Here is a 57,671-nt window from a genome sequence, read left to right as displayed (position 1 = left end):
TGGCTGGGATGCGTTCCAGCAGACCATCAATACCAGTCGCACTCAGACCACCATGACCGCTCCGGCGGTGGATGACGGTCGCGTGGTGCTGTCCAATGGTACGGTCGGCACCAGCTCCACCTACAACGCGAAGTTCACGGGCGGCCAGCCCTACACCGTCAGCTTCCTCAGCAGCACCCAATTGAAGATCACCGACGCGCTGGGCAATGACGTGACCACCGAAGCCAGCCAGAACGGCGTGATCAGCAACTCCAACGGTGCCAACCAGACGGTCAGTTTCCGTGGTGTCGACCTGAAGTTGAACATCAACCTCAAATCCACTGATACCAACCCGGATGCGGTGATCGCCGGTCACAGTTTCAATCTGTCTTCCACGTCGGACACCTTCAACGCGTCGCGCAGCGCCGGTAACCCGTCGACCGCGGTCATCACCGGTTCCAGCGTGACCAACCCGACGGATTACACCAACGCCTTCCCGTCGGGCGGGGCGATCCTCAAGTTCACCAGCGCCACCAATTTCGACCTGTATGCCGCGCCGATCACTGCCGACAGCAAGCCGGTGTCGTCGGGCACCATGGTGGGCGGCAACGCCACTGCGGCGGGCGTAACGTTTGCCCTGGGTGGCGGCACCCCGGCGTCCGGCGACCAGTTCGTGATTCAGAACAACAACCATCAGACCCAGAACGTGCTCGACACCCTGGGCCAGATGATCACCGCGCTGAACACGCCGATCGACGGCGACCCGGTGGCCAAGCAGAAGTTACTGGGGGCCATGGAATCGGGAATGGGCAACATCGACAGTGCGGCCAACCAGATCGGCTCAGCCATCACCACGATCGGTGCCCGCGGCCTGGCACTGGATAACCAGACCGCGACCAACGAGAGCCTGACCCTGGCGAACAGCGCGAGCCAGAAGTCAATTCGCGATTCGGACCCGGCTGAACTCATGACTCGCCTGACCTTGCAGCAGACCATGTTGCAGGCGGCGCAGCTGGCGTTCAGCAAGATTTCCCAGCTGGGCCTGTTCAACAAGATCTGACGGTGGTCGGGCGCGCAGGCGCTCGATGGCCTTGCCCCTTCAGTATTTATCGTCTTTTTTGCGGTAACAAAGGGCTCGCTTTTCAGGGCGGGCTCGCGCCGCCTGTGAGCCCACCGTGAATTCACTTCCGCTTGTCAGCCTGGTCATTCCCGCCTTCAATCCGCGCTTTTTCGGTCGTGCCTTGCACACGGCAGTGAGCCAGAGCTACGGCAATCTGGAGATCATCGTTTGCGATGACAGTCGTGGTCAGGAGATCGAAGACATCGTGGATTCGCTGGTTGAGCAGGGTGCGACCGTGCGCTATGTGCGTAACCCGCGGACCCTGGGGTTGGTGGGTAACCTGCAAGCCTGCCTGGAGCAGGCGCAGGGCGAGTACATCAAGTTTCTTTGTGATGACGACCAGTTGTTTTCCGCCTGCATCGAGCGTCAGGCCCAGGTGCTCATCGATTGTGCCGACGTCAACCTGGTGGTCGCCCAGCGCCTGCTCTGGGATGCCGACGACATGCCGCTGCCTTCGCGCCTGGAAAACACCCCGCTTTCCCCGGTGGGCGGGGTATTCAAGGGCGAGGACCTGCTGGCGATCTTCGAAAACTTCCCGGTCAACATCCTCGGTGGTTTCAGCAACGCCATGTTCCGTCGGGCTGATGTGCTCGAACTGTTCCCGGCACTGACGCAGCCCGGCCATTGCTTCGTCGCGACCCTCGATTTTGCCTTGTACGTCTGCCTGATGCGGCGCGGCAACCTGGCGGTGTCCAATCACGTGCTCGGCGTCGAACGCCTGTACCCCGAACGATTGAGCAGCCAGCAGTCGATGAAGGACGCAGCGGAAACCGAACGGCAATGGCTGTCGCAGATGCTCAAGGCGCGTAGCGGCGAATCAGCGCCGGCCCAGGGGTGGGTGCGCTATGTGCCACTGACCAAAGTGGACGAGTCACCGCGGGTATGGGAAGAGTTGCCGTTGAGCCGGACCCTGGGCACCAAGCAGACCACCCAGGACTGGCATGTCGGCATCGCCAGTGTCAGTTTCGCGCAACTGTATGCCCAGTGGCTGGCGTGCCGCAGCCTCTCCGACGGTCAGCGCGAGCTGCTGGCGGATACGCTGGAGTCTTGGCCAAGCAGACCCAGAATCGTTCCGGTCATCATCGATGAACAAGGCAGCCGTTCGGCGCTGGAGCTCACTCTGCAATCGCTGGCAGATCAGGATTACCCCCCTGAACTGACGCTGGTGCTGTCGGTATCGTGCACAGAAGCCGTGCTGGACGAGCGTGTGTTCCGCTTGCCGTTGCAGGACGACTGGCAGCAGCAGATCAACGCCCTGTTACCGCAACTGGAAGGCATTGGCTGGTTCTATCTATTGCGAGCCGGTGATCGTCTGGTGGCGCCGGCCTTGCTGGTCATGGCTGAACGCATTGCGTTGTCGCGCTCGCTGACCTGCCTGTACAGCGACGAAGGTGGGCTGCATCAGGGGGAGTCGGCCGAACCTGCATTCAAGCCGGACTTCAACCTGGACCTGATGCGCAGCTATCCCTACGTGGGGCGAGCGCTGGCATTCGAGCGCGAACAGTTCCTGGCGCTGGGCGGTTTCGATTCGGTGTACGGCGAACTGGCGCCACACGATGTGTTGTGGCGATTGGTCGAGAGTGCTGGCACGCACGTGGTCGGGCACATTTCGGAGGTGTTGCTGGAGTCGGCGTTCGACCTGGCCAAATGGCTGTCGCTGCCGCAAGTGGTGGACAGCAATCCGCGGTTGCTTGAGGCGCACTTGCAGCGCCTGGGTGTCGCCCACGACATTCGCCAGGGCAGTTCGGCGCTGCTCAATCGGGTCGACTATCACCATGGCGATCGGCCGCTGGTGTCGATCGTGATCGTCAGCAAGGATCAGACCCTGGCGTTGCAACGCTGCGTCGAGAGCCTGCTGGAGAAAACCGCCTACGGCGAATACGAGTTGCTGTTGGTGGACAACGGCAGCGAGAGCGCCGAGGCGCTTGACTGGTTCGCCGGCATGGCGCAGTTGGGCAGCGAGCGGATCCGGGTGCTGCGCTGCGAGTTGCAGGGCAATGCGGCAGCGGTGCGCAACTTCGCCGTGCAGCAGGCTGCTGGCGAGTACGTGCTGATGCTCAACCCTTACACGGTGATCACTCAGGCGCAATGGCTGGGTGAACTGCTCAATCATGCGCAGCGTCCGGAAGTCGGCGTGGTGGGGGCCAAGCTGTTCAACCCCGATGGTCGCGTGCTGCATGCCGGCCTGATTCTCGGGTTGCAAGGGCCGGCCGGCATGCCGTTCCATGGTGAGATGCTGCACGCAGCGGGGTACATGTACCGCTTGCAGGTCGCTCACAATTACAGTGCCGTCGGCGGCGATTGCCTGATGGTACGCAAGGCGGTTTTTGATGCCGTCGGTGGCCTGGATGAGAAGGGCCTGGCGCAGTCCCTCAACGAAGTGGACCTTTGCCTGCGGGTTGGCCAGGAAGGTTATCTGGTGGTGTGGACGCCTCACGCGCAACTGGCCTTGGGCGCGCAACCGGCGGTGGCTGCGCAAGAAGGTGACCAGGCCCGGGGCGAGCAGGAGCAGGAAGTTTTCTATAAACGCTGGCTGCCGATCGTGGCCCGTGATCCGGCCTACAACACCAACCTGGCGTTGCAGGGATTGGGCGGGGCAAGCTTCAGTCTCGAGCCGGGTTTGCGATCCGGTTGGAGCCCGTTTTCCAAGTCTCAGCTGCCGAAGATTCTCGCGTTGCCGGTCAATGCGTCCGCCATCGGCCATTACCGGGTCACGCAACCGCTGATCGAGCTGGAGGCCGCCGGCAGGGCGCACGGGCGCATTCATTACAACCTGCCGACCATCATCGAAGTCGAGCGCCATTCGCCTGACGTGATCATTTTGCAGGGGCGCTATTCCGAAGGTCCGATCAACGAAATCCCGAGCCTGCAAAAATACTCCAGCGCGCGACGCATCTATGAGCTGGATGACTTCGTGATCAACGTTCCGCACCGCAATGCGCATATCCGCAATATGCCGGGCAAGGACGAAATGGAGGCGCTGGTGCGGCGTGCCATCGGCATGTGCGATCGCGTGGTGGTCTCCACCGAGCCGCTGGGTAACGCGCTGTCGGACATGCATCAGGACATTCGCGTGGTGCCCAACATGTTGGCGTCGCACTTGTGGACCGACCTGCGCAGTCAGCGCAGAACCTCGAAAAAGCCCCGGGTCGGCTGGGGTGGCGGCACCAGCCACCACGGTGACCTGGCGGTCATCGCCGATGTGGTTCGCGAACTGGCCAATGAAGTCGACTGGGTATTCTTCGGCATGTGCCCGGACGATTTGCGCCCGTACATGCATGAGTTTCACGGGGTGATCGGGCTGGATGTGTACCCGGCCAAACTGGCCAGCCTGAATCTGGATCTGGCATTGGCGCCGTTGGAGTTCCACATCTTCAACGACTGCAAGAGCAACCTGCGCCTGCTGGAGTATGGCGCTTGCGGTTACCCGGTGATTTGCACCGAAACCGAAGCCTATCGCGGCTACCTGCCGTGCACCCGGATCAAGACCAACTCCACGGATGAATGGCTGCAAGCGATCCGCATGCACCTGGCCGATCCGGACGCCAGCTATCGCATGGGCGATGAGTTGCGCGAGATCGTGCTGCGTGACTACGTGCTGCGCGGCGACAATTTGCGCTACTGGGAAAATGGCTGGCTGGCGGACTGACCGTTCGCGCATCGATCCCGACCAGGCAGGCGACGTTGAGTCGCCTGCCTTTTTTTTGCCGCCAGACTTTGCAATCAGCGTTGAAGATGCCCGCCAAGCATTGCCCGGTAGCAGATTGAAAGAGCTGGCGCGTTTCCTGCAAGTCCCCCTTATATCGCCATAAAACGAGCACTTCCGGTCAGTCCGGATGCGCCCTGAACGGCGGCAGGTTTAACCCTGATGGCCCGCAAAAGCTTGATACAGCTTGGCTGAGCCCTGTGACGAACAAGAGAGGAAGGGGATGAAGGCAGTTATTTTGGCGGGTGGCCTGGGTACGCGGATCAGCGAGGAGTCGCACCTCAAGCCAAAGCCGATGATCGAGGTCGGCGGCAAGCCAATTCTCTGGCACATTATGAAACAGTACTCCGCTCACGGGATCCACGATTTCGTGATCTGCCTTGGCTACAAGGGCTATGCGATCAAGGACTTCTTCGCCAACTACTTTCTGCACACCTCCGACGTCACGTTCGACATGTGCAACAACCGCATGGATGTTCACCAGAACTACAGCGAGCCATGGCGCGTCACGCTGATCGACACCGGCGAAGAGACCATGACCGGCGGCCGACTGCGCCGCGCCCGACGCTACCTCGAAGACGAAAAGGCCTTCTGTTTTACCTATGGCGACGGCGTGTCTGACCTCAACATTGGCGCGTTAGTGGACTTCCATCTCCAGCACGGAAAACTGGCGACCGTCACCGCAGTGCAACCACCCGGCCGGTATGGCGCGCTCAATCGTGATGGCGACCGTGTCCTGGGCTTCACCGAAAAACCTCGCGGCGATGGAGGCTGGATCAATGGCGGGTTCTTCGTCCTGTCGCCCAAGGTGCTGCCGCTGATTGACGGCGACGAGACCTCGTGGGAGTCCGGGCCGCTGGACGGCCTGGCCGAGCGCGGCGAACTCATGGCGTTCCAGCACGACGGCTTCTGGCAGCCGATGGACACCCTGCGCGACAAGAACCACCTGGAAGCGTTGTGGCAGAGCGGGGAGGCCCCATGGAAGCAATGGGGCTGAGCCCGCAATTCTGGCGCGGCAAGCGGGTGCTGGTCACCGGCCACACCGGGTTCAAGGGCAGTTGGCTGACGTTGTGGCTGCAAAGCCTGGGTGCCGAGGTCAGCGGGTTTTCCCTCGATCCGTCCACCGAGCCGAGCCTGTTCGAACTGGCGCGGGTGCATGAAGGCATCAACGATCAGCGCGGCGACCTGCGTGATCTGGGCGCCTTGCTGGAACTGATCGCCGAGACCCAACCGCAAATCGTCCTGCACCTGGCGGCCCAGCCGCTGGTGCGCGAAGGTTATCGCGACCCGTTGGGCACCTATTCCAGCAACGTCATGGGCACGCTCAACCTGCTCGAAGCGATCCGTCAGGTGGGCGGTGTGCGCGCCTGCGTGCTGGTAACCACCGACAAGGTCTACGCCAATCAGGAATGGCTGTGGCCGTACCGCGAAGACGAAGCGTTGGGCGGTCACGATCCCTACAGCAGCAGCAAGGCTTGCTGCGAGTTGCTGGCGCAATCCTATGCCGCTTCGTTCTTTGCGCCTGAAAAGCACGCCGAGCATGGTCTGGCGTTGGCCACGGCGCGCGCCGGCAACGTGCTGGGCGGCGGCGATTTTGCCCCGGAGCGGTTGATTCCCGACGTGCTGCGGGCGTGGTCGGCGGATGAGCCGGTGACCTTGCGCTATCCGCAGGCGGTGCGCCCATGGCAGCACGCGCTGGAACCGCTGGCCGGCTATCTGCAACTGGCTGCCGGCCTGTACGAGCAAGGCCCGCAATTCGCTGGGGCGTGGAATTTCGGTCCCGGCGAAGCGGACATGTGCAGCGTCGGTGAAGTGGTCGAACTGCTCGCCAGCCGCTGGCCGCAGGCACGCGGGCTACGCATCGAACCGAGCGATTTGCATGAGGCCGGCCTGCTGCGCCTGGACAGCAGCCGCGCCCGTCAATTGCTCGGCTGGCAACCGCGCTGGTCGTTGCAGCAGTGCCTGACCCAGACCCTGGATTGGCATTTGGCGTGGCAGAACGGCGATGACATGCGCGCCATCAGCCTGGCGCAATTGAACCTTTACCGAGGCGCGCTGTGAGTGAATTTCTGCTGAAGGCGTTGCCGCTGAGTGGTTTGTTCTGCGTGCAGCACAAACGCTTCGAAGACGAGCGCGGGCACTTTTCCCGGTTGTTTTGCGAAGGCAGCCTCGGTGCGTTTGGCCAGGCGTTTCATATCCGCCAGATCAATCACTCCTGCACCCGCGAACGCGGCAGCGTGCGTGGCCTGCATTACCAGAATGCCCGTGCGCCGGAAGCCAAATTGATCACCTGCCTGCGCGGTGAAGTCTGGGATGTCGCGGTGGATCTGCGTCCCGACTCCGAGACCTTCCTGCACTGGCACGCCGAACACTTGCGTGCCGGTGATGGCCGCAGTCTGTTGATTGCGGCCGGGTTCGCCCACGGCTTCCAGACCCTGAGCGCCGACGCCGAGCTGCTGTACCTGCACAGCAACGACTACACGCCGGAACACGAAGGCGGGTTGTCGGTGCTCGATCCACGGCTGGCGATTGCCTGGCCGTTGCCTGTCAATAATCTGTCGGCGCGCGATGCGAGTCATCCGGCGCTCGATGAACACTTTGCCGGAGTGCGTCTATGAACTGCCGTGGTTGCGCGACTGCGCTGACCCTGCCGCTGATCGACCTGGGCACCTCGCCGCCGTCCAACGCCTACGTGCGTGTCGACCAACTGGAGCAGGCCGAACAATGGGTGCCGTTGAAGGTTGCCGTGTGCCAGCAATGCTGGCTGGTGCAAACCGAGGATTACACCAGCGCCGACAGCCTGTTCGATGCCGAGTACGCCTATTTCAGTTCGTTCTCCAGCACCTGGCTGGCCCATGCCGAGCGTTATGTGGCCGAGATGGTCGAGCGCTTCGGCCTGAGCGCCGACAGCCGCGTGGTGGAAGTCGCGGCCAACGACGGTTACCTGTTGCAGTACGTGGCCAGGCGCGGCATCCCTTGCCTGGGCGTCGAGCCAACCCGCAGCACCGCGCAAGCGGCACGGGAAAAAGGCCTGGAGATCCGTGAATTGTTTTTCGGTCGCGACACCGCCGCGCAGTTGCACAGCGAAGGCTGGGGCGCCGACCTGATGGCCGCCAACAACGTGCTGGCCCACGTCCCGGATATCAATGATTTCCTCGGCGGCTTTGCGACCCTGCTCAAGCCGACGGGTGTGGCGACCTTCGAATTCCCGCAGTTGCTGACCCTGATGGCCGGCCAGCAATTCGACACGCTGTACCACGAGCATTATTCCTACCTGTCGCTGACCGCTGTGCAGACCTTGTGCGAGCGCAATGGCCTGCAAGTGTTCGACGTCAGTCAGCTCCCGACCCATGGCGGGTCGCTGCGGGTGTTCGTCCAGCGCCTGGACGGCGAGCGTCGCGAAGTGCAACCGGCGGTCCGGCAACAACTGCAGGCGGAACTCGCCGCCGGGGTGAAAACCCCTGGGTTCTACGCGACCCTGGCGCCCGCCGCCGAGCGCATCAAGCATGACCTGCTGCGCTTCCTGTTGCAGGCCAAGGCCGATGGCAAGCGCGTGGTCGGCTACGGCGCCGCCGCCAAGGGCAACACCCTGCTCAACTACGCCGGGGTCAAGCCGGACCTGCTGGCCTGGGTGGCCGATGCCAATCCGCACAAGCAAGGCAAATACCTGCCCGGTAGCCGCATTCCGATCGTGTCGCCGGCACAGATCGACATCGAAAAACCGGACTACGTGCTAGTGCTGCCGTGGAACCTGCTGGATGAGATCACCCAGGCCTTTGCCGGCATCCGTGCATGGGACGGTCGTTTTGTCATTGCCATTCCCGAGTTGATCATTCGATGAGCCGAATTCATTACACCAAACCCAGTGTCGGTGAGCTGGAAGCTGACTACGTACTCGATGCCGTCCGCCATGGTTGGGGAGAGCGCTGCTACGAGTACCTGACGCGCTTCGAAAAGTCCTTTGCCGAGCACCTGGGTGCGACGTACGCGATTGCAACGTCCAGTTGCACCGGCGCGCTGCACATGGGCATGGCGGCGCTGGGCATCGGTGCCGGCGATGAGGTGATCCTCGCCGATACCAACTGGATCGCCTCAGCCGCCCCCATCACCTATCTGGGCGCGACGCCGGTGTTCGTCGACGTGCTGGCCGACAGTTGGTGCCTCGACCCGCAGCAGGTTCGCCAGGCGATCACCCCACGAACCAAGGCGATTCTGGCGGTGCACCTCTACGGCAATCTCTGCGACATGGATGCGTTGCTGGCCATCGGTCGCGAGTTTGGCCTGCCGGTCATCGAAGACGCGGCCGAGGCGATCGGCTCGCAGTGGCGTGGTCAGGCTGCCGGTTCGCTGGGTGCATTCGGTGCGTTTTCCTTTCACGGCACCAAGACCATGACCACTGGCGAAGGCGGCATCTTCGTGACGTCGGACAAGGCCCTGTATGACCGCGTACTGACCCTGTCCAACCATGGCCGGGTGGCGGGCAGCAGCAAACAGTTCTGGCCGGATTTCCTCGGTTTCAAATACAAGATGAGCAACCTGCAAGCGGCCGTCGGTTGCGCACAGGTCGAGCGGATCGACGAGTTGATCGAACGCAAGCGAGCGATCTTCGTCCACTACGCCGAGGCGCTGGCGTCGTTGCCGGGCTTGTCCATGAACCCTGAGCCCGAACACGCGCGCAACGGTTACTGGATGCCCACCGTGGTCTTTGACCGCGAACTGGGGATCACGCGGGACATGTTGAGCGCAGCCTTCCAGGCCGCCGATATCGACGCGCGGGTGTTCTTCTGGCCGCTGTCGTCCTTGCCGATGTTCAGCCAACTGACGGCCGACTCGCCCGTGGCGCATTCGCTGCCGGAGCGCGCGATCAATCTGCCGAGTTACCACGACATGACCGATGACGATCAGCACCGGGTCATCGAGGTGTTGCGCGCGCTGGTACTCAAAAGGACCCGGCTATGAAGGTTTACCTGCTGGGGGCAGCCAATCCTGAAGCGGTACGGATGATCCTCACCCTGCAACGCAGTCAGCCGGACGTGCAGTTCGCCTTTCTCGATAACGATCCGGCGAAACAAGGCACGCTGTTTCATGGCGTACCGGTGGTGGGTGGTACCGACAAGGTGGCCGAGCTGAAAGGCCCCGACACACGCTTTGTCAATTTGATCACCGGCAGCACGGCGCTGCGTTACCGGACCACCTGCGAGATCGTCGAGGCCGGCGGCACCCTGGGCAACTTCATCCACCCAGGCATCGATCTGACGATGATCACCATGGGCGTCGGCACCTATCTGCAAGAGGGCGTGATCATGCAGGCGCAAGTCAGCCTGGGTGACAACACCAGTATCAGCGCCGGCAGCGTCGTCGGACATGAGGGGCAGGTCGGCCATTCGGTGTTCATGGCGCCGGGCGTCTGCATTGCCGGTTGTGTCGAGATCGGTGACGGCACCTTCATCGGCACCAACGCCACGATCCTGCCGCGTTTGCGCATCGGTCGTTGGGTCACCATCGGTGCGGGCGCCGTGGTGACCAGAGACGTTCCAGACTATGCGGTCGTGGTGGGCAGCCCCGCCAGGACCATCAAGACCAATCCTGCTTCCTTTCAAGACGGTCGGGTTTTCAAGTAACCACCGCGACTAATTTCCGGAGAGTCTGTAATGAATCCTCATGAGCAGTTTCGTGAAGAAGTAAAAGACAACATCGAAGGCCTGCAACAGGACAAAGCCTTGCAAGCCACGTCGCTGGACTGGGTTGGCACCACCGCCAAACATAAGTACACCTACAACTTCAGCTGGATGGGCCGCCCGATCATTCAGTTCCCCCAGGACATGGTCGCCATGCAGGAGATCATCTGGGCGCTGCGGCCGGACATCATCGTCGAGACCGGTATCGCCCACGGTGGCTCGCTGGTGTTTTACGCCTCGATGCTGGAACTGATCGGCCATGGCGAAGTGCTGGGCGTCGACATCGATATCCGCCAGCACAACCGTGAGGCGATCGAAGCGCACCCGATGAGCAAGCGGATCCGGATGATCCAGGGTTCGAGCATTGATCCGGCGATCGTCGAGCAGGTTCGCCAGCGCGTCGAAGGCAAGACAGTGCTGGTGGTCCTGGACTCCAACCATACCCACGAACACGTACTCGAAGAGCTGCGTGCCTATGCACCGATGACCTCGGTGGGCAGCTACTGCGTGGTGATGGACACCGTGGTTGAAGACATGCCGGAAGACGCCTTCCCGGACCGTCCGTGGGGCAAGGGCGACAATCCGAAAACCGCGGTATGGGCCTACCTGGAAGAAAACCGCGATTTTGAAATCGATCAAGCCATTCACAGCAAGCTGCTGATCACCGTCGCGCCGGATGGCTACCTGCGTCGCGTGCGGTAATCGACAAGACATCGTTGGGCTTTTTCGGCGATTCGCCGTTGTGGGGAAATGTATGCAAGGCAAGAACAATTCTGAACACGGGTTGGCACTCAACGAACAGTTGACCGTGGTGCTGATGTCTCACGAGCGGCCGGCATTTTTGCGCCGGGCGGCACGTTTCTACAGCGGCTTGCCTTGCAGGATTCTGGTGCTGGATTCTTCGACCGAAGGTCAGCCAAGCCTGGCCGGGCAGTTTGAAAATGTGGATTACCAGCATGTCCCGCAGTTTGGCTACTGGGGCGTGCGTGCCAAACTGGCCTTTGGCGTGGAGCAAGTGACCACGCCGTTCATGGTGTTCGCCGCCGACGATGACTTCCATGTGCATGATGCCCTGCGCGCCGCCGTGGCATTCATGGAGGCCAATCCCGACTACGGCCTGTGCCACGGTTACAGCATGATGTACCTGTCGCAACCCAACAGTGTCAGCTACTTTCGGCGTGACAAGAAGGTCTGCGAAGACTATTCGTCCGAGCACGCCGAGGAGCGTGTGCTCGATTACATGCACCAGTACCTGCCGCCTTTTTATGCCGTACAGCGCACCGACCTGGTACGTGACTGGTATCAGGTTATGCCTCGGGATACGTCCTTCCAATGGCAGGAAATCGGTCACACGTATTACATGCTGGCGCGGGGCAAGGCGCGGATTCTGCCGATCCCGTATGTGGTGCGGGAGATGAACTACGGGTACTCGGACCACAACACCGAGATCTTTCACACGCTGGCGCATACCGATGCCACGACGGTCGCCGAGCGTGAAGCCTTTGCCGATTTCCTCTTCGGGCTACCGACTCACGTTCAAAACGAAGACCCGGAGCAAGGCCGGCAGTTCGCGCTGCAAAGCTTTGAAGCCCTGGCCGATAGCTTGCGCACCGGTCGCGCACTGACCACCGAGCTGATTATCGAGTCCGCATGGACGAGTGTCGAGAAAGGTCCAGAGCGCCGTTTCGGCCCCAAGCAATACGTCGAAATGCCGTTCTACAATCAGCAGTTTTTCGATCAGTTGACCCAGTTCGAATTCCTGTTGCACGCCATGCCGGCCGGTCGCGTTCAGTTGGCAGGCCTGGAGGGTATCTGGACCCGTCAGCAGAGCCTGATGCTGGCGCGTAACAATGACACGCCGGAAAGTGTGGTCGACCGTTTGTGGCAGGCCCACGACAGCAACGTGTTCAATCGCGTGGTGGTCAAGCGTCTGGCGGCTCAGTTGGAATTGCTGGGTGAAGACGAAGAGGCGCAGACCCTGCGCGATTGGGCTGCACGTCTGGAGGCGGTGTCGGTCGAGGGTAATCGTGCAACGTTCGACAAGATGCTCTCCGGTCGTTTGCTCAAGTGGCTTGTGCCCCGTCAGCCCGATGCCCATGAGGCAGAGTCGATCGCCCGGCACCTGGCGGCCAACGACGGTGGTCCTCAGTTCGGGATCTTCCTGCAGGACCTGGATAACGATATCGACAAGCTGCAAGTCTCTCTCGACAGTCTGCTCGAAGGCCACGGCAAGGCGTTCAAAATCGTGGTCTTCACCACCGGTGAAGCACCGGCGGCGACCACGGCGCAGAACACCCTGCACTTTGTCCGTGTCACCCAAAGCAATTACGTCGACAAGCTGAACCAGAGCGCTCGTCAGTCGCCTTGCGACTGGTTGATGCTGGCTGAAGCCGGCGACGAATTCACCGCCGGTGGTCTGTTGCGTGCCAGCCTGGAACTGTTGTCTGCCGCGGACTGCCGCGCCGTCGCCACCGACGAAATCCAGCGCACCGCTGAAGGCGCACTGGTGGACGTGTTCCGCCCTGGCTTCAATCTGGATTTGCTGCAAAGCCTGCCGGCCTTGATGGCGCGTCACTGGTTGATCCGTCGGGAAGTGTTCCTTGAAGTCGGCGGCTACCAGCCCGACTTCAGCAAGGCCCTGGAATTCGACCTGCTGCTGCGCATCATCGAGCAGGGTGGCCTCAACGGGCTGGCCCACCTGGATGAGCCGCTGGTGATTGCCCGGGCGCCGGCGCTGGAAGAAAACGCCGATGAGCGCCTGGCGTTGTTGCGCCACCTGGGTAATCGCGGCTACAAGGCCAAGATCACTTCGACGGTGCCGGGTACTTATCAGATCGATTACCGCCACACCGAGCGTCCGCTGGTGTCGATCATCCTGCCGGCCGGGGATGACCTGGTGGCGCTGCAACAGTGCCTGCAAGCTGTGTTGCTGCGTACCCGCTACATCCAGTACGAAGTGCTGATTGCGGCCAACCCGAATCAGTCAGCCGAGGTCAATGACTGGCTCGGTACTTACCAGCATCCAAAAGTCAGCGTGCTGCGTGCCGACCAGACCCAGAGCGACGCGGCGTTGTACAACGCGGCCAGCCAGCAGGCGCAGGGCGAGTACCTGGTGCTGTTGGCCGCCGACAGTGAAGTGGTCAACCCGAACTGGCTTGAATCGCTGCTCAATCACGCCCAGCGTCCGGAAGTCGGCGTGGTCGGTCCCAAGTTGATCGACCGCGACGGCAAGGTCACTCAGGCCGGGCTGATTCTCGGCATGAACGGTGGTGTGGGCTCAGCCTTTGTCGGGGAAAAGCATGACGCTGCAGGTTACCTGCACCGGTTGGCCCTGGAGCAGAACTACTCGGCGGTGTCGAAGGTGTGCCTGATGGTGCGTAAAGCGCTGTTCGACGAACTGGACGGTCTGGACAGCGTGACCTTCGCCGACGGCTTCAGTGATGTCGATCTGTGCCTGCGGGCCGGTCAGGCCGGTTACCTCACTGTGTGGACGCCGCTGGTACAGGTCATTCATTCGGGTGCAGTGCCACAGGTGCCGCAGGCCCTCGATGCGCTGCGTGACAAGTGGGCGACAGCCTTTGCCCAGGACCAGGCCTATAACGCCAATCTGGCCTTGAACGGCAAAGGCTTTGCCCAGGGCGAAAGTGCTTCGGTGAACTGGGCGCAGATGCTCGGCTAGGCCCGGCGAAAAGCTAGAAGGATTCAAGGCATGTTCAACGGAAAATCGATTTTCATCGCAGGCCGGATCGGTTCGTTCGGGTGTCGGATCATCCGGGGCGCGCTGGTGCGTGCCTGGTTGCCAACATGATTCCTTACGCTCGGCAAAGCCTCGATCAGGCGGACATCGACGCCGTGGTCGGTGTATTGCAGTCTGACTGGCTGACCCAGGGGCCGACCATCGAGCGCTTCGAGCGAGCGATGGCCGAACGCTGCGAGGCAGGTTTTGCCGTGGCGGTGTGCAATGCCACGGCGGCCCTGCACATCGCTTGCCTGGCGGCGGGGCTCGGCCCGGGCGATTGGCTGTGGACGACACCGAACACCTTTCTCGCCTCGGCAAACTGCGGTCGCTACTGCGGTGCCGAGGTGGATTTTGTCGACATCGACCCGCTGACCTGGAACCTCGATGCCGCTGCGCTGGCCGTCAAGCTGGAACGGGCCGAGCGTGAAGGCCGGTTGCCGAAAGTCCTGGTGGCCGTGGCGTTCTCGGGGCAGAGCTGCGACATGCGCAGGATTGCCGCACTGGCCAGGCGATACGGCATTACGGTGATCGAAGACGCGGCCCATGCCGCTGGTGCGTCCTACGCCGGGCGCCCGGTGGGTTGTGGCGAGTTTGCCGCGATGACCGTGTTCAGCTTTCATCCGGTGAAGATCATCACCAGTGCCGAGGGCGGCATGGTGATGACCAACAGCCCGCAACTCGCCGAACGTTTGCAACGCTTGCGCAGCCACGGCATGACCCGGGATCCGCAGCAAATGACGGGACCCAGCCACGGCTCCTGGTACTACGAGCAAGTGGAGCTGGGCTTCAACTACCGCATTACCGACCTGCAAGCGGCCCTTGGTTTGTCGCAGTTGAGCAAACTGGATGAGTTCATCGAGCGTCGGCGTGAACTGGCGGCGCGTTATGAGCGCTTGCTGGCGTATTTGCCGCTGACCTTGCCCGGTGCACAACCTGAGGCCGAGTCGTCATGGCATCTGTATGTGGTGCGCCTGCAACTCGATCAGATCAGTCTCACTCATCGTGAGGTGTTCGAGGGCTTGCGAGCTGTCGGGGTCGGTGTGAACCTGCACTACATTCCCGTACATTTGCAGCCTTACTATCGTGATCTCGGGTTCGCCGAAGGTGATTTTCCGCAGGCCGAACGTTACTACGCCGAAGCCATCAGCCTGCCGTTGTATCCGTTGCTCAGTGATGAACAACAGGACTACGTGGTCGAGCAGATGCGGCAGCTGATCGAAATAATCCAGCCATTGCGGCGCGTGGGAAATGTGTGATGCGTGAACTGACCGAGCAGGAAACATTCTGGCAGGGCGAATTCGGCAACCAGTACGTTGAGCGCAATCTCGGGCAGCCGCTGGTGGCCGCCAACCTGGCGTTGTTCGCCAAGGCACTGACCCGGGTCGGGCGCATCGACAGCCTGGTGGAACTGGGCACCAATGCTGGCAACAATCTGCAGGCCCTGCGGCAGCTGTTGCCGCGCTGCGAGTTGTTCGGCGTGGAGATCAATGCCAGTGCTTGTGCCGCGGCCCGGGCGTTGGGTATTGCACAGATCTGGCAGGGTTCGCTGTTCGACTTCCCCCGGGAACGCACCTTCGACCTGACCCTGAGCAAAGGCGTGCTGATTCACCTGGCACCGGAGTTGCTGCCGGCCGCGTACGCGCAACTGTATGAGCTGAGCCAGCGCTACATACTGATTGCCGAGTACTACAACCCGGTGCCGGTCGAGGTCCCGTATCGCGGCAACAGCGGCAAGTTGTTCAAGCGCGATTTTGCCGGTGAAATGCTCGATCGCTATGACGACCTGCAATTGGTTGACTACGGTTTCGGTTACCACCGCGATCGGCAATTCCCGGTGGATGACATCACCTGGTTTGTCCTGGAAAAACGCCGTTGAACAACGTCGCCATCATCCCCGCCCGCGGTGGCAGCAAACGCATACCCCGCAAGAATCTCAAGCCGTTCGCCGGTGTGCCGATGATTGCCCGCTCGATTCAGGTCGCCCTGGAGTCCGGGTTGTTTTCCCGGGTGGTGGTCAGCACCGACGACGAGGAAATCGCCGGGCTGGCCCGGGACTGTGGCGCCCAGGTGCCCTTCATGCGCCCGGTGGCACTGGCCGATGACTTCACGGGTACCGCAGCGGTGATCGCCCATGCCCTGCAAGCCTTGGGTGAACAGGGTGATAAGTTTGATCGTGCCTGTTGCATCTACGCGACCGCGCCGTTGTTGCAAGCGCGATTTCTTGCCCAGGGGCTGAACCTGCTGGAACAGCATCCCGACAAGTCTTTCGCCTTCTCGGTGTGCGACTTCGGTTTCCCGGTTCAGCGAGCCCTGACCCTTGATGATCACGGTGCATTGACGGCACTGTATCCGCAGTATCGCGATACCCGCTCCCAGGATCTGTCGATCGCCTATCAGGATGCCGGGCAGTTCTACTGGGGCCGCAGCGACGCCTGGCTGCGGGGCGAGGTGCTGTATTCGCCGTTCAGCCTGCCGGTCATCCTGCCGCGGCATCTGGTACAGGACATCGACACACCGCAGGACTGGAAACGCGCGGAGTACCTGTATGCCGCGCTCAAAGCCGGAGGTGAGCTGCAATGAGAGTGCTGATTCGCTCCGACGCCTCGCCGACCATCGGCAGCGGCCACATCGCGCGCTGCCTGTGCCTGGCCCGCGTATTGCGCAGGCAGGGCAGTCATGTGGCTTTCGCCTGTCGCCTGTTACCAGGGCATCGGCTGGAGGTACTGCGGGCCGAAGGTTTCGAAACCTTCGCGCTGCCCGAGCGCTACAGCGATGAAGACCCGCAGCAAGCCATCGAATCCATGCTGCCCTGGCAGGCGGACATCGCTGCGCTCGAGCCGTTGCTGGACCACCAGCCGGCGTTTGACTGGATCATTGTCGACCACTACGGCCTCGATCATCACTGGCAGACGGCTGCGCGGCGCTGGGCGCCACGGATCGCCGTGGTGGATGACCTCGCCACGCGGACCTACAGCGCTGACTTGCTGCTGAACCAGAATCTCTCGGGCACGCCAGTGGCTTATACGTCGCTGCTGGCGCCAGGCTGCCGGACATTGTTCGGCCCCCGGTTTGCCATGTTGCGCGACGAGTTCTGTTGCCCGGCCATCGAAATCAAGCCCCAGGCCCGGCGTGTGCTGGTGAATTTCGGTGGCTTCGACGCGGCCATGCAGACCCATCATGCGATGCTGGCGCTGGCGGAATTTTCCGAGCTGGAAGTCGATTTTGTCGCCGGTGCGGATAATCCGGCCTGGGCGCAGATGCAGGCGTTGGCGGCGAGTCGCCCGCATTGGCGCCTGCACAGTTTTGTCAGCGACTTTTATCGATTGATGACCGAAGCCGACCTGTTTGTCGGGGCGGGTGGCGGCACCAGTTGGGAGCGCGCAGCCATGGGACTGCCGACGATTTGCATTGCAGTATCGAACAACCAGCAGGCCAACGGCGAGGTCATGGCGGCCGCGGGCGCCCATGTGTTCATGGGCGCTCGCGAGCAGGTCAGTGTCGAGCAGCTGCGCTTGGCCATTGGCTTTGTCGCGGGTAACCAGGGTCTGCGCCAGAGCCTGGCGCAACAATCTCGACTGTTGGTCGATGGTCGTGGCGCGCAGCGGGTAGCGGCTGCGCTGGCCGGCGCGGTGCTGAGGATGCGCCCGGCGACCCCGGGTGATGCGCAGCTGTTGTTCGACGGGCGCAACACCGAGGCCGTGCGCCGCTGGTCGCTGGAGACCGGCGTGATCGAATGGCCCGCGCATCAGAACTGGCTGACGGCGAGCCTGAGCAATCCCCGGCGGTTGTTGTTGATTGCCGAGGCCGATGACGGCCCGGTCGGTGTGCTGCGTTATGACCTGCGTGGTTTTACCGCCGAGGTGTCGATCTATCTGTTCGAAGGCCGGTTCGGCCTGGGCTGGGGCAGGGCGCTGCTGGACCGTGGAGAAGCCTTTGTGAGAGCCCACTGGCCAGAACTGGAGTCACTCACCGCCCAGGTCTTGCCCGCTAACCAGCCGTCGCTGAAGGTCTTTCGCGAAGCCGGTTTTACCCAGAGTGCCTGTGCGTTCACGCGCGTATTGAAGGATCACGCAGATGACTAGCTTCAAGATTGGCGAGCGCCTGATCGGTGCCGATGCGCCGCCTTTCATCATTGCCGAGATGAGCGGCAACCATAACCAGTCCCTGGACATGGCGCTGCAAATCGTCGATGCCGCGGCCAGGGCCAGGGCCGGTGCCCATGCGCTGAAGCTGCAGACCTACACCGCCGACACCATGACCCTGGACCTGGCCGAGGGCGAGTTTTTCATCAAGGACCCGAACAGCCTGTGGGCCGGTACTTCGTTGTACGCGTTGTACGAAAAGGCCCACACGCCCTGGGAATGGCATGCGCCGATTTTCGCTCGCGCCAGGGAACTGGGCCTGCTGGCGTTCTCCACGCCATTCGATGACAGCGCCGTGGACTTCCTCGAAAGCCTCGACGTGCCGGCCTACAAGATCGCCAGTTTCGAAAACACCGACCTGCCGCTGATTCGCCGGGTGGCCGCGACGGGCAAGCCGCTGATCATCTCCACCGGCATGGCCAGCATCGCCGAACTCGATGAAACCGTGCGCACCGCCCGCGAGGCCGGGTGCAAGGATCTGGTGCTGCTCAAATGCACCAGCACCTATCCGGCATCACCCGCGAACAGCAACCTGCGCACGATTGCGCATTTGCGCGAATTGTTCGATTGCCAGGTGGGGCTGTCCGATCACTCCATGGGCGTCGGTGTGTCCGTGGCGGCGGTCGCACTGGGGGCAACGGTGGTGGAAAAGCATTTCACCCTCGACCGTGCGGCGGGCGGCGTCGACGCCAGTTTCTCGCTGGAGCCTTCCGAACTGGCCAGCCTGGTGATCGAAACCGAGCGCGCCTGGCAAGCCATGGGGCAGGTGCATTACGGCGTCACCGAGGCTGAGCGCCAATCCCTGGTGTACCGTCGGTCGTTGTATGTGACCCGGGACATGGAGGCCGGCGAGCCCTTCGACGGGACAAATCTGAGAGCCATCCGTCCGGGGCTCGGGCTGGCGCCCAAGCATGCGCAAAGCCTCCTGGGACGCCGTGCCCGTCAGGCTATCAAGCGTGGAACAGCACTGGACTGGTCGTTGGTCGAATGACCCGTTGCCGGGCTGATTCGGCAAAATAGCGTGACCTGCGAGTCAGAACGGGCATCTTCACTGTATTGTATTGACCGGGAAGATGGCGCCTGACCCTTTATCGGGTTCAGTGATGGCCCTTTATGCTTCCCGGCCGTCGCCTTGGGGCGACGGAAATCCAGGTTTGTCGGCGCCCCTCGATTGCTGCGAGTGGTGGTATTGGGCTGTTTATTATTGGGAAGCCGTAATGATTGGCATAAAGAGCATTGCGAGCTACGTTCCTGTAGCCGGCGTGGACAATTACGCACAAGGTGCAAAATTCGAGAAGGATGAAGAATTCATCCTGGGCAAGATCGGTTCGGCTTTCCTGCCGCGCAAGGGCGTTGATCAGGAAACTTCCGATCTGTGCGTTGAAGCGGCCAATGCGCTGTTTGCCAGCAACCCTGATCTGAAACGTGAATCCATCGATGCGTTGATCGTCGTCACCCAGAACGGTGACGAAGAAGGCCTGCCGCATACCGCGGCCATCGTGCAGGACAAACTCGGCCTGCCGACCAGCGTCGCCGCGTTCGATATTTCCCTGGGCTGTTCCGGTTACGTCTACGGCATCTATGCGATCAAGGGCTTCATGGAAGCCGCTGGCCTGAAGAACGGCCTGCTGATCACGGCCGACCCGTATTCGAAGATCGTCGACCCCGAAGACCGCAACACCACCATGCTGTTCGGCGATGCGGCCACGGCTACCTGGATGGGTGATAACCCGACCTGGGCACTGGGCAAGGCAAAGTTCGGCACCGATGGTTCCGGCGCTCCACATTTGAAAGTCACCGACGGTGTGTTCTTCATGAACGGTCGCCAGGTGTTCAACTTCGCACTGCTCAAGGTGCCGGCACATTTGCATGAGTTGCTCGGCGAGTCGCAACTGAGCGCCGACGACATCGATGCGTTCTGCATTCACCAGGGCAGCGCAGCGATTGTCGATGCAGTCGCGCGACGCTTCGAAGAGTGCCCGCAGAAGTTCATCAAGGACATGGTCGAGACCGGTAACACGGTGTCGTCGAGCATTCCATTGCTGCTGGAAAAGCATATTCTCGATTCCGAATGGAAGCGCGTTGCGCTCAGCGGTTTCGGTGTGGGGCTGTCATGGGGTTCGGCGATCATCTATCGCCCTTGAGTGAAAGTCCTTTAATAAAAAGGCCGGTACAAAAAAGCGCTCAAGGGTTAACCTTGAGCGCTTTTTTGCTTGTAAGGAATGCGAGGTAGCATGAGCGAATGCTTTGAAGACAATGCTCAGGTTATCCAGCGGCGCTGGCCGTCGCTGTATGCGCGATTGAAAACGGAAGATCGGCTGGCCGTCGAGGTCGACCTGATCGAGGGGCGGGACTCGACGTTGTGTGTGGGTGGCATCCAGCTCACCAGTCGTCATGGTCGCCTGCACGAGGCCCGCCTGCAGGCCGCCAGCCTCCCGCTCGACAAGCCACAGCTGCACGTTTACGGCACCGGTTTCGGGGATCTTCCTTCAGTTTTGCTGGAGCGCACCGGGCTTGAGAAACTCTATGTCCATATCCTCAACGGCGCGCTTTTCGCACTGGTGTTGCAGCTGATCGATCAGCGTCAGTGGCTGGGCGATCCGCGTGTGCAATTGCTCTACGCCGGCGATCTGTCCGACATCTTCACACCGTTTTTTGCCTTGCCCGCCGAAATGCTGCTGGCCGATGACTACAGTGCGAAGATTCGTGATCGCCTGGTCAGTGAAGTGCACTTGAGTTTCAACAATCGTGATTTCGACCCGCAGTCGCCGGTCATTCTGCAGCGTCTGCAGGACACCCTCGGACTACTACTTGCCGACGACGATGTGGCTCGGCTGTTTGGCACTTGTCCCGAGCGTGAGGTTTATGTGATTGCCACCGGGCCTAGCCTGGAAGGGAATTTCGAGCGCTTGGCAGCGGTGCGCAACCAATCCCCGCGACCACTGTTCATTTGTGTCGATACGGCCTACAAGCCCCTTCGCGAGCACGGAATCAAGCCTGACCTGGTCGTGAGCATCGACCAGCGCATCAGCGTGCTGCACCTGCCCGGTGAAGCGTCCGAGGATATTGCGCTGGTGTACTTGCCATTGAGCGATCCACAAATGCTCAATGCCTGGAAAGGCAAGCGTTACAGTGGTTACTCCGCAAGCCCGATCTACGCCACGTTGCGCGAACAGCATCCCCGTGCATTGCTGAACGTGGGCGGCAGTGTGATTCACCCGGCCGTGGATCTGGCGGTGAAGATGGGCGCACAGCGCATCACGCTTTTCGGCGCCGACTTTGCCTTTCCAATGAACCGGACCCACACCGGCTGGAACGATGGTGACCTGGGGCCGCCGGTGAATCAGGCCAAATACTGGGTGCACGATGGTCACGGCCAGAAGGTCAAGACGCAGTTGAATTTTCGCGGCTATCTGTGCGAGCTGGAACGTTACATTGCCAGGCATCCCCAGGTCCTTTTCCTCAACAGCAGTCGGGCAGGGGCAATGATTGCCGGTACGCAGTTCAATCAGGATTTCGTGCAATGAAGTCTCAAGCGAAAGGTATCGAGCAATACCGGCAATGCGCCGGATTGTTCCGCCTGGGGCGTGATGTCGAAGCGGCGTTGAACATGGTCGATCTGTTCGATGAGGCGCAGCGCCTGTTTTTGCAGGCGCCTCAGGACGTGCAGCAGGCGTGGGCATCCTTGCTCAGTCAAATGCTCGCCTGTCAGGAACGCCAGGATTGGCTGGGGCTCGCCGACTTCATGGAATATGAGTTGATCGAGCTGCTCGAAAACCTGCCGGACTGAGGGGCAGCAACGGCTTTGGCACGGGCGTTTGCGGGCTGGACAGTTTTATGGCGTCATTTTTTCGTGGTTGAGGGGCGCTAAGCCCTTGTTTTCTCGGGGGTGGCAGGGTGATGGCATTTTTTTTAAAAAAAGCCCTCAAGCAACCTGCCAACCCGACGATAACTATTACGAAGGTTCTCTAGGCCATACCCGGCGGTTGCCAGGGCCGGAAGCCGCAGTACCCAACCAACGAGGAATTCGTCATGGCTTTAACAGTAAACACCAACACCACGTCGTTGAACGTTCAGAAGAACCTGAACCGTGCTACCGACGCTCTGTCGACTTCGATGGCTCGCCTGTCTTCCGGCCTGAAAATCAACAGCGCCAAAGACGACGCCGCTGGCCTGCAGATCGCAACTCGCATGGCCGCACAGATTCGTGGTGGCAACCAGGCCGTGCAGAACGCCAACGACGGTATCTCCGTTGCCCAGACCGCTGAAGGCGCGCTGCAAGCTTCGACCGACATTCTGCAGCGTATGCGTGAACTGGCTGTTAAAGCACGTAACGGTACCAACAGCACTGCTGACCAGACCGCTACCAACTCCGAATTCGCTCAGATGTCTGACGAAATCACTCGTATCTCTGCCTCTACCAACCTGAACGGCAAAAACCTGCTGGACGGTACGGCCGGTACCATGCAACTGCAAGTTGGCGCCAACACTGGCTCGGCCAACCGCATCGACCTGGTACTGAGCTCCAAGTTCGACGCCGTATCCCTGTCCGTAGGCAGCGGTACTGTTGTTCTTACCGGTGCGACTTCCGCTACCCTGTCTGCCAACATCGACAACGCGATCACCGCGATCGACGCTGCTCTGGCATCGATCAACGCCACCCGCGCAAACCTGGGTGCTTCGCAGAACCGTCTGACCAGCACCATCTCCAACCTGCAGAACATCGTGGAAAACACCACTGCTGCACAAGGCCGTGTACAAGACACCGACTTCGCCGCAGAAACCGCGAACCTGACCAAGCAGCAAACCCTGCAACAGGCTTCTACCTCGGTTCTGGCTCAAGCCAACCAACTGCCTTCCGCTGTACTGAAGCTGCTTCAGTAATTTTGGCATGAGTTTAAGCGGGGGAGTGTGCTGGTCACGCTCTCTCGCTTTTTACGTTAAGAGGTGATGGGCATGGAGATGAGCGTAAAGCTTGGCGTGTCTTATCCGGCTCCGGCTCCCCAGCCAGCGAGCGCTGTCTCGGATAAAGCGCCGGAAAAGCCTGAAACCGCCAAAGTGACGCCAGTGGCGGATAAAAAAACGGATGTGGATGACGCCCATTTGAAGCAGGCGGTGCAGCAGATCGAAAAGTTCGTACAGTCGATCAAGCGCAATCTGGAGTTCTCGATAGACGAGCAATCCGGAAAGGTCGTCGTCAAAGTGATTGCAAGCGAAACGGGCGAAGTCGTGCGACAGATCCCCTCCGCAGAAGCCCTCAAGCTAGCGGAAAGCCTGAGCAATGCGAGTCACGTATTGTTCGACGCCAAGGTCTGATAGCTGGCATGAATAGTGTTTGTACGTTCTTGGGCGCAGGTATTGGTCAAAAGAGTGGCAGCAACCTGAAGGGAGACGAAAAATGGCAAGTCCAATTTTGCCGGGTACGGGCTTAGGTTCTGGCCTGGATATCGGTGCGATCGTCACTGCGCTGGTCAACGCCGACAAATCGGCGAAACAGACGCAGATCGATACTCAGACCAAAACCAACACGCTGAAGATTTCCGGTGTCGGTTCCCTGAAAAGCGCACTGACGGCCTTTCAGACGGCGCTGACCAATCTCGGTAGCAAGACCAACCCTGCGTTTGCCGGCTATGCCGCCACTTCGGGTACCCCGTCGATCCTGGGTGCAACTTCCGACAACACCGCCGTTGCCGGTACCTACAGCCTCGTTGTGAATAACCTGGCCACCAGCTCGAAAGTCGCCAGCGCTTCTTTTGCCGGCGGTGCCGCCAGTGCCATTCCGAGTGGTACTTTGAAAATCAGTCAGAATGGCACTGATTACGATGTCACGATTCCAGCCAATGCGACCTTGCAGAGCACCCGGGATGCCATCAACTCTGCGCAGGCGAGTAACGGTATTTCTGCCAACATCGTGACCGACAGCAGTGGTGCGTCGCGACTGGTGATCAGCTCCAGCAAGACTGGCGCGGGTTCCGACCTTACGATCAGCGGTATCGCCGGCCTTGAAATCGACGGCACCCAACCGATGGGCGCTAGCCCTTCGGCTACCAGTTCGGGGGCTGTCAACGGGGTTGCGGTGGATGCATCGCTGACCATCGATGGCCTGGCAGTGACCAGCAAGAGCAATACGGTGACCGGTGCAGTCAGCGGCCTGACCCTGAACCTGGCGTCCGTGAGCCCGGGTACGCCGCCGGCTGCGGCGACCGTTACCGTCGCGACCAACACCTCCGGATTGCAAACATCGATCCAGTCGTTCATTGACTCCTACAACACCCTGATGAACACCATCAACTCCCTGTCCAAGGCGACAGCGGATGCCGATGGCAACCTGACGGTTCAGGCGGCGTTTACCGGCGACTCGATGTCGCGCACACTGATTTCCGATATCCGCGGTGTGTTGACGGCTCCCGGGGCGGGCGGTCCATTGGCCGTGCTGTCGCAGATCGGCGTGCTGACGAGCGAGAAAACGGGCAACCTGGCGTTCAACACCACGGCGTTCAACGAGAAGATGGCCATCAACGGCATGAGCGGCCAAATGCAGCAGTTGTTCAACGGTAGCAATGCTACCAACGGCCTGCTGGCGCGCATGGGCGCCGCAATCAAGCCTTATGTGCAGACGGGCGGGTTGCTGGACCAGCGCAATACCAACCTGCAGAGCGTGAGCAAGAACCTTTCAACTCAGCAGACTGCGTTGGACTTTCGTGTCGCCAACATGACCAAGACGTTGACCGCCAAATACAACGCAATGGACCTTTTGGTCGGGCAAATGAAGGCGACGGCGAGCAACATCACCTCATTCTTCACTTCCTTGAACGCCCAGAAGTCCAACAGCTAGTCATTAGTTGGCGATAAAAACCTGGCTACGCATTTTCGCGTGTGCCGGGTTTTTGTCTTTTGATCTAAAGTTTTCTGTCTTGCAGGCGATACTCTGGCTATACGAGTCATTGTGGTAATGAGGTAGAACATGAATCCAATGTTAGCCCTTCGGCAGTATCAGAAAGTGGGCGCGCACGCCCAGACGTCCGAAGCAAGTCCGCATCGTTTGGTGCAAATGCTCATGGAGGGTGGCCTGGACCGTATCGCTCAGGCCAAAGGTGCCCTGGAGCGCAAGGACATTCCCGGCAAGTGTGTGTCGATCAGCAAGGCGATCGGCATCATCGGTGGTTTGCGTGAAGGCCTGGATCTTGAAAAATGCGCCGATACCGTGGGCGAACTCGACAGCCTTTACATCTACATGATGAAGCGCCTGGCCGAGGCGAACATCAGCAGCGACCCGAGGATTCTCGATGAGGTCGCGGGCTTGCTGCGCACGGTGAAAGAAGGCTGGGACGGCATTGCTGCGCCAGGTCCGCAGTTCTAGGGAGATCGCCATGAGTCTTGTATTGCAGCGAATAGAACAAACTCGTGAAGCGCTGGTCGGTGCCTTGGCCGAGCGCGACTGGGAGGCCATCGGTCAATTGGACCTGGATTGCCGTTCCTGCATGGAAGACGTCTTGAGCGAGGCTTCGCTGGACGAAGAAGTTCTGCGTAGCAATCTTGAGGAGTTGCTGTATGTCTACAAGCAGCTACTTGAGGTAGCGATGGGGGAGAGGCAGGCGATAGTCGATGAAATGTCTCAGATCCAGCAAGCGCGGAACGCAGCAAAGGTTTACCATCTGTTTGGTTAATTAACCCCAAGTTAATCCAGATATGTGCGCCATAAATTTGACTGTGCGCGGTTTTTTGACTTAACTAGTGGCTGGTTCCAGATTTCAGTCGTCTTCAGGCATAACGTGTCTGCAAGCGTCTAGCTTGCCCCAGCATTTTGGGCATTGAGTTGACTAGGGAAGTTGCTATTGCATGTGGCGTGAAACCAAAATTCTGCTGATTGATGACGATAGCGTCCGCCGCCGCGACCTGGCGGTGATTTTAAATTTTCTCGGCGAAGAAAATTTACCCTGTGGTAGCCATGACTGGCAGCAGGCTGTCGGCTCTTTGTCGTCAAGTCGTGAAGTAATCTGTGTCCTCATCGGGACGGTCAATGCTCCTGGTTCACTTCTGGGCTTGTTAAAGACACTCTCGACCTGGGATGAGTTCCTTCCGGTTTTGTTAATGGGCGATAATTCTTCCATTGACCTGCCGGAAGACCAGCGTCGGCGAGTGCTTTCGACCCTCGAAATGCCGCCCAGCTACAGCAAGTTGCTCGATTCGCTGCACCGTGCCCAGGTCTATCGCGAGATGTACGACCAGGCCCGCGAGCGCGGTCGTCATCGTGAACCCAATCTTTTCCGTAGCCTTGTCGGCACCAGCCGGGCGATTCAACACGTCCGCCAGATGATGCAGCAGGTTGCCGACACCGATGCCAGTGTGCTGATCCTCGGTGAGTCCGGCACCGGCAAGGAAGTGGTTGCGCGCAACCTGCATTACCATTCCAAGCGCCGCGAAGCGCCGTTCGTGCCGGTCAACTGCGGGGCGATTCCGGCCGAGTTGCTGGAAAGCGAATTGTTCGGCCATGAGAAGGGCGCCTTCACCGGGGCGATCACCAGTCGCGCCGGTCGATTCGAACTGGCCAACGGCGGCACCCTGTTCCTCGATGAAATCGGCGATATGCCGCTGCCGATGCAGGTCAAGTTGCTGCGCGTGTTGCAGGAGCGCACCTTCGAGCGCGTGGGCAGCAACAAGACCCAGAGCGTCGACGTGCGCATCATTGCGGCGACCCACAAGAATCTCGAAAGCATGATCGAGATCGGCACCTTCCGCGAAGACCTGTACTACCGCCTGAATGTGTTCCCGATCGAGATGGCGCCGCTGCGTGAGCGCGTCGAAGACATTCCGCTGCTGATGAACGAGCTGATCTCGCGCATGGAGCACGAGAAGCGCGGTTCGATCCGTTTCAACTCGGCGGCGATCATGTCGCTGTGCCGACATGGCTGGCCGGGCAACGTCCGCGAACTGGCCAACCTGGTGGAGCGCATGGCGATCATGCATCCATACGGCGTGATCGGCGTGGTCGAGTTGCCGAAGAAATTCCGCTACGTCGACGATGAAGACGAGCAAATGGTCGACAGCCTGCGCAGCGATCTGGAAGAGCGCGTAGCCATCAACGGCCATACCCAGGACTTCTCCGCCAATGCCATGTTGCCGCCGGAAGGCCTGGACCTGAAGGACTACCTCGGTGGTCTGGAACAGGGGCTGATCCAGCAAGCGCTGGATGATGCCAACGGCATTGTGGCGCGCGCCGCTGAGCGCCTGCGCATCCGTCGTACCACGCTGGTGGAAAAGATGCGCAAGTACGGCATGAGCCGTCGTGATGGAGACGAGCAGGCGGATGATTGACGCCTGTTTTTCAACTCATTCATTTATAAGAAGTTTTTTTTAGGCACGGGTATTGCTACGTCCCTCGCAACGTTCCGTTTCACTGACGGTCAGCCAAGCGAGAGAGCACGATGCCCCAAGCCGCCCAGATGTCTCCTGTCCCTGATGCTTTGCGGCAACCGTCGTCCGTAGAGCAGGCGAGCCGGCTTGGCCTTGAGCAGGCATTCGCGCTGTTCAATCAGATGTCCAGTCAGTTGACCGATTCCTACAGCATGCTTGAAGCCCGGGTCACCGAGCTCAAGGGTGAATTGGCGGTGGTCAGCGCTCAGCGCATGCAGGAGCTGGCGGAAAAAGAACGCCTGGCCAACCGCCTGCAAAACCTCCTCGATCTGTTACCCGGCGGTGTCATCGTCATCGACGCCCAGGGCATTGTGCGCGAAGCCAATCCGGCGGCGTGCGAGTTGCTGGGGCTGCCGCTGGAAGGTGAATTGTGGCGCCACGTCATTGCCCGCTGTTTTGCGCCGCGCGAAGACGATGGTCATGAAATCTCCCTCAAGGATGGTCGGCGTCTGTCGATCGCCACGCGCTCGCTGGACGCCGAGCCCGGCCAGTTGGTGTTGCTCAACGACCTGACTGAAACCCGCCATCTGCAGGATCAACTGGCCCGTCATGAGCGGCTGTCGTCGCTGGGGCGCATGGTCGCTTCGTTGGCTCATCAGATACGCACGCCGTTGTCCGCCGCGTTGCTGTACGCCAGTCATTTGACCGAGCAAGAGCTGCCGGTCGCTACCCGGCAGCGCTTTGCCGGGCGCCTCAAGGAGCGCCTGCACGAGCTGGAGCATCAGGTGCGCGACATGCTGGTTTTCGCCCGGGGCGAGTTACCACTGACCGACCGCGTGACGCCAGGCCAATTGATGCAATCATTGCAAGCGGCGGCGCTGACCCATGTGCAGGATCTGCCGATCCGCTGGCAGTGCGACAGTCACTCGGGGGAGTTGTTGTGCAATCGCGACACCCTGGTCGGCGCGATCCTCAATCTGATCGAGAACGCCATCCAGGCCAGTGCCGGTCAGTTGCGCCTCAAGGTTCACCTCTACACCCGCGGCAACAACCTGCGCCTGTGCGTCAGTGACAGTGGCAGCGGTATCGATGCCGCCGTTCTGGCGCGATTGGGCGAACCCTTTTTTACCACCAAGAGCACCGGTACAGGTCTTGGCCTGACCGTGGTCAAGGCAGTGGCGCGTGCTCATCGGGGCGAATTGCAGCTGCGCTCACGGCTCGGCCGCGGCACCTGCGCACAGGTGATCCTGCCGTTGTTCAGCAGCGCTCAAGGAGCGGAGTGACGCAGATGGGTATCAAGGTTCTGCTGGTCGAGGACGACCGCGCATTGCGCGAGGCACTGGCCGATACGCTCTTGCTCGCCGGGCACGATTACAAGGCCGTGGGTTCGGCAGAGGAGGCGTTGCTTGCCGTTGGCGGCGAGGCCTTCAGCCTGGTGATCAGCGACGTCAATATGCCGGGCATGGACGGCCACCAGTTGCTGGGCCTGCTGCGAGCGCGGCAGCCGCAGTTACCGGTGTTGCTGATGACCGCTCACGGTGCGGTCGAGCGTGCGGTCGATGCGATGCGCCAAGGGGCGGCGGACTATCTGGTCAAGCCATTCGAGCCCAAGGCGTTGCTCGATCTGGTGGGGCGTCATGCCCTGGGCAGTCTCGGCCTGGCCGAGGGTGAAGGGCCGATAGCATTCGAACCGGCGAGCGCGCAGCTACTCAAGTTGGCGGCGCGGGTCGCGCGCAGCGATTCCACGGTGCTGATCTCGGGTGAGTCGGGCACAGGCAAGGAAGTGCTGGCGCGTTACATCCATCAGCATTCTCATCGCGTCAGTCAGCCGTTCATTGCGATCAACTGCGCAGCGATCCCGGACAACATGCTCGAAGCGACTTTGTTCGGGCACGAGAAGGGCTCCTTCACCGGCGCCATTGCCGCGCAAGCCGGCAAGTTCGAGCAGGCCGACGGCGGCACCATTCTGCTCGACGAAATTTCCGAAATGCCCCTGGGACTCCAGGCCAAATTGCTGCGTGTGCTGCAAGAGCGCGAGGTCGAACGGGTTGGGGCGCGCAAACCGATCACGCTGGACATTCGCGTGGTCGCGACCACCAACCGCGACCTGGCGGGTGAAGTGGCGGCGGGGCGCTTCCGCGAAGATCTTTACTATCGCCTGTCGGTGTTTCCCCTGGCCTGGCGCCCGTTGCGCGAGCGCACCGCCGACATACTGCCGCTGGCCGAGCGCCTGCTGGCCAAGCACGTCAATAAAATGAAGCATTCGGCTGCCAGATTGTCGCCCGAGGCCCAGGCGTGCCTGATCGGTTATCCGTGGCCGGGTAACGTGCGTGAACTGGACAACGCGATTCAACGCGCGCTGATTCTGCAGCAGGGTGGCTTGATCCAGCCGCAGGATTTCTGCCTGGCCGGGCCGGTGGCTTGCGCACCACTGCCGGCGCTGGCGCGTCCCGTGGAAGTCGAGTCCGAGTCGGCTGGTGCGCTGGGCGATGACCTGCGTCGCCGTGAATTCCAGATGATCATCGATACCTTGCGCGCCGAGCGCGGTCGTCGCAAAGAGGCGGCCGAGCGCCTGGGCATCAGCCCGCGAACCCTGCGCTACAAGCTGGCGCAGATGCGCGATGCCGGCATGGATGTGGAAGCCTTTTTGTTCGCGACCTGATCCTGATTGTGTCCCTGTAGGAGCGAGCTCTGCTCGCGATGGTCGTTAACGATAACTCGGCTGGTCTGAAGGAGCGCGGTGTCCCGGCATTCATCGCGAGCAAGCTCGCTCCTACAGGGATCGGAATAAAGCTCAGGATGGGCTTTTGTTCAGAGTGGCCATGGAGCTGGCACCCTTGTTGCTAACACCTCATTACCCGCCGAGTGAGTGTCAAAAAATTGCGGGTCGCCAAAGAGAGAAACCATGAGCCAAGGTATTGAATTCAATCGGTTGATGCTGGATATGCGCGCCATGCAAATGGACGCCATGTCTGCGCCGAAATCGACTGCCGTCCCTGAACTGTCGGGCAGCAGCTTTTCCGACATGTTCGGTCAGGCCATCAATAAAGTGAACGACACCCAGCAGGCTTCCACACAGTTGGCCAGCGCCTTCGAAATCGGCAAAAGCGGCGTCGACCTGACCGATGTGATGGTTTCTTCGCAGAAGGCCAGCGTGTCGTTCCAGGCGTTGACCCAAGTGCGTAACAAAGTGGTTCAGGCCTACCAAGACATCATGCAGATGCCGGTTTAAAGGACGAGATTGAGTCATGGCAGAAGCAGTCGCCGATAACGTTCCGGCCAAGGCCACTCCAATAGACGGCAAGCCGCCGCTGTTCGGGTTGTCCTTTCTGGAAAACCTCTCCGAGATGACCATGTTGCGTCAGGTGGGCCTGTTGGTCGGCCTGGCGGCGAGCGTGGCGATTGGTTTTGCCGTGGTGTTGTGGTCCCAGCAACCGGACTACCGGCCTCTGTACGGCAGCCTTGCCGGCATGGACGCCAAGCAGGTCATGGATACCCTGGCCTCCGCCGATATCCCCTACACCGTCGAACCCAATTCCGGTGCCTTGCTGGTCAAGGCCGATGACATGTCCCGTGCGCGGCTCAAGCTCGCAGCCGCTGGCGTCACTCCCAGCGACGGCAACATCGGTTTTGAAATCCTCGACAAGGAACAGGGACTGGGCACCAGCCAGTTCATGGAAGCGACCCGCTATCGTCGCGGCCTCGAAGGCGAACTGGCTCGCACCATTTCCAGCCTGAACAACGTCAAGGGTGCCCGCGTGCACTTGGCGATCCCGAAAAGCTCGGTGTTCGTGCGCGACGAGCGCAAGCCGAGCGCTTCGGTTCTGGTTGAACTCTATTCCGGTCGTTCCTTGGAGCCCGGCCAGGTCGTGGCCATCATCAACCTGGTGGCGACCAGCGTTCCCGAACTCAGCAAGTCGCAGATCACCGTGGTCGACCAGAAAGGCAACCTGCTCTCGGATCAGGCGGAAAACTCCGAACTGACCATGGCCGGCAAGCAGTTCGACTACAGCCGTCGCATGGAAAGCATGCTCACCCAGCGCGTGCACAACATCCTGCAGCCGGTGCTGGGCAACGACCGTTACAAGGCCGAAGTCTCGGCCGACGTGGATTTCAGTGCAGTCGAGTCGACATCCGAGCAGTTCAATCCGGACCAGCCGGCATTGCGCAGCGAGCAGTCGGTCAACGAACAACGTACCGCCAGCAATGGTCCGCAAGGTGTGCCGGGTGCCTTGAGCAACCAGCCTCCAGCGCCGGCGTCCGCGCCGCAAACCACCGGTGGCGCCGCTGCGTCGGCCGGCATGGTGCAGCCAGGCCAGCCGCTGATCGATGCCAATGGCCAGCAAATCATGGACCCGGCCACCGGTCAGCCGATGCTCGCGCCGTACCCGGCGGACAAGCGTCAACAATCGACCAAGAACTTCGAACTCGACCGTTCCATCAGCCACACCAAGCAGCAGCAGGGTCGTTTGAATCGCCTGTCGGTGTCGGTGGTGGTCGATGATCAGGTCAAGATCAACCCGGCCAACGGCGAAACCAGCCGTTCGCCATGGACCGCCGATGAATTGGCGCGCTTCACTCGCCTGGTTCAGGACGCGGTCGGCTTCGATGCCAGCCGTGGCGACAGCGTCAGTGTGATCAACATGCCGTTCTCCGCCGAGCGCGGTGAAGTGATTGCCGATATTCCGTTCTACTCCCAGCCGTGGTTCTGGGACATCGTCAAGCAAGTGCTGGGTGTGCTGTTCATTCTGGTGCTGGTGTTCGGTGTGCTGCGTCCGGTGCTCAACAACATCACCGGGGGCGGCAAGGGCAAGCAGTTGGCTGGTATCGGCAGTGACGCCGAGTTGGGTGGCATGGGCGGTCTGGATGGCGAGTTGGCCAACGACCGTGTCAGCCTCGGTGGCCCGACCAGCATTCTGCTGCCGAGCCCGAGCGAAGGTTATGACGCTCAGTTGAACGCAATCAAGAGTCTGGTGGCAGAAGACCCGGGTCGTGTGGCCCAGGTCGTGAAAGAGTGGATTAACGCAGATGAGTGATAACCGAGCCGTTGCCGCCAAGCTGTCCAAGGTCGACAAGGCCGCAATCCTGTTGCTGTCCCTGGGCTCCACCGACGCGGCCCAGGTGCTGCGCCACATGGGCCCCAAAGAGGTCCAGCGCGTGGGCGTGGCCATGGCCCAGATGGGTAATGTGCACCGCGAGCAGGTCGAGCAGGTGATGAGCGAGTTCGTCGATATCGTTGGCGACCAGACCAGCCTGGGCGTCGGCTCCGACGACTATGTGCGCAAGATGCTCACCCAGGCCCTGGGCGAAGACAAGGCCAACGGCCTGATCGACCGCATCCTGCTCGGTGGCAACACCAGCGGCCTCGACAGCCTGAAGTGGATGGAGCCGCGCGCCGTCGCCGACGTGATCCGTTACGAGCACCCGCAGATCCAGGCGATCGTGGTGGCGTATCTCGATCCGGACCAGGCCGGTGAAGTGCTCGGCAACTTCGACCACAAGGTGCGGCTGGACATCATCCTGCGCGTGTCTTCGCTGAACACGGTTCAGCCAGCAGCCCTGAAAGAACTTAACCAGATTCTCGAGAAGCAGTTCTCCGGCAACTCGAATGCCTCGCGCACCACCCTGGGCGGCATCAAGCGTGCGGCGGACATCATGAACTTCCTCGACAGCTCGATCGAAGGCCAGCTCATGGACTCGATCCGCGAAGTCGACGAAGACCTGTCCGGTCAGATCGAAGACCTCATGTTCGTGTTCAACAACCTGGCCGATGTCGACGACCGCGGGATCCAGGCGCTGTTGCGCGAAGTGTCCTCCGATGTGCTGGTGCTGGCCCTCAAGGGCTCGGACGAAGGCGTCAAGGAGAAGATCTTCAAGAACATGTCCAAGCGTGCCGCCGAACTGTTGCGCGACGACCTGGAAGCCAAGGGCCCGGTTCGCGTCAGCGATGTGGAAACCGCGCAGAAGGAAATCCTCACCATTGCCCGCCGTATGGCCGAAGCCGGAGAGATCGTTCTCGGCGGCAAGGGCGGCGAGGAAATGATCTAACACCATGGTCAAGAATGATGATGCACCCACTGACCTGATCCGGGCCAGGGATGTCAGTGGCTTCGATACCTGGGCGCTGCCCAGCTTCGACCCGCCGGAACCCGAGCCGGAACCTGAGCCTGAACCCGAGCCGCCGGAAATGGAGGAAGTGCCGCTGGAGGAAGTCCAGCCACTGACCCTCGAAGAGCTCGAAAGCATTCGCCAGGAAGTCTACAACGAAGGTTTCGCGGTGGGTGAGAAAGAGGGTTTCCACAGCACCACGCTCAAGGTCCGCCAGGAAGCCGAACAGGCATTGGCGCCGAAGCTTGCCGGCCTGGAGCAACTGATGAGCCATCTGTTCGAGCCCATCGCCGAGCAGGACACCCAGATCGAAAAGTCCCTGGTCGACCTCGTGCGGCACATCACCAGGCAGGTGATCCAGCGCGAACTGGCCATCGACTCGACGCAGATCGAACACGTCATGCGCGAAGCCCTCAAGCTCTTGCCGTTGGGCGTGGGCAATGTGCGGCTGTACATCAATCCGCAGGATTTCGCACAGGTCAAAGCCCTGCGCGAACGCCATGAAGAAACCTGGCGCATCGTCGAGGACGAATCGTTGTTGCCCGGCGGTTGCCGGGTCGAGACAGAACACAGCCGCATCGACGCCACGGTGGAAACCCGCATCGCGCAGGTGATGGACAAGCTGTTCGATCAGTTGCACGAGCAAACCTTGCACCCGGCCGCGCCGGACTTGAGCCTGGAACTGCCGATCGACAGCAAGCCTGCTGCCGCGCCAGAAGCGGATGCACCTGATGCGCCTTGAACGCACCAGCTTCGCCAAGCGCCTGGGCAGTTACGCCGAGGCCACGGAGCTGGCCGGCGCACCGATCCTTGAGGGCCGCTTGCTGCGCATGGTCGGCCTGACCCTCGAAGCCGAAGGTCTGCGCGCCGCCATGGGCAGCCGTTGCATGGTGATCAACGACGACAGCTATCACCCGGTGCAGGTTGAAGCCGAAGTCATGGGCTTCTCCGGCAGCAAAGTCTTTCTGATGCCGGTCGGCAGCGTTGCCGGTATCGCACCTGGCGCCCGCGTTGTTCCCTTGTCCGATACCGGGCGTTTACCGATGGGCATGAGCATGCTCGGGCGGGTGCTGGATGGCGCCGGTCGCGCGCTGGACGGCAAGGGCGGGATGAAGGCCGAAGACTGGGTGCCGATGGATGGCCCGACCATCAACCCGCTCAAGCGCGAACCGATCAGTGAACCGCTGGACGTGGGTATTCGCTGCATCAACGGCATGTTGACGGTCGGTCGCGGTCAACGGCTCGGGCTGTTCGCCGGTACCGGCGTCGGTAAATCCGTGCTGCTGGGGATGATGACGCGCTTCACCGAGGCCGACATCATCGTCGTCGGGCTGATCGGTGAGCGGGGTCGTGAAGTTAAAGAGTTCATCGAGCACATCCTCGGTGAAGAAGGGCTCAAGCGTTCAGTGGTGGTGGCGTCCCCCGCGGACGATGCGCCGCTGATGCGCCTGCGCGCGGCCATGTATTGCACGCGCATCGCCGAATATTTCCGCGACAAGGGCAAGAATGTCCTGTTGCTGATGGATTCGCTGACCCGTTTCGCCCAGGCCCAGCGGGAAATCGCCCTGGCCATCGGCGAGCCGCCGGCGACCAAGGGCTATCCGCCGTCGGTGTTCGCCAAGCTGCCGAAACTGGTGGAACGGGCCGGCAACGCGGAGAAGGGCGGTGGTTCGATCACCGCGTTCTACACCGTGTTGTCCGAAGGCGATGACCAGCAGGACCCGATTGCCGACTCGGCGCGGGGCGTGCTCGACGGGCACATCGTGCTGTCCCGGCGTCTGGCCGAGGAAGGGCATTACCCGGCCATCGACATCGAGGCGTCCATCAGCCGGGTGATGCCGGCGGTGGTGTCGCCGGAACACATGGCCCGTGCGCAATATTTCAAGCAATTGTGGTCGCGCTATCAGCAGAGCCGCGACCTGATCAGCGTCGGCGCCTATGTCGCCGGCGGAGATCGCGAGACCGATCTGGCGATTTCTCTGCAGCCACAATTGGTCAAATACCTGCGTCAGGGTCTCAACGACAGCATCAGCCTGGGTGAAAGCGAAGCGTATCTCGCCTCGATCTTCGCGCCCGCGGCAGGCGGTTAAGCGGTCATGGCCCTGAGTCGGGCAGGAAGGCTGGCGCCGGTGGTGGAAATGGCCGAAAAGGCCGAGAAAACCGCGGTCCAGCGCCTGGGGCACTTTCAAGGGCAGGTTCGCCTGGCACAAAGCAAACTGGCCGACCTCGAAGCCTTCCGTCTCGACTATCAGGAGCAATGGATAGTGCGCGGCAGCGGCGGCGTCTCGGGTCAATGGTTGCTGGGCTATCAGGGCTTTCTCGCGCAACTGGGCACGGCCATCGACCAGCAGCGACAAAGCCTGGCCTGGCATCAGAACAACCTGAACAAGGCCCGGGACACCTGGCAGCAGGCGTTTGCCCGGGTCGAAGGTTTGCGCAAGCTGGTTCAGCGTTATGCCGATGAAGCGCGGGCGCTTGAGGACCGGCGCGAACAGAAACTGCTGGATGAATTGTCCCAGCGTTTGCCGCGCGAGAACCCCTATTGAGCGTGCTTTCAAAAACAGGCTGGCTTGCCCCCATCCACAGCTGGTGCTAAACCTTCTAAACGTTTTCCAAAGACAAGGAAGCCATTGAATGTCAGTCGTTACCGAAGTGTCCCCTGATGGGCAAAAGTTGACGATATCGGTCAAAGGACGATTCGATTTCGCCAAACATCAGGAATTTCGTCAGTCCTACGAAGATAAACAGCTATCGGCGGTTGTGGTCGACCTGAAAGACGCCACATACCTCGACAGCTCGGCCCTGGGCATGCTGCTTTTGCTGCGCGATCACGCCGGTGGCGACGACTCCGATGTGCGCGTCGTCAACAGCAGTACCGACGTGCGCAAAATCCTCGCCATCTCCAACTTCGACAAATTGTTCGACATCAGTTGAATGCCATGCAGCCACTGGAGCCGCTGACGATCCTGATTGCCGAGGACAGCGCCGCCGATCGCCTGCTGCTGTCTAGCATCCTGCGCCGCCTGGGGCACGACGTGTTGACGGCGGCCAACGGCGCCGAAGCGGTCGACACGTTTCGCCAGCAGCAACCACACCTGGTGTTGATGGATGCAATGATGCCGGTCATGGACGGCTTCGAGGCGGCCCGGCAGATCAAGGCCCTGGCCGGGGAAACCCTGGTGCCGATCATCTTCCTCACGTCGTTGTCCGAAAGCGAAGCACTGGCCCGTTGCCTGGAAGTCGGCGGCGACGACTTTCTGGCAAAGCCCTACAACCAGGTGATTCTCGCTGCCAAGATCAAGGCGATGGATCGCTTGCGGCGCTTGCAGGACACCGTGCTGCAACAGCGTGACCAGATCGCCCGGCACCACGACTACCTGCTCAACGAACAGCGCGTGGCCAAGGCCGTTTTCGACAAGGTGGCGCACTCCGGCTGCCTGAATGCCGCTGCGAATATCCGTTATCTGCAATCGCCCTATGCGCTGTTCAACGGCGACCTGTTGCTGGCCGCGTTCACCCCGGCCGGAGACATGCACGTGCTGCTGGGAGACTTCACCGGCCATGGTCTGCCGGCGGCGGTGGGCGCCATGCCTCTTGCCGAAGTCTTCTACGGGATGACCGCCAAAGGTTACGGCCTGGCGGAAACCCTGCGCGAGATGAATGCCAAGCTCAAACGCATCCTGCCGGTGGACATGTTCTGCTGTGCCACGTTGCTGTGCCTGAGTTTTCAGCGTCGTTCGGTGGAAGTCTGGAACGGCGGCATGCCGGACGGTTACCTGCATCGCGTTGCCAGTGGCGAGCGAACGCCTCTGCCGGCGCGGCACCTGCCTTTGGGGGTACTGAGCCCGGAATCCTTCGATGAGCGTACCGAGGTGTTTCCCATGGCGCTCGGGGATCGGGTGTTTCTCCTGTCCGATGGGGTGATCGACACCTGCGACGCCAACGATCAGTTGTTTGGCGTGCAGCGATTGCAGCAGGTGTTTGCCGCCAATCGCCAGCCAGATGCGCTGTTCGAAGAGATCGAACAGGCGCTGCGACAGTTTGGCGCAGAAGCGCGTGACGATATCAGCATGGTCGAAATCAGCCTGCTGGAGTCGGCGCAGATCACTGCGCCGGTGTTGGTCTACTCCGACAGCGGCCAGTCCTGCCCGCTGGACTGGTCGGTGAGTTTCGAGTTTCGCGCCGCCACGCTCAAGCGCTTCAATCCCTTGCCCTATCTGTTGCAGTTGCTGCTTGAGGTGCATGGCCTCCGGGCTCAGAGCAGTGCGCTCTACAGTGTGCTGGCGGAGCTCTATTCCAATGCGCTGGAGCATGGCGTGCTGGGGCTGGATTCGAGCCTCAAGCGCGATGCCTCGGGGTTTGCGCGGTATTATCAAGAGCGCAATACCCGGCTGGACGAGCTTCAGGAAGGCTATGTACGGTTACATTTCAAGGTGGCGCCAACAAGCGAGGGCGGTTGCCTGACCATTCACATCGAAGACAGCGGCAAGGGTTTCGATGTCGAGCGGGTGATGGCAAGACCTGTGGATGACATCCGCCTGTCGGGACGTGGCGTCAGTCTGATCCGTCAGTTGGGGCGTAATGCCCGCTGGATCGACGATGGTCGAAGTGCACGCGTGGAGTTTGTCTGGGAGGCTCTGGCATAATCCGCGCATTCTTGATCAAGGAGTGAGCAAGTGGACGACACACATGTGGATCGCGACGTGCTGAGTGCATTGCAGGAAGTGATGGAAGAGGGCTATCCGGATCTGCTGGATATCTTTCTTGCGGACTCCGAAGAGCGCCTGCAAGCATTGAGAACAGCTGACAGTGCCGCACTGCTCGTTGAAACCGCCCATAGCTTAAAAGGCAGCAGCAGCAATATGGGCGCGCGCAGGCTGACCGAGCTATGCCATCAACTTGAGCAGCAGGCCAGAAGTTTGCCATGCACCGCCATTGCGGAACTGGTCGGCGAAATCGACCGCGAGTTCGCCGCTATCCGGCCTCTGTACGAAGCTGAACGACAGCATTGCCCGACGAAAATCTGAGCATTCGACGCATTTGATCTCCTTCGAGTGAAGCTGGCTCGACCTTTGCATTTAACTCGTCCAACTGTACTTACGAGCCCCGTGCAGCGGAGACCGTTTCATGCCCGTTACCCCCAATATTCTGCTTCAGGCCTCCAGACAGGCCAAGACTCAAGCGGCCTGCGCCAATCCTCCGGCGCTGACCGCTGAGCCCGGGGACAAGGCCGCAAGCTTCGCTCATGTCTATGCCAATCAGGCCCAGAGCAAGCCCGATGCGTTGGCGGATGCCTCGGTCAAGCCGGGGCGCGAAAAAAGCTCCGATGTCGCCGGAAAAGAAGACACTGGCGACGACAAACCTGCCGCCGGGGAACCGGTGGTTGCCGATGGCGGCAAATCCTTGCCTGCCGACACGCCGATGCAGGCTGACGACAAGACTGTCGGCGATGAGGGGTCAGTTGCTGACCCGGCTCCGGTCGTCGATGCAGCACCGCTCGATCCGGCGCTTGATCCTTCATTGCAGCCAGTCCTTCAGCCAGTCGTGCCGGCACCGGTAGCACCCGCCGTGGCCGACACCGTGCAACCTGCCGCCGTAGAAGCGCCAGTTGCCGCCGCGGCTACGGCTACGGCTACGGCTGCAATCGCTCCAGCGCTGGCCACTACCGACGGCGATTTCGATCCCTCGACCGATCCGCTCGACGCATTGCCGGCGGTGCGCCTGGCGATGGAGCAGAGCGGTCACGTATCGGCTTCCAGCCAGGCGCAGCCCAAGGCTGCACCGACACAGGCGCAAGCCCAGGCTGACGGTGAGCTGACACCGGCGCAAAACTTTGCCGCCGGCATGGCGACCCTGCTGGATGTTCAGGGCGACAAGAGCAGCACCGGTCAGGGCGACGACAAGGCTTTCAGTGGCTTGATCGATGATGGCCTGAAGGATCTCAAATCCGCCAGCAGCGACACCCGTGTCGATGATTTCGCCAGCCGTCTGGCCGCGCTGACCCAGGCGGCCACACCGAAGGCAGCCAATGCCTTGCCGGTGAACCAGCCGATTGCCATGCACCAGAGCGGCTGGACCGAAGAGGTGGTGAACCGGGTCATGTACCTGTCCAGCGCCAATCTCAAGGCCGCAGACATCCAGTTGCAGCCCGCTGAGCTTGGGCGCCTGGACATTCGGGTGAACATGGTTCCCGATCAACAGACCCAGGTCACGTTCATGAGTGCGCATCCGGGTGTCCGTGAGGCGCTGGATGGCCAGGTCCATCGCTTGCGCGACATGTTCGCGCAGCAGGGCATGGGGCAGGTTGATGTCAACGTTTCGGACCAGTCCCGAGGATCGCAGCAAGGGCAGGAACAAGCCCGGCAAAGCCAGAGCGGGCGGACCAATGCCAGCGGCGGTCGCCTCGATTCAATGGATGACGATGTGGCCCCGGGCATTGCTGAGGTGGCTGCCAATACCACCCGCGTGATCGGCTCCAGCGCGGTCGATTACTACGCCTGACGAACACAACACCTAACCCTGTGGGAGCGGGCTTGCTCGCGAAGAGGCCATCAGCTTCAACAACACTGTTGCCTGATACACCGTCTTCGCGAGCAAGCCCGCTCCCACATTGGTTTGTGGTGTTTGGTCTATTGCGCCCGCTCTCAGCCATTCTGCTTCTGATACTTCTGGCATAACACTTGCTCTTGCCTTGCCGTGCGACTGTGAAAACCCGAATAGTGACGGATTATTGGCATGGCGAAGAGCGACGCAGCAGTAAAAGACCCCGCAACCAAAGGCAAACTCAAGCTGATTATCGTGATCGTGCTGGCCCTGCTGCTGGCGATCGGTGTGTCCGTGGGGGCGACCTGGTACTTCATGCACAGCGCTCAGAGCAAGCCTGCCGCCGCCGTGGCAGAAACCGCTGCCATCGGCAAACAGCCGGCGATTTTCGAGGCGATGGCGCCGGCCTTCGTGGCCAACTTCAACCAGAACGGTCGCCAGCGCTACATGCAAGTGAGCATCACCATGCTCGCGCGCAACCAGGCGGACCTGGATGCACTCAAGGTCCACATGCCGGTGATCCGCAATAACCTGGTGATGCTGTTCTCCGGGCAGGACTTCGCGACCCTCGCCTCGCCGGTCGGCCAGGAAATGCTGCGGCAGAAAGCCACCGCCAGCGTCCAGGAAGTGGCGCAGAAAGAGCTCGGCAAAGTGGTGATCGAACAGTTGCTTTTCACTAATTTCGTACTGCAGTAGGAACACGACATGGCCGTGCAGGACCTGCTGTCCCAGGATGAGATCGACGCGCTGTTGCATGGCGTCGATGATGGTCTGGTACAGACCGAAAACGCTGCCGAACCCGGCACCGTCAAAAGCTATGACCTGACCAGCCAGGATCGCATCGTCCGTGGACGCATGCCGACCCTGGAAATGATCAACGAGCGTTTCGCTCGCTACACGCGTATCAGCATGTTCAACATGCTGCGTCGCTCGGCGGACGTTGCGGTCGGCGGCGTGCAGGTGATGAAGTTCGGCGAATACGTGCACTCGCTGTACGTGCCGACCAGTCTCAACCTGGTCAAGATCAAACCCCTGCGCGGCACCGCGCTGTTCATCCTCGACGCCAAGCTGGTGTTCAAGCTGGTGGACAACTTCTTCGGCGGTGACGGCCGGCACGCCAAGATCGAGGGGCGTGAATTCACCCCGACCGAACTGCGTGTGGTGCGCATGGTGCTGGAGCAGGCCTTCGTCGATCTGAAGGAAGCCTGGCAGGCGATCATGGAAGTCAACTTCGAGTACATCAACTCGGAAGTGAACCCGGCCATGGCCAACATCGTCGGCCCGAGCGAAGCCATTGTGGTGTCGACCTTCCACATCGAACTCGATGGCGGTGGCGGCGACCTGCACGTGACCATGCCGTACTCGATGATCGAGCCGGTGCGCGAAATGCTCGACGCCGGCTTCCAGTCGGACCTCGATGACCAGGACGAGCGCTGGGTCAACGCTCTGCGCCAGGACGTGCTGGATGTCGACGTGCCGATCGGGGCCACGGTGGCCCGTCGTCAGTTGCGCCTGCGCGACATCCTGCACATGCAGCCGGGGGATGTGATCCCGGTCGAGATGCCGGAAGAAATGATCATGCGCGCCAACGGCGTGCCGGCCTTCAAGGTCAAGATGGGCTCGCACAAGGGCAACCTGGCGTTGCAAGTGATCGAGCCGATCGAGCGCCGTTGACCGGCGCTCGTACCCATTCGCGATTAACCGAATTCTGAATTTTTGCTCGCCGAGGACACTGACAATATGAACATACAGGACGACCAGGCTCTGGCCGATGAGTGGGCTGCAGCCCTGGAAGAAACCGGTGATGCCGGGCAGGCTGACATCGACGCCTTGCTGGCCGCCGATTCCGGCAGTTCCGCGTCTAACCGTTTGCCAATGGAAGAGTTCGGCAGCGTGCCGAAAAACAACGAGCCGGTCAGCCTCGAAGGCCCGAACCTGGACGTGATCCTCGATATCCCGGTGTCGATTTCCATGGAAGTAGGCAGCACCGACATCAACATCCGCAACCTGCTGCAACTGAACCAGGGTTCGGTGATCGAGCTTGATCGCCTGGCCGGCGAGCCGCTGGATGTGCTGGTCAATGGCACGCTCATCGCCCACGGCGAAGTGGTGGTGGTCAACGAGAAGTTCGGCATCCGCCTGACGGACGTGATCAGCCCAAGCGAACGTATCAAGAAGCTGCGCTGAGTGAAAAAGGTTCTTGGGTTTGTGCTGGCGATGCCGTTCAGCGTGCTGGCGGCCGAACCGGTCGCAACAGTGACCACCGCCGCTGCGCCTGCGGTGAGCAGTGGTGTGGCTGGGCAACTGACGCAACTGGTGTTCGGCTTGCTGCTGGTGCTGGGGTTGATCTTCCTCCTCGCCTGGTTGCTGCGTCGGGTCCAGCAGGCCGGTCCGGCCGGCAAGGGGCAGGTGATCGAGATTGTCGGCTCCCGCGCGCTGGGGCCTCGCGATCGTCTGATGCTGGTGCAGGTCGGCAACGAGCAGATTCTGTTGGGCCTGAGCCCCGGCAACATTGCTGCGCTGCACGTTCTCAAGGAGCCGGTGCAAGTGCCGAGTACCGAGAAACCGACGCCGGAGTTTGCCCAGCGCCTGCTGGAGATGCTGGGTAAAGATCAAAAGGATAAGAAGTAATGGGTGCGCTACGCATCGTCTTGATGCTGGCCCTGATGCTGGCCGCGCCGCTGGCATTCGGCGCCGATCCGCTATCGATCCCGGCCATCACCCTGGGCACCAATGCGCAGGGTGCGCAGGAATACTCGGTCAGCCTGCAAATCCTGCTGATCATGACCGCGCTGAGTTTTATCCCGGCGTTTGTCATGCTGATGACCAGCTTCACCCGGATCATCATTGTGTTCTCGATCCTGCGCCAGGCCCTGGGCCTGCAGCAGACACCGTCGAACCAGATCCTCACCGGCATGGCGCTGTTCCTGACCCTGTTCATCATGGCGCCGGTGTTCGAGCGGGTGAATCAGGACGCCTTGCAGCCGTATCTGGCGGAAAAACTGACGGCCCAGGATGCGGTCGCCAAGGCGCAGGTGCCGATCAAGGACTTCATGCTTGCCCAGACCCGCACCAGCGATCTGGAGCTGTTCATGCGCCTGTCCAAGCGCACTGACATCGCGACGCCGGATCAGGCGCCGTTGACCATCCTGGTGCCGGCCTTCGTCACCTCCGAGCTGAAAACGGCGTTCCAGATCGGCTTCATGATCTTCATTCCGTTCCTGATCATCGACCTGGTCGTGGCCAGTGTGTTGATGGCGATGGGTATGATGATGCTCTCGCCGCTGATCATTTCCCTGCCATTCAAAATCATGTTGTTCGTGCTGGTGGATGGCTGGGCGCTGATCATCGGCACGTTGGCCAGCAGCTTCGGCGGTGTCTCGCCATGACGCCAGAAGTTGCGGTCGACATCTTCCGCGAAGCGCTGTGGCTGACCACCATGATGGTGGCGGTGCTGGTGATTCCAAGTTTGCTGGTGGGCCTGCTGGTGGCGATGTTCCAGGCCGCCACCCAGATCAACGAACAGACCCTGAGCTTCCTGCCGCGCCTGCTGGTGATGCTGGTGACGCTGATCGTCGGCGGCCCGTGGCTGGTGCAGACTTTCATGGATTACATCCTGCAGCTGTACGGCAGTATTCCTCAGGTCATCGGCTAAACCATGTCACTGCTAGCGCTGACCGATACGCAGATCAGCACCTGGGTGGCGACGTTCATGCTGCCGCTGTTTCGCGTCGGCTCCTTGCTGATGGTCATGCCGGTGTTTGGCACGACCCTGCTGCCCCGGCGCATACGCCTGTATTTCGCCTTGGCCATTACCGTGGTCATCGCGCCGGGCCTGCCACCGATGCCCCCGGTGAATCCCCTGGATTTGAGCGGGCTGTTGCTGATTGCCGAGCAGATTCTCATCGGTGCGGTGATGGGTTTTTCCTTGCAGCTGTTCTTCCAGGCCTTTGTGGTCGCTGGGCAAATCGTCGCCATCCAGATGGGCATGGGCTTCGCTTCCATGATCGACCCGGCCAACGGTGTATCGACGGCGGTGATCGGGCAGTTTTTCACCATGCTGGTGACGCTGCTGTTCCTGTCCATGAACGGTCATCTGGTGGTGTTCGAGATCCTCACCGAGAGTTTCACCACGTTGCCGGTGGGTGGCGGCCTGATGGTCAATCACTACTGGGAACTGGCTGGCAAGCTCGGCTGGGTGCTCGGTTCGGCGTTGTTGCTGGTGCTGCCGGCGATCACCGCGTTGCTGGTGGTCAACATCGCGTTTGGCGTCATGACCCGGGCGGCGCCGCAACTGAATATTTTCTCTGTCGGCTTCCCGCTGATCCTGGTGCTTGGGCTGTTCATTGTCTGGGTCGGGCTGGCGGACATTCTCAACCAGTATCAACCGCTGGCCTCCGAGGCCTTGCAGTTATTACGCGAAATGGCACGGGCGAGCTGAGTCATGGCTGAGAGCGAAAGCGGTCAGGACAAAACAGAAGACCCCACGGAGAAGCGCAAGCAGGACTCCCGTGAAAAGGGTGAGATAGCCCGGTCCAAGGAACTCAACACCCTGGCGATCATGCTGGTCGGTGCCTCGGCGCTGCTGATTTTTGGCGGCGCCATGGCGCAGGACATGATGGAGCTGATGCGCATCAACTTCTCGCTGCCGCGGGAAGTGATTCTGGATCAGCGCTCCATGGCCACCTACCTGATGCGCTCGGGGCAAATTGCCCTGTGGTCGATCCAGCCGGTGATGATCACGTTGGTACTGGCCGCCATCATCGGTCCGATTTCCCTGGGTGGCTGGCTGTTCGCGGCGAGCTCCATGGCGCCCAAATTCAGCCGCTTGAATCCCGGTCCAGGCCTCAAGCGCATGTTCTCGACCAAGTCGCTGGTCGAACTGCTCAAGGCCCTGGCCAAGTTCATCATCATCCTGTTCGTGGCGCTGGCGGTACTGTCGTCGGACATCGATGACCTGCTGCGCATCGCCCATGAGCCCCTGGACATGGCGATTATTCACAGCCTGCAAGTGGTGGGCTGGAGCACCCTGTGGATGGCGTGCGGGCTGATCCTGATCGCTGTGGTGGATGTGCCGGTGCAGCTCTGGGAAAGCCACAAGAAACTGCTGATGACCAAGCAGGAAGTGCGTGACGAGCATAAGGATCAGGAGGGGCGGCCGGAGGTCAAGCAGCGGATTCGACAGCTGCAACGCGAGATGTCCCAGCGGCGGATGATGGCCGCCATTCCCGAGGCCGACGTGGTCATCACCAACCCGACGCACTACGCCGTGGCCCTCAAGTACGACCCGGAAAAGGGTAATGCGCCGGTATTGCTGGCCAAGGGTAGCGACTTCCTGGCCCTGAAGATCCGTGAGATCGCGGCGGCCAACGAGATCCTGCTGCTGGAGTCACCGGCGCTGGCGCGGTCGATCTACTACTCCACCGAACTTGAGCAGGAAATACCCGGCGGGCTCTACCTGGCGGTCGCGCAGGTGCTGGCTTACGTTTATCAGATTCGACAGTACCGGGCGGGCAAGGGCAAGCGACCGGATCCGCTCAAGGATGACCTGCCGATTCCGCCGGATTTGCGCCGCGATTCCTGAGTTTCGCATTGCTGCTGATGGCCCCTTCGCGGGCAAGCCCGCTCCCACAGATTCAACGAAATCTTGTGGGAGCGGGCTTGCTCGCGAAGAGGCCAGTCCAGGCACTACATAACCCCCTGAAAAACTCTGTATTTCTCCCTCTGCAAAAGTTGGAAAGCTTCTTGCAGTAGCCGCTCTGCGCCTGCTTCGGGCGTCAAAAGTTTGCTTTAAAGGAACGGGGAAAACCGGTGGATCGCTCTCAGTTAATCAACAGTGCCCGCAGCAACATTGCCGACCTCAGTCGAGGCAATCTGGGCGTGCCGCTGTTGCTGCTGGTCATGCTGGCGATGATGATGTTGCCGGTGCCGCCGTTCCTGCTGGACGTGTTCTTCACCTTCAACATTGCCCTGTCCATCGTCGTGCTGCTGGTGTGCGTCTACGCCTTGCGGCCGCTGGATTTCGCGGTGTTCCCGACCATTCTGCTGGTGGCGACGCTGTTGCGCCTGGCCTTGAACGTGGCTTCCACGCGGGTGGTGATGCTCCACGGTCAGGATGGCCATGCCGCCGCCGGCAAGGTGATCCAGGCCTTCGGTGAGGTGGTGATCGGCGGTAACTACGTGGTCGGTATCGTGGTCTTCGCGATCTTGATGATCATCAACTTCGTCGTGGTCACCAAGGGCGCGGGGCGGATTTCCGAGGTGAGTGCGCGTTTCACCCTCGATGCGATGCCCGGCAAGCAAATGGCGATCGACGCCGACCTCAACGCCGGCCTGATCGATCAGGCCCAGGCCAAGGCCCGCCGTTCGGAAGTCGCGCAGGAAGCCGAGTTCTACGGCTCCATGGACGGCGCCAGCAAGTTCGTCCGCGGTGATGCCATCGCCGGCCTGCTGATCCTGTTCATCAACCTGATCGGCGGCATGGCGGTCGGTATCTTCCAGCACGGGATGACCTTCGGCGACGCCGGCAAGGTGTATGCGCTGCTGACCATCGGTGACGGTTTGGTGGCGCAATTGCCATCACTGTTGTTATCGACAGCCGCCGCGATCATGGTGACCCGTGCTTCCGGTTCGGAAGACATGGGCAAGCAAATCAATCGCCAGATGTTCGCCTCGCCCAAGGCGCTGGCGGTGGCGGCGGGCTTGATGGCGGTCATGGGCCTGGTGCCTGGCATGCCGCACTTCTCGTTCCTGAGCATGGCGGCCCTGGCGGCCGGTGGCGCTTACCTGTTCTGGAAAAAGCAGAACGTCGCCAAGGTGCAGGCCCTGCAAGAGGTCAAACGCCAGCAGGAGTTGCTGCCGTCACCGGCCCGCGCCCAGGAAACCAAGGAGCTTGGCTGGGATGACGTGACACCCATCGACATGATCGGCCTGGAGGTGGGTTATCGCCTGATTCCGTTGGTCGACCGCAACCAGGGCGGCCAGTTGCTGGCGCGGATCAAGGGCGTGCGCAAGAAGCTGTCCCAGGATCTGGGCTTCCTGATGCCCACGGTGCATATCCGCGACAACCTCGACCTGGCGCCCAGTGCCTATCGCCTGACCCTCATGGGGGTGATCCTGGCCGAAGCGGAGATTTACCCGGATCGCGAACTGGCGATCAACCCGGGACAGGTCTACGGCACGCTCAACGGCATTACCGCCAAAGATCCGGCTTTCGGCCTGGAGGCGGTCTGGATCGAAATCAGCCAGCGCGCCCAGGCGCAATCCCTCGGTTATACGGTGGTCGATGCCAGTACCGTAGTGGCTACGCACTTGAACCAGATTCTCTACAAGCATTCCAGTGAACTGATCGGCCACGAAGAAGTGCAGCAACTCATGCAATTGCTGGGCAAAAGCTCGCCGAAACTGGCCGAGGAGCTGGTGCCGGGCGTGGTTTCGCTGTCGCAGCTGCTCAAGGTGCTGCAGGCGCTGTTGGCCGAACAAGTGCCGGTGCGCGACATCCGCAGCATTGCCGAGGCCATCGCCAACAATGCCGCCAAGAGTCAAGATACCGCCGCGCTGGTGGCTGCCGTGCGGGTTGGCGTATCCCGTGCAATCGTCCAAAGCATTGTAGGCACTGAGTCGGAGCTGCCAGTCATCACGCTGGAGCCAAGGTTGGAACAGATATTGCTCAATAGTCTGCAAAAGGCCGGGCAAGGCTCGGAAGAGGGCGTTCTGCTGGAGCCAAGCATGGCTGAGAAGCTGCAACGCTCGCTGATCGACGCAGCGCAGCGCCAGGAGATGCAAGGTCAGCCGGTGATTCTGCTGGTGGCCGGTCCGGTTCGCGCGATGCTCTCGCGATTCGGCCGGCTCGCAGTCCCGGGTTTGCACGTGTTGGCTTACCAGGAAATCCCTGACAACAAGCAAGTGACCATCGTTGCGACAGTAGGGCCCAACGGCTGAGGTAGTGGTTTATGCAAGTTAAGCGTTTTTTCGCCGCCGATATGCGTCAGGCCATGAAACTGGTTCGCGATGAGCTGGGCGCTGATGCCGCCATCATTGGCAACCGTCGGATCGCCGGGGGCGTCGAACTGACTGCAGCGCTGGATTACAAGTTGTCGGCGCTGGCGCCGCGGGTTCCGAACATGGAGCTCGAAGACGAGCTGCGCAAGACTCAGTCGCGGATCGTCACCGCCCAGGCCGAATTGAGCCTGCGTGGCGATGGCGAGAGCGACAATGCAACCAATCGCCAGTTGTTCGCCGGCTTGCCGCTCACCGCAGCCGAGCCGTTGATCGAGCCCACCTACGCCGAACCCCGTCGCCCCGCACCGGCCGCTGCACCAGCCTCCACTGGCGTGGACCCGCGCGCGTTCGACTCGATGCGTTTCGAGCTCAACAGCCTGCGCGAACTCATGGAAGTCCAACTCGGCTCCCTGGCCTGGAATCAGCTGCAGGGCAGCCGTCCGGACCAGGCCAACCTCTGGCGGCGCCTGCAACGCATCGGTCTGTCCGGCCCGCTGTCGCGCGACCTTTTGGCGATGATCACCGATATCGAAGAGCCTCGTCAGGCCTGGCGCATGTTGCTGGCGCACCTGGCGCGAATGATCGTTACCCCGGAAGTCGAGCCGCTGGAAGAGGGCGGTGTGATCGCCATGGTCGGCCCGGCCGGCATGGGCAAGACCACCACCCTGGCCAAGCTGGCCGCCCGTTACGTGCTCAAGTACGGCGCGCAGAACATCGCGCTGGTGAGCATGGACAGCTTCCGCATCGGTGCCCAGGAGCAGCTCAAGACCCTGGGGCGCATTCTCAATGTGCCGGTGACCCACGTCGATCCGGGCCAGTCCCTGGTGCAGGCGCTGGAACCCTTGCTGCGCAAGCGCGTGGTGCTGATCGATACCGCCGGCCTGCAGGCCAGCGACCCGGCCTTGCGCATGCAGCTCGAAAGCCTGGCCGGTCGTGGCATCCGCTCGAAAAATTATCTGGTCCTGGCAACCACCAGCCAGAAACAGGTTCTAACCGCCGCCTATCATAGTTACAAGCGTTGCGGGCTCGCTGGCTGCATCCTGACTAAACTGGATGAAACGGCTAGTCTGGGTGAGGTGTTGAGCCTGGCCATCAGTCATGAGTTGCCGGTGGCTTACCTGACCGATGGCCCGCGGATCCCGGATGATTTGCATCTGCCGCGTCGTCACCAGTTGGTCAGTCGCGCCGTGAGCGTGCAAATGCAGGAAGAACCCAGCGAAGAAGCCATGGCTGACATGTTCGCTGACATCTACCACAGCCCGACCAAGCAGGTTGGCTGAGGTAAAAATGAACAGTTTTTGTACCTACATCGATGGTCTGCCATGCATTGTTCCGTTTGTGAACGCGCAGCCAGTAATGTGGCCTCCGTCTATGCAAGACAAGGTAAAGAAATAACATGGGCAGCATGCATCCCGTACAGGTGATCGCGGTGACCGGCGGCAAAGGTGGCGTCGGGAAAACTAATGTGTCAGTGAACTTGTCCCTGGCTCTGGCTGAGCTTGGCCGGCGCGTCATGCTGTTGGACGCCGACCTGGGACTGGCGAACGTTGACGTTCTGCTGGGCCTGACACCCAAACGTACCCTGGCCGATGTGATCGAAGGCCGCTGCGAACTGCGCGATGTACTGCTGCAGGGACCCGGCGGCATCCGTATCGTTCCGGCCGCATCCGGCACTCAGAGCATGGTGCATCTGAGCCCCGCGCAACACGCCGGCCTGATCCAGGCCTTCAGCGATATCGGCGACAACCTCGACGTATTGGTGATCGACACCGCGGCGGGCATTGGTGACTCGGTAGTCAGTTTCGTTCGCGCAGCCCAGGAAGTGCTGCTGGTGGTGTGCGACGAGCCGACCTCGATCACTGACGCCTACGCTTTGATCAAATTGCTTAACCGTGACTACGGCATGAACCGCTTCCGGGTCCTGGCCAACATGGCCCAGAGCCCGCAGGAAGGGCGCAACCTGTTCGCCAAGTTGACCAAGGTGACGGATCGCTTCCTCGACGTCGCCCTGCAATACGTCGGTGCGGTGCCCTACGACGAAAGCGTGCGCAAGGCCGTGCAGAAGCAGCGCGCCGTCTACGAGGCCTTCCCGCGTTCCAAGTGCTCGCTGGCCTTCAAGGCCATCGCACAGAAGGTCGATACCTGGCCGCTGCCTGCCAACCCGCGCGGGCACCTGGAGTTTTTCGTCGAGCGCCTCGTGCAGCAGACAGCAGGACCGGTTCTATGACGGCAAGCGGTTACAACCTCTACAAAAAATCGGCGCGTGATGCGCAGTACGAGCTGATCGAGCGTTACGCGCCGCTGGTTAAACGCATTGCCTACCACTTGTTGGCGCGCCTGCCGGCCAGTGTCCAGGTCGAAGACCTGATCCAGGCCGGGATGATCGGCCTGCTTGAAGTGTCGACCAAATATGACGCCAGCAAAGGCGCCAGTTTCGAGACGTACGCGGGCATTCGAATCCGCGGCGCCATGCTCGATGAAGTGCGCAAGGGGGACTGGGCGCCACGATCGGTTCACCGCAATACGCGCATGGTCAGCGACGCCATTCGCTCGATTGAAGCGAAAACCGGTCGTGATGCTAAAGATCACGAAGTTGCGGCCGAACTCCAATTGAGTCTCGACGATTACTACGGGATTTTGAACGACACCCTGGGCAGCCGGCTGTTCAGTTTCGACGATCTGTTGCAAGACGGCGAACACGAAGGGCTGCACGAGGATGGCGCGAGTGCTCATATCGAACCGTCACGCGATCTGGAAGATGAACGCTTCCAGGCTGCGCTGGCAGATGCGATTGCCAATTTGCCGGAGCGTGAGCGACTGGTGTTGGCGCTGTACTACGACGAAGAGTTGAACCTCAAGGAAATCGGTGAGGTCCTGGGGGTCAGCGAATCTCGGGTCAGCCAGTTACACAGCCAGTGCGCGGCCCGTTTGCGGGGGCGTTTGGGGGAGTGGCGAGCGCGCTGAAGGCAGTGTGGGGGACACTGCGAACGAGGCCGGTGTGGTGTTGAACTGCGCCGGTCGCGATCTGTTGTGCTCCAGACAGTCATCGAGTGCTTTGCCGGATTGATTGAAATGGCGCGTCCAGGTGCTGGGCGCGTTTAAGACTGCTTGGAGGTCGAATTGGACAAGAACATGAAAATCCTCATCGTTGATGACTTCTCAACGATGCGGCGGATCATCAAGAACCTGCTGCGTGACCTTGGGTTCACCAACACCGTCGAGGCCGACGATGGCACTACCGCCATTCCGGTGCTCAACAGCGGAAGCATCGACTTTCTGGTAACGGACTGGAACATGCCTGGCATGACCGGTATCGATCTGCTGCGCCACGTGCGTGCCGATGAAAAGCTCAAGCACCTGCCGGTGCTGATGGTGACCGCTGAAGCCAAGCGCGAGCAGATCATCGAAGCGGCCCAGGCCGGCGTTAACGGCTATGTGGTCAAACCCTTCACGGCCCAGGCGTTGAAAGAAAAAATCGAGAAGATTTTCGAACGCATCGGTTGATGAGTGCGCCACGGGGGAGCTATGGGCAATAACGAAACTTCATTGGGCGACTTTGAGTCGACCCTGAAAAAACACGCCGTCGAATTGGTCGCCAGCCTTGAAAAAGGCAAGTTCGGCGACGCGGTGCAATTGATCCATGAGCTCAACCAGACCCGTGACCGCGGCCTGTATCAGGAAGTGGGCAAGCTCACTCGCGAACTGCATAGCGCGATCGTCAATTTCCAGATTGACCCGCACATGCCGCAAGCCGAAGAAGTGTCGCAGATCACCGACGCCACCGAGCGCCTGGGGTATGTGGTCAAGCTGACCGAGGCCGCGGCCAACCGCACCATGGATCTGGTGGAAAGTGCCACGCCGCTGGTCAATGGCCTGGCGGATGAAGCCAAGGTGTTGAGCGCGGACTGGGGGCGCTTCATGCGTCGCGAAGTCGGCGCGCAAGAGTTTCGTGAACTGGCCCGGCGGGTCGACGGGTTCCTGGTGCGCAGCGGCACGGACAATCGCGCGGTGTCGGGCAACCTCAACGACATCCTGCTCGCCCAGGATTACCAGGACCTCACAGGGCAGGTGATCAAGCGTGTGACCCAGCTGGTCACCGAAGTTGAAAGCAACCTGCTGAAGCTCGTGCTGATGGCCAGCCAGGTGGACCGCTTTGCGGGCATCGAACATGACCGTGAAGCGATGCTTGCTGAAAAAGATCCACAAAAACATCTCTCTCAGGGTGAAGGTCCGCAGATTCATGCCGATAAAAGAGAAGACGTTGTGTCCGGTCAGGACGATGTGGACGATTTGCTATCCAGCCTTGGATTTTAGGTAGACCTGTTAGGAGCACCCCCTTAATGAGCTTCGGCGCCGATGAAGAGATCCTTCAGGATTTCCTGGTTGAGGCCGGCGAGATTCTAGAGCAACTGTCCGAGCAACTGGTCGAGCTGGAAAGCCGTCCGGATGATGCGGATCTGCTCAATGCAATTTTTCGCGGTTTTCACACTGTAAAAGGGGGTGCCGGCTTCCTCCAGCTCAACGAGCTGGTGGAGTGCTGCCACATCGCCGAGAACGTGTTCGACATCCTGCGCAAGGGTGAGCGGCGCGTCGACTCGGAACTGATGGACGTGGTTCTCGAAGCGCTGGATGCGGTGAACAGCATGTTCAGCGAAGTCCGCGAGCGCAGTCCGATCACCGCTGCGACACCTGAATTGCTCGCGGCGCTGGCCCGTCTGGCCGAGCCGCAATCGGCTGACGAAGTGGCGCCTGCGCCCGTCGCCGAAGTGATTGAAGAACCGGTGGTCGAAACCGATTCCGACGACATCACCGACACCGAATTCGAACAACTGCTGGACTCGCTGAACGCCGTCAAGGCGCAGGCCGAGGCGCCGGCGGCGGCTCCAGCGCCTGCCAGCAATGCCGCTGCCAGCGATGAAATCACCGATGCCGAATTCGAGTCGTTGCTCGATCAACTGCATGGTAAAGGCCAGTTCGCCGTTGACGCAGTGGTCCCGGCGCCGGCTGCGCCAGAAGCACCGAAAGCGGCAGGCGACAGTTCCGATATTACTGACGACGAATTCGAAGCACTGCTCGACCAACTGCACGGCAAGGGTAACTTTGCTGTCGAGGCACTGGAGTCGGCCATTGCTTGCGTGCCAGCACCTGCCGCGCCAGCCGCCGCAGCGGTCGGCAGCGATCTGATCACCGATCACGAATTTGAATCGCTGCTCGATGAGTTGCACGGCAAAGGCAAGTTCAGCGAAGTCGGCACCGCGACGGTTGCCAGCGGATCGAACACGTCCGTTGCCGCGCCGGCCGCGAAGGCTGCGGCGCCGAAACCGGTGACCAGGGCACCCGAGCCAAAAGCCGAAACGCCGGCTGCTGCCGCTGCACCGGCTGCTGCGCGTGCCCCGGCCGCGCCACCGGCGGAAAAGCCGGCGAGCGAAGCCGAGACCACCGTACGCGTCGACACCGCGCGTCTCGACGAGATCATGAACATGGTCGGCGAGTTGGTGTTGGTGCGTAACCGCCTGGTCCGCCTGGGCCTCAACAGCGGCGACGAAGCCATGTCCAAGGCCGTGTCGAACCTCGACGTGGTCACCGCCGACCTGCAAACCGCGGTCATGAAGACCCGGATGCAACCGATCAAGAAAGTCTTCGGGCGCTTCCCGCGCCTGGTTCGCGACCTGGCCCGCCAGCTCAAGAAAGAGATCAACCTGGAACTGGTCGGCGAAGAAACCGACCTCGACAAGAACCTCGTCGAGGCCCTGGCCGACCCGTTGGTCCACTTGGTGCGCAACGCGGTCGACCACGGCATCGAGTCACCGGAAGAACGCGAGGCCTCGGGCAAGTCCCGTGGCGGCAAGGTGATTCTTGCAGCCGAGCAGGAGGGCGACCACATCCTGCTGTCGATCTCCGATGACGGTAAAGGCATGGACCCGAACGTCCTGCGTTCCATCGCGGTTAAACGCGGCGTGATGGACAAGGATGCCGCCGATCGTCTGAGCGACACCGAATGCTACAACCTGATCTTCGCCCCGGGTTTCTCGACCAAGACCGAGATCTCCGACGTATCGGGTCGCGGCGTGGGCATGGACGTGGTGAAAACCAAGATTTCCCAGCTCAACGGTTCGATCAACATCTACTCGGCCAAGGGCCAGGGTTCGAAGATTGTCATCAAGGTGCCGCTGACCCTGGCGATCATGCCGACGCTGATGGTCATGCTCGGCAACCAGGCGTTTGCGTTCCCGCTGGTGAACGTCAACGAGATCTTCCACCTCGACCTGTCGACCACCAACGTCGTGGACGGCCAGGAAGTGGTGATCGTGCGGGACAAGGCACTGCCATTGTTCTATCTCAAACGCTGGCTGGTCCGCTCCGCCGCTCACGAAGAGCAGCGCGAAGGCCACGTGGTGATCCTTTCGGTGGGCACCCAGCGGATCGGCTTTGTCGTCGATCAACTGGTGGGCCAGGAAGAAGTGGTCATCAAGCCATTGGGCAAAATGCTCCAGGGAACGCCGGGCATGTCCGGCGCCACCATCACCGGTGACGGCCGCATCGCGCTGATTCTCGATGTTCCGAGCATGCTCAAGCGTTACGCCACACGGCGTATTTGATTCTGGTGGAGCGGGGCGCCTGGCCTCGCTCCATCTAATGGAGTGTTTATGGCAGTCAAAGTCCTGGTGGTGGACGATTCGGGGTTTTTCCGCCGCCGCGTCTCGGAAATTCTTTCAGCGGATTCCAATATCCAGGTCGTCGGCACGGCGACCAACGGCAAAGAGGCGATCGATCAGGCACTGGCCCTCAAGCCCGACGTGATCACCATGGACTACGAGATGCCGATGATGGACGGCATCACCGCCGTGCGGCACATCATGCAACGCTGCCCGACCCCGGTCCTGATGTTCTCTTCGCTGACCCACGAAGGCGCCCGGGTCACCCTCGATGCGCTGGATGCCGGTGCGGTGGACTTCCTGCCGAAGAATTTCGAAGACATCTCGCGCAACCCCGAGAAGGTCAAGCAACTGCTGTGCGAGAAGATCCTGAGCATCTCGCGCAGCAATCGTCGCATCAGCACTTACAGTGCGCCGGCCCCTGTGGCCGCATCCGCTCCAACACCTGCGCCTTTGAGCGTTGGCAGTTACGGCAGCAGTGCGCCCGTGCGTCCGGCACCGGCACCGATCCCTGCGCGTACGCATGCGGCCACCGCGTCGTCGCCCGCGCCGAAACGCAAAGCCTACAAGCTGGTGGCCATCGGTACGTCCACCGGCGGCCCGGTCGCCCTGCAACGAGTGTTGACCCAATTGCCGACCAACTTCCCGGCTCCGATCGTGCTGGTTCAACACATGCCGGCCGCTTTCACCAAGGCCTTCGCCGAGCGCCTGGACAAGCTCTGCCGCATCAGCGTCAAGGAAGCCGAGGATGGCGACATCCTGCGTCCGGGCCTGGCGCTGCTGGCGCCGGGTGGCAAGCAGATGATGATCGACGGTCGTGGCGCGGTGAAAATCCTCCCGGGTGACGAGCGCCTGAATTACAAGCCGTGCGTGGACATCACCTTCGGTTCGGCAGCCAAGTCCTACGGCGACAAGGTTCTGGCGGTGGTCCTGACCGGCATGGGCGCCGACGGCCGTGAAGGCGCGCGCCTGCTCAAGCAGGGCGGCGGTTCGATCTGGGCACAGGACGAAGCCAGTTGCGTGATCTACGGCATGCCGATGGCCATCGTCAAAGCTGAACTCGCCGACGCGGTGTACAGCCTGGACGACATTGGCAAGCACCTGGTCGAGGCCTGTATCTGATGGATGTTCTAAGCCTGATCGGCATCATCATGGCCTTCGTCGCCATTATCGGCGGCAACTACCTCGAAGGCGGTCATCTCGGCGCACTGGCCAACGGCCCGGCAGCGCTGATCGTGCTCGGCGGCACCATTGGCGCCGCGCTACTGCAATCGCCGATGAGCGCCTTCAAGCGCGCCATGCAGATCCTCGCCTGGATCCTGTTTCCGCCCCGTGTCGACCTGGCCGGTGGCATCGACCGCGTAGTGAACTGGAGCCTGACCGCCCGCAAGGAAGGCCTGCTGGGCCTTGAAGGTATCGCCGACGCCGAGCCCGACAACTACGCGCGCAAAGGTCTGCAACTGCTGGTCGACGGCGCCGAGCCGGAAGCGATCCGCAGCATTCTGGAAGTGGACTTCTACACCCAGGAAAGCCGCGACATCGAAGCGGCCAAAGTCTTCGAAAGCATGGGCGGTTACGCGCCGACCATCGGCATCATCGGTGCGGTGATGGGCCTGATTCATGTCATGGGCAACCTCGCTGATCCATCGCAACTGGGCAGTGGTATTGCCGTGGCATTCGTCGCCACCATCTACGGCGTGGCCAGTGCCAACCTGGTGCTGCTGCCGATTGCCGCCAAACTCAAATCCATCGCGTTGCGCCAGTCGCGTTATCGCGAAATGTTGCTGGAAGGGCTGCTGTCGATCGCCGAAGGTGAAAACCCTCGCTCCATTGAGTTGAAGCTCCAAGGCTTCATGGATTAAGGGAATAAGCTCATGGCTCGCCGTCGCCAGCATGAAGAACACGTCAACCACGAACGCTGGCTGGTGTCCTATGCGGACTTCATCACCTTGCTGTTCGCCTTTTTCGTGGTGATGTACTCGATCTCTTCGATCAACGAAGGCAAATACAAGGTCATTTCCGAAGCGCTGATCGGGGTCTTCACCGATTCCGATCGTTCGCTCAAGCCGATCCCCATCGGTGACGAGCGGCCGAAGACCGTGACCCCGGCCAAGCCACTGGTCAAGGACAGTGACCAGGTCGATGCCGGTGTCGCGGGCGCCAGCGATCCACTGAAAAGCATCGCCGACGACATCAGTGCAGCGTTCGGTGACCTGATCAGCTCCAACCAGATGACCGTGCGCGGCAATGAGTTGTGGGTCGAGATCGAGCTCAATTCCAGCCTGTTGTTCGGCAGCGGCGACGCCATGCCCAGCGACATCGCGTTCAACATCATCGACAAGGTCGCGGCGATCCTGAAGCCGTTCGACAACCCGATTCATGTCGAAGGTTTCACCGACGATCAACCGATTCGCACCGCGCAGTACCCGACCAACTGGGAGCTGTCTTCGGCCCGCTCGGCCAGCATCGTGCGCATGCTGGCAATGCAAGGGGTGAACCCCGGTCGCCTGGCTTCGGTGGGCTACGGCGAGTTTCAGCCGGTGGCCAACAACGCCACCGCTGAAGGCCGCGCACGCAACCGTCGCGTGGTGCTGGTGGTGTCGCGCAACCTCGATGTTCGCCGCAGCCTGACCGGCACCGGAACC

54 protein-coding genes (2 of these 54 cut by a window edge) are annotated in these 57,671 nt (G+C 61.0%); all 54 read left to right on the top strand.

The features are described 5' to 3' along the window. A protein-coding gene (locus tag KGB28_RS00790; protein WP_223441199.1) for a flagellar hook-associated protein 3 crosses the window boundary here: on the top strand, positions 1–1,039 show its 3' portion. It extends 533 nt beyond the left edge of the window; the window shows 1,039 of its 1,572 coding nt (coding positions 534–1,572); the start codon falls outside the window, past its left edge; its stop codon occupies positions 1,037–1,039. Positions 1,040–1,154: 115 nt separating this feature from the next. Next, positions 1,155–4,748, top strand: coding sequence for a glycosyltransferase (locus KGB28_RS00785; protein WP_223441197.1), 3,594 nt, complete (start codon positions 1,155–1,157; stop codon positions 4,746–4,748). A gap of 280 nt (positions 4,749–5,028) precedes the next feature. Continuing rightward, complete coding sequence (rfbF, locus tag KGB28_RS00780; protein WP_223441194.1) at positions 5,029–5,802, top strand: glucose-1-phosphate cytidylyltransferase; 774 nt, start codon at positions 5,029–5,031, stop codon at positions 5,800–5,802. Continuing rightward, on the top strand, positions 5,784–6,866 hold the full coding sequence (gene rfbG, locus KGB28_RS00775; protein ID WP_223441191.1) for a CDP-glucose 4,6-dehydratase: 1,083 nt from the start codon (positions 5,784–5,786) through the stop codon (positions 6,864–6,866). The genes rfbF and rfbG overlap by 19 nt, the downstream gene beginning before the upstream one ends. Further along, positions 6,863–7,423 carry a dTDP-4-dehydrorhamnose 3,5-epimerase family protein gene (locus KGB28_RS00770; protein WP_223441188.1) on the top strand — a complete coding sequence of 187 codons (561 nt, stop codon included), beginning with the start codon at positions 6,863–6,865 and terminating at the stop codon, positions 7,421–7,423. The genes rfbG and KGB28_RS00770 overlap by 4 nt, the downstream gene beginning before the upstream one ends. Then, a complete protein-coding gene (locus KGB28_RS00765) occupies positions 7,420–8,646 on the top strand; it encodes a class I SAM-dependent methyltransferase (RefSeq protein WP_223441185.1) in 1,227 nt (408 codons plus the stop codon). Before KGB28_RS00770 ends, KGB28_RS00765 begins: the two co-directional genes overlap by 4 nt. Then, positions 8,643–9,764 carry a DegT/DnrJ/EryC1/StrS family aminotransferase gene (locus tag KGB28_RS00760; protein WP_223441183.1) on the top strand — a complete coding sequence of 374 codons (1,122 nt, stop codon included), beginning with the start codon at positions 8,643–8,645 and terminating at the stop codon, positions 9,762–9,764. The genes KGB28_RS00765 and KGB28_RS00760 overlap by 4 nt, the downstream gene beginning before the upstream one ends. Continuing rightward, positions 9,761–10,426 (top strand): acetyltransferase, encoded by a 666-nt coding sequence (locus KGB28_RS00755; protein ID WP_150724443.1) that lies wholly within the window; start codon positions 9,761–9,763, stop codon positions 10,424–10,426. The genes KGB28_RS00760 and KGB28_RS00755 overlap by 4 nt, the downstream gene beginning before the upstream one ends. 30 nt (positions 10,427–10,456) lie before the next feature. Further along, the gene (locus KGB28_RS00750) at positions 10,457–11,185 is read left to right on the top strand and encodes a cephalosporin hydroxylase family protein (protein ID WP_150724444.1); all 729 of its coding nucleotides are present in this window, start codon (positions 10,457–10,459) and stop codon (positions 11,183–11,185) included. Positions 11,186–11,237: 52 nt separating this feature from the next. Beyond that, positions 11,238–14,162 (top strand): TIGR00180 family glycosyltransferase, encoded by a 2,925-nt coding sequence (locus tag KGB28_RS00745; protein ID WP_223441180.1) that lies wholly within the window; start codon positions 11,238–11,240, stop codon positions 14,160–14,162. A gap of 125 nt (positions 14,163–14,287) precedes the next feature. Further along, positions 14,288–15,478 (top strand): UDP-4-amino-4,6-dideoxy-N-acetyl-beta-L-altrosamine transaminase, encoded by a 1,191-nt coding sequence (gene pseC, locus KGB28_RS00740; RefSeq protein WP_223441179.1) that lies wholly within the window; start codon positions 14,288–14,290, stop codon positions 15,476–15,478. After that, positions 15,478–16,098 (top strand): pseudaminic acid biosynthesis-associated methylase, encoded by a 621-nt coding sequence (locus tag KGB28_RS00735; RefSeq protein ID WP_223441177.1) that lies wholly within the window; start codon positions 15,478–15,480, stop codon positions 16,096–16,098. The genes pseC and KGB28_RS00735 overlap by 1 nt, the downstream gene beginning before the upstream one ends. After that, on the top strand, positions 16,095–16,802 hold the full coding sequence (gene pseF, locus KGB28_RS00730; protein WP_223441175.1) for a pseudaminic acid cytidylyltransferase: 708 nt from the start codon (positions 16,095–16,097) through the stop codon (positions 16,800–16,802). Before KGB28_RS00735 ends, pseF begins: the two co-directional genes overlap by 4 nt. After that, the gene (pseG, locus tag KGB28_RS00725; protein WP_223441173.1) at positions 16,799–18,304 is read left to right on the top strand and encodes a UDP-2,4-diacetamido-2,4,6-trideoxy-beta-L-altropyranose hydrolase; all 1,506 of its coding nucleotides are present in this window, start codon (positions 16,799–16,801) and stop codon (positions 18,302–18,304) included. The genes pseF and pseG overlap by 4 nt, the downstream gene beginning before the upstream one ends. Further along, positions 18,297–19,355, top strand: coding sequence for a pseudaminic acid synthase (pseI, locus tag KGB28_RS00720; RefSeq protein WP_223441165.1), 1,059 nt, complete (start codon positions 18,297–18,299; stop codon positions 19,353–19,355). Before pseG ends, pseI begins: the two co-directional genes overlap by 8 nt. A gap of 226 nt (positions 19,356–19,581) precedes the next feature. Then, positions 19,582–20,508: a ketoacyl-ACP synthase III gene (locus KGB28_RS00715; RefSeq protein ID WP_150724451.1), complete on the top strand. Its 927-nt coding sequence runs from the start codon at positions 19,582–19,584 to the stop codon at positions 20,506–20,508. Positions 20,509–20,598: 90 nt separating this feature from the next. Further along, positions 20,599–21,891, top strand: a complete 1,293-nt coding sequence (locus KGB28_RS00710) for a motility associated factor glycosyltransferase family protein (protein ID WP_223441163.1) — start codon at positions 20,599–20,601, stop codon at positions 21,889–21,891. After that, positions 21,888–22,154, top strand: a complete 267-nt coding sequence (locus KGB28_RS00705; protein ID WP_150724453.1) for a hypothetical protein — start codon at positions 21,888–21,890, stop codon at positions 22,152–22,154. Before KGB28_RS00710 ends, KGB28_RS00705 begins: the two co-directional genes overlap by 4 nt. A gap of 242 nt (positions 22,155–22,396) precedes the next feature. Beyond that, positions 22,397–23,248 (top strand): flagellin domain-containing protein, encoded by an 852-nt coding sequence (locus KGB28_RS00700; protein WP_057715895.1) that lies wholly within the window; start codon positions 22,397–22,399, stop codon positions 23,246–23,248. 72 nt (positions 23,249–23,320) lie between these two features. Next, positions 23,321–23,680, top strand: coding sequence for a flagellar protein FlaG (locus KGB28_RS00695; RefSeq protein WP_223441161.1), 360 nt, complete (start codon positions 23,321–23,323; stop codon positions 23,678–23,680). An 82-nt stretch (positions 23,681–23,762) separates the two neighbouring features. Further along, positions 23,763–25,199: a flagellar filament capping protein FliD gene (gene fliD / locus KGB28_RS00690; RefSeq protein WP_223441159.1), complete on the top strand. Its 1,437-nt coding sequence runs from the start codon at positions 23,763–23,765 to the stop codon at positions 25,197–25,199. Between the two features lie 129 nt (positions 25,200–25,328). Then, positions 25,329–25,724: a flagellar export chaperone FliS gene (gene fliS, locus KGB28_RS00685; RefSeq protein ID WP_151213381.1), complete on the top strand. Its 396-nt coding sequence runs from the start codon at positions 25,329–25,331 to the stop codon at positions 25,722–25,724. Positions 25,725–25,734: 10 nt separating this feature from the next. Further along, positions 25,735–26,031 carry a hypothetical protein gene (locus tag KGB28_RS00680; protein ID WP_015096255.1) on the top strand — a complete coding sequence of 99 codons (297 nt, stop codon included), beginning with the start codon at positions 25,735–25,737 and terminating at the stop codon, positions 26,029–26,031. Positions 26,032–26,203: 172 nt separating this feature from the next. Then, a complete protein-coding gene (locus KGB28_RS00675) occupies positions 26,204–27,679 on the top strand; it encodes a sigma-54 dependent transcriptional regulator (RefSeq protein ID WP_223441156.1) in 1,476 nt (491 codons plus the stop codon). A 128-nt stretch (positions 27,680–27,807) separates the two neighbouring features. Beyond that, positions 27,808–29,001 (top strand): sensor histidine kinase, encoded by a 1,194-nt coding sequence (locus KGB28_RS00670; protein ID WP_223441297.1) that lies wholly within the window; start codon positions 27,808–27,810, stop codon positions 28,999–29,001. Between the two features lie 5 nt (positions 29,002–29,006). Then, complete coding sequence (locus tag KGB28_RS00665) at positions 29,007–30,380, top strand: sigma-54-dependent transcriptional regulator (protein ID WP_223441154.1); 1,374 nt, start codon at positions 29,007–29,009, stop codon at positions 30,378–30,380. Between the two features lie 243 nt (positions 30,381–30,623). Next, entirely contained in the window at positions 30,624–30,950 is a 327-nt protein-coding gene (fliE, locus tag KGB28_RS00660) for a flagellar hook-basal body complex protein FliE (RefSeq protein WP_150753434.1), read from the top strand. Positions 30,951–30,966: 16 nt separating this feature from the next. Beyond that, positions 30,967–32,754, top strand: coding sequence for a flagellar basal-body MS-ring/collar protein FliF (fliF, locus tag KGB28_RS00655; RefSeq protein WP_223441152.1), 1,788 nt, complete (start codon positions 30,967–30,969; stop codon positions 32,752–32,754). Next, positions 32,747–33,766, top strand: a complete 1,020-nt coding sequence (gene fliG, locus KGB28_RS00650) for a flagellar motor switch protein FliG (RefSeq protein WP_007983391.1) — start codon at positions 32,747–32,749, stop codon at positions 33,764–33,766. Before fliF ends, fliG begins: the two co-directional genes overlap by 8 nt. A gap of 4 nt (positions 33,767–33,770) precedes the next feature. Next, a complete protein-coding gene (gene fliH / locus KGB28_RS00645; RefSeq protein ID WP_223441150.1) occupies positions 33,771–34,568 on the top strand; it encodes a flagellar assembly protein FliH in 798 nt (265 codons plus the stop codon). Next, positions 34,558–35,916, top strand: coding sequence for a flagellar protein export ATPase FliI (gene fliI / locus KGB28_RS00640; protein WP_150724464.1), 1,359 nt, complete (start codon positions 34,558–34,560; stop codon positions 35,914–35,916). Before fliH ends, fliI begins: the two co-directional genes overlap by 11 nt. A 6-nt stretch (positions 35,917–35,922) precedes the next feature. Further along, on the top strand, positions 35,923–36,372 hold the full coding sequence (fliJ, locus tag KGB28_RS00635) for a flagellar export protein FliJ (protein ID WP_150753430.1): 450 nt from the start codon (positions 35,923–35,925) through the stop codon (positions 36,370–36,372). An 88-nt stretch (positions 36,373–36,460) separates the two neighbouring features. Continuing rightward, positions 36,461–36,760 (top strand): STAS domain-containing protein, encoded by a 300-nt coding sequence (locus tag KGB28_RS00630; RefSeq protein WP_223441148.1) that lies wholly within the window; start codon positions 36,461–36,463, stop codon positions 36,758–36,760. A gap of 5 nt (positions 36,761–36,765) precedes the next feature. Beyond that, positions 36,766–38,472 carry a fused response regulator/phosphatase gene (locus KGB28_RS00625; RefSeq protein WP_223441146.1) on the top strand — a complete coding sequence of 569 codons (1,707 nt, stop codon included), beginning with the start codon at positions 36,766–36,768 and terminating at the stop codon, positions 38,470–38,472. A gap of 30 nt (positions 38,473–38,502) precedes the next feature. Further along, complete coding sequence (locus tag KGB28_RS00620; RefSeq protein ID WP_223441144.1) at positions 38,503–38,853, top strand: Hpt domain-containing protein; 351 nt, start codon at positions 38,503–38,505, stop codon at positions 38,851–38,853. Positions 38,854–38,953: 100 nt separating this feature from the next. Next, on the top strand, positions 38,954–40,327 hold the full coding sequence (locus KGB28_RS00615) for a flagellar hook-length control protein FliK (RefSeq protein WP_223441142.1): 1,374 nt from the start codon (positions 38,954–38,956) through the stop codon (positions 40,325–40,327). Positions 40,328–40,561: 234 nt separating this feature from the next. Continuing rightward, the gene (gene fliL, locus KGB28_RS00610) at positions 40,562–41,065 is read left to right on the top strand and encodes a flagellar basal body-associated protein FliL (protein WP_223441140.1); all 504 of its coding nucleotides are present in this window, start codon (positions 40,562–40,564) and stop codon (positions 41,063–41,065) included. A 9-nt stretch (positions 41,066–41,074) separates the two neighbouring features. Continuing rightward, on the top strand, positions 41,075–42,043 hold the full coding sequence (gene fliM, locus KGB28_RS00605; RefSeq protein WP_057398369.1) for a flagellar motor switch protein FliM: 969 nt from the start codon (positions 41,075–41,077) through the stop codon (positions 42,041–42,043). Between the two features lie 66 nt (positions 42,044–42,109). Then, positions 42,110–42,556: a flagellar motor switch protein FliN gene (gene fliN / locus KGB28_RS00600; RefSeq protein ID WP_150753423.1), complete on the top strand. Its 447-nt coding sequence runs from the start codon at positions 42,110–42,112 to the stop codon at positions 42,554–42,556. Further along, positions 42,557–43,000, top strand: coding sequence for a flagellar biosynthetic protein FliO (gene fliO / locus KGB28_RS00595; RefSeq protein WP_223441126.1), 444 nt, complete (start codon positions 42,557–42,559; stop codon positions 42,998–43,000). It begins immediately after the preceding gene. Further along, positions 43,000–43,758, top strand: a complete 759-nt coding sequence (gene fliP, locus KGB28_RS00590; RefSeq protein ID WP_223441123.1) for a flagellar type III secretion system pore protein FliP — start codon at positions 43,000–43,002, stop codon at positions 43,756–43,758. Before fliO ends, fliP begins: the two co-directional genes overlap by 1 nt. Beyond that, on the top strand, positions 43,755–44,024 hold the full coding sequence (gene fliQ / locus KGB28_RS00585; RefSeq protein ID WP_057398373.1) for a flagellar biosynthesis protein FliQ: 270 nt from the start codon (positions 43,755–43,757) through the stop codon (positions 44,022–44,024). The genes fliP and fliQ overlap by 4 nt, the downstream gene beginning before the upstream one ends. A 3-nt stretch (positions 44,025–44,027) precedes the next feature. Further along, positions 44,028–44,810: a flagellar biosynthetic protein FliR gene (gene fliR, locus KGB28_RS00580; RefSeq protein ID WP_057398374.1), complete on the top strand. Its 783-nt coding sequence runs from the start codon at positions 44,028–44,030 to the stop codon at positions 44,808–44,810. 3 nt (positions 44,811–44,813) lie between these two features. After that, positions 44,814–45,953 carry a flagellar biosynthesis protein FlhB gene (flhB, locus tag KGB28_RS00575; protein ID WP_056721597.1) on the top strand — a complete coding sequence of 380 codons (1,140 nt, stop codon included), beginning with the start codon at positions 44,814–44,816 and terminating at the stop codon, positions 45,951–45,953. 227 nt (positions 45,954–46,180) lie between these two features. Then, entirely contained in the window at positions 46,181–48,310 is a 2,130-nt protein-coding gene (gene flhA / locus KGB28_RS00570; protein ID WP_150753420.1) for a flagellar biosynthesis protein FlhA, read from the top strand. 11 nt (positions 48,311–48,321) lie between these two features. Next, positions 48,322–49,650 (top strand): flagellar biosynthesis protein FlhF, encoded by a 1,329-nt coding sequence (gene flhF / locus KGB28_RS00565; RefSeq protein ID WP_150724476.1) that lies wholly within the window; start codon positions 48,322–48,324, stop codon positions 49,648–49,650. Between the two features lie 116 nt (positions 49,651–49,766). Further along, positions 49,767–50,597, top strand: coding sequence for a flagellar synthesis regulator FleN (fleN, locus tag KGB28_RS00560; RefSeq protein WP_008001746.1), 831 nt, complete (start codon positions 49,767–49,769; stop codon positions 50,595–50,597). Next, on the top strand, positions 50,594–51,334 hold the full coding sequence (gene fliA / locus KGB28_RS00555; RefSeq protein WP_150724477.1) for an RNA polymerase sigma factor FliA: 741 nt from the start codon (positions 50,594–50,596) through the stop codon (positions 51,332–51,334). The genes fleN and fliA overlap by 4 nt, the downstream gene beginning before the upstream one ends. Before the next feature lie 168 nt (positions 51,335–51,502). After that, positions 51,503–51,874 (top strand): chemotaxis response regulator CheY, encoded by a 372-nt coding sequence (locus tag KGB28_RS00550; protein ID WP_003183998.1) that lies wholly within the window; start codon positions 51,503–51,505, stop codon positions 51,872–51,874. A 21-nt stretch (positions 51,875–51,895) separates the two neighbouring features. Beyond that, on the top strand, positions 51,896–52,684 hold the full coding sequence (locus KGB28_RS00545) for a protein phosphatase CheZ (protein WP_223441122.1): 789 nt from the start codon (positions 51,896–51,898) through the stop codon (positions 52,682–52,684). Positions 52,685–52,710: 26 nt separating this feature from the next. Further along, positions 52,711–54,969, top strand: a complete 2,259-nt coding sequence (locus KGB28_RS00540) for a chemotaxis protein CheA (protein WP_223441120.1) — start codon at positions 52,711–52,713, stop codon at positions 54,967–54,969. Between the two features lie 48 nt (positions 54,970–55,017). After that, positions 55,018–56,148: a chemotaxis response regulator protein-glutamate methylesterase gene (locus KGB28_RS00535; protein WP_223441119.1), complete on the top strand. Its 1,131-nt coding sequence runs from the start codon at positions 55,018–55,020 to the stop codon at positions 56,146–56,148. Continuing rightward, positions 56,148–56,888, top strand: coding sequence for a flagellar motor protein (locus KGB28_RS00530; protein ID WP_057715870.1), 741 nt, complete (start codon positions 56,148–56,150; stop codon positions 56,886–56,888). The genes KGB28_RS00535 and KGB28_RS00530 overlap by 1 nt, the downstream gene beginning before the upstream one ends. A 12-nt stretch (positions 56,889–56,900) precedes the next feature. Further along, positions 56,901–57,671, top strand: the 5' portion of a protein-coding gene (gene motD / locus KGB28_RS00525; RefSeq protein WP_085716991.1) for a flagellar motor protein MotD. It continues 120 nt past the right edge of the window; the window shows 771 of its 891 coding nt (coding positions 1–771); the start codon lies at positions 56,901–56,903; its stop codon lies off the right edge, out of view.

Origin of the sequence: Pseudomonas sp. BF-R-19, assembly GCF_019956445.1 — a bacterium.
GTDB lineage: Bacteria > Pseudomonadota > Gammaproteobacteria > Pseudomonadales > Pseudomonadaceae > Aquipseudomonas > Aquipseudomonas fluorescens_BH.
This window is presented reverse-complemented; position numbering and strand designations above follow the sequence as displayed.

Excerpts from the sequence above, each read along its gene's own strand:
- KGB28_RS00735 (WP_223441177.1), top strand. The coding sequence starts at position 15,478 with ATGCGTGAACTGACCGAGCAGGAAACATTCTGGCAGGGCGAATTCGGC.
- KGB28_RS00700 (WP_057715895.1), top strand. The coding sequence starts at position 22,397 with ATGGCTTTAACAGTAAACACCAACACCACGTCGTTGAACGTTCAGAAG.
- fliS (WP_151213381.1), top strand. The coding sequence starts at position 25,329 with ATGAATCCAATGTTAGCCCTTCGGCAGTATCAGAAAGTGGGCGCGCAC.
- fliN (WP_150753423.1), top strand. The coding sequence starts at position 42,110 with ATGAACATACAGGACGACCAGGCTCTGGCCGATGAGTGGGCTGCAGCC.
- rfbF (WP_223441194.1), top strand. The coding sequence starts at position 5,029 with ATGAAGGCAGTTATTTTGGCGGGTGGCCTGGGTACGCGGATCAGCGAG.
- fliJ (WP_150753430.1), top strand. The coding sequence starts at position 35,923 with ATGGCCCTGAGTCGGGCAGGAAGGCTGGCGCCGGTGGTGGAAATGGCC.
- KGB28_RS00545 (WP_223441122.1), top strand. The coding sequence starts at position 51,896 with ATGGGCAATAACGAAACTTCATTGGGCGACTTTGAGTCGACCCTGAAA.
- KGB28_RS00630 (WP_223441148.1), top strand. The coding sequence starts at position 36,461 with ATGTCAGTCGTTACCGAAGTGTCCCCTGATGGGCAAAAGTTGACGATA.
- KGB28_RS00755 (WP_150724443.1), top strand. The coding sequence starts at position 9,761 with ATGAAGGTTTACCTGCTGGGGGCAGCCAATCCTGAAGCGGTACGGATG.
- KGB28_RS00765 (WP_223441185.1), top strand. The coding sequence starts at position 7,420 with ATGAACTGCCGTGGTTGCGCGACTGCGCTGACCCTGCCGCTGATCGAC.
- fliL (WP_223441140.1), top strand. The coding sequence starts at position 40,562 with ATGGCGAAGAGCGACGCAGCAGTAAAAGACCCCGCAACCAAAGGCAAA.
- fliP (WP_223441123.1), top strand. The coding sequence starts at position 43,000 with ATGGGTGCGCTACGCATCGTCTTGATGCTGGCCCTGATGCTGGCCGCG.
- rfbG (WP_223441191.1), top strand. The coding sequence starts at position 5,784 with ATGGAAGCAATGGGGCTGAGCCCGCAATTCTGGCGCGGCAAGCGGGTG.
- KGB28_RS00625 (WP_223441146.1), top strand. The coding sequence starts at position 36,766 with ATGCAGCCACTGGAGCCGCTGACGATCCTGATTGCCGAGGACAGCGCC.
- fliH (WP_223441150.1), top strand. The coding sequence starts at position 33,771 with ATGGTCAAGAATGATGATGCACCCACTGACCTGATCCGGGCCAGGGAT.
- pseC (WP_223441179.1), top strand. The coding sequence starts at position 14,288 with ATGATTCCTTACGCTCGGCAAAGCCTCGATCAGGCGGACATCGACGCC.
- pseI (WP_223441165.1), top strand. The coding sequence starts at position 18,297 with ATGACTAGCTTCAAGATTGGCGAGCGCCTGATCGGTGCCGATGCGCCG.
- KGB28_RS00665 (WP_223441154.1), top strand. The coding sequence starts at position 29,007 with ATGGGTATCAAGGTTCTGCTGGTCGAGGACGACCGCGCATTGCGCGAG.
- KGB28_RS00670 (WP_223441297.1), top strand. The coding sequence starts at position 27,808 with ATGTCTCCTGTCCCTGATGCTTTGCGGCAACCGTCGTCCGTAGAGCAG.
- fliQ (WP_057398373.1), top strand. The coding sequence starts at position 43,755 with ATGACGCCAGAAGTTGCGGTCGACATCTTCCGCGAAGCGCTGTGGCTG.
- fleN (WP_008001746.1), top strand. The coding sequence starts at position 49,767 with ATGGGCAGCATGCATCCCGTACAGGTGATCGCGGTGACCGGCGGCAAA.
- KGB28_RS00745 (WP_223441180.1), top strand. The coding sequence starts at position 11,238 with ATGCAAGGCAAGAACAATTCTGAACACGGGTTGGCACTCAACGAACAG.
- KGB28_RS00675 (WP_223441156.1), top strand. The coding sequence starts at position 26,204 with ATGTGGCGTGAAACCAAAATTCTGCTGATTGATGACGATAGCGTCCGC.
- KGB28_RS00750 (WP_150724444.1), top strand. The coding sequence starts at position 10,457 with ATGAATCCTCATGAGCAGTTTCGTGAAGAAGTAAAAGACAACATCGAA.
- KGB28_RS00695 (WP_223441161.1), top strand. The coding sequence starts at position 23,321 with ATGGAGATGAGCGTAAAGCTTGGCGTGTCTTATCCGGCTCCGGCTCCC.
- fliA (WP_150724477.1), top strand. The coding sequence starts at position 50,594 with ATGACGGCAAGCGGTTACAACCTCTACAAAAAATCGGCGCGTGATGCG.
- fliM (WP_057398369.1), top strand. The coding sequence starts at position 41,075 with ATGGCCGTGCAGGACCTGCTGTCCCAGGATGAGATCGACGCGCTGTTG.
- fliF (WP_223441152.1), top strand. The coding sequence starts at position 30,967 with ATGGCAGAAGCAGTCGCCGATAACGTTCCGGCCAAGGCCACTCCAATA.
- KGB28_RS00540 (WP_223441120.1), top strand. The coding sequence starts at position 52,711 with ATGAGCTTCGGCGCCGATGAAGAGATCCTTCAGGATTTCCTGGTTGAG.
- KGB28_RS00530 (WP_057715870.1), top strand. The coding sequence starts at position 56,148 with ATGGATGTTCTAAGCCTGATCGGCATCATCATGGCCTTCGTCGCCATT.
- fliE (WP_150753434.1), top strand. The coding sequence starts at position 30,624 with ATGAGCCAAGGTATTGAATTCAATCGGTTGATGCTGGATATGCGCGCC.
- fliG (WP_007983391.1), top strand. The coding sequence starts at position 32,747 with ATGAGTGATAACCGAGCCGTTGCCGCCAAGCTGTCCAAGGTCGACAAG.
- fliI (WP_150724464.1), top strand. The coding sequence starts at position 34,558 with ATGCGCCTTGAACGCACCAGCTTCGCCAAGCGCCTGGGCAGTTACGCC.
- KGB28_RS00705 (WP_150724453.1), top strand. The coding sequence starts at position 21,888 with ATGAAGTCTCAAGCGAAAGGTATCGAGCAATACCGGCAATGCGCCGGA.
- KGB28_RS00710 (WP_223441163.1), top strand. The coding sequence starts at position 20,599 with ATGAGCGAATGCTTTGAAGACAATGCTCAGGTTATCCAGCGGCGCTGG.
- fliD (WP_223441159.1), top strand. The coding sequence starts at position 23,763 with ATGGCAAGTCCAATTTTGCCGGGTACGGGCTTAGGTTCTGGCCTGGAT.
- KGB28_RS00715 (WP_150724451.1), top strand. The coding sequence starts at position 19,582 with ATGATTGGCATAAAGAGCATTGCGAGCTACGTTCCTGTAGCCGGCGTG.
- pseG (WP_223441173.1), top strand. The coding sequence starts at position 16,799 with ATGAGAGTGCTGATTCGCTCCGACGCCTCGCCGACCATCGGCAGCGGC.
- KGB28_RS00760 (WP_223441183.1), top strand. The coding sequence starts at position 8,643 with ATGAGCCGAATTCATTACACCAAACCCAGTGTCGGTGAGCTGGAAGCT.
- KGB28_RS00550 (WP_003183998.1), top strand. The coding sequence starts at position 51,503 with ATGAAAATCCTCATCGTTGATGACTTCTCAACGATGCGGCGGATCATC.
- KGB28_RS00680 (WP_015096255.1), top strand. The coding sequence starts at position 25,735 with ATGAGTCTTGTATTGCAGCGAATAGAACAAACTCGTGAAGCGCTGGTC.
- fliR (WP_057398374.1), top strand. The coding sequence starts at position 44,028 with ATGTCACTGCTAGCGCTGACCGATACGCAGATCAGCACCTGGGTGGCG.
- KGB28_RS00535 (WP_223441119.1), top strand. The coding sequence starts at position 55,018 with ATGGCAGTCAAAGTCCTGGTGGTGGACGATTCGGGGTTTTTCCGCCGC.
- flhF (WP_150724476.1), top strand. The coding sequence starts at position 48,322 with ATGCAAGTTAAGCGTTTTTTCGCCGCCGATATGCGTCAGGCCATGAAA.
- flhB (WP_056721597.1), top strand. The coding sequence starts at position 44,814 with ATGGCTGAGAGCGAAAGCGGTCAGGACAAAACAGAAGACCCCACGGAG.
- KGB28_RS00615 (WP_223441142.1), top strand. The coding sequence starts at position 38,954 with ATGCCCGTTACCCCCAATATTCTGCTTCAGGCCTCCAGACAGGCCAAG.